Annotated in this window: 50 protein-coding genes, 2 tRNA genes and 1 riboswitch (2 of these 53 cut by a window edge); of the genes, 27 read left to right on the forward strand and 25 right to left on the reverse strand. The window is 61.8% G+C overall.

The features are described from left to right. Positions 1–601, forward strand: the 3' end of a protein-coding gene (locus tag ACSSVQ_RS04975) for a serine hydrolase domain-containing protein (protein ID WP_454181144.1). Its footprint begins 644 nt before the window's first position; only the last 601 of its 1245 coding nucleotides appear in the window; its start codon lies beyond the left edge, outside the window; its stop codon occupies positions 599–601. A 49-nt stretch (positions 602–650) separates the two neighbouring features. Next, positions 651–1556 (forward strand): EamA family transporter, encoded by a 906-nt coding sequence (locus ACSSVQ_RS04980; protein ID WP_454181146.1) that lies wholly within the window; start codon positions 651–653, stop codon positions 1554–1556. A 13-nt stretch (positions 1557–1569) separates the two neighbouring features. Here ACSSVQ_RS04980 and ACSSVQ_RS04985 read toward each other — a convergent pair whose 3' ends face one another. After that, positions 1570–2439: a TauD/TfdA dioxygenase family protein gene (locus ACSSVQ_RS04985; RefSeq protein ID WP_454181147.1), complete on the reverse strand. Its 870-nt coding sequence runs from the start codon at positions 2437–2439 to the stop codon at positions 1570–1572. Between the two features lie 76 nt (positions 2440–2515). Beyond that, positions 2516–3358 carry a TauD/TfdA dioxygenase family protein gene (locus ACSSVQ_RS04990; RefSeq protein WP_339613839.1) on the reverse strand — a complete coding sequence of 281 codons (843 nt, stop codon included), beginning with the start codon at positions 3356–3358 and terminating at the stop codon, positions 2516–2518. A 121-nt stretch (positions 3359–3479) separates the two neighbouring features. Between ACSSVQ_RS04990 and ACSSVQ_RS04995 the strand changes: the two genes are divergently transcribed. Further along, a complete protein-coding gene (locus ACSSVQ_RS04995) occupies positions 3480–4172 on the forward strand; it encodes a Crp/Fnr family transcriptional regulator (RefSeq protein ID WP_293326359.1) in 693 nt (230 codons plus the stop codon). A 56-nt stretch (positions 4173–4228) separates the two neighbouring features. On the opposite strand, the gene ACSSVQ_RS05000 is transcribed toward ACSSVQ_RS04995, so the two are convergent. After that, a complete protein-coding gene (locus tag ACSSVQ_RS05000) occupies positions 4229–5227 on the reverse strand; it encodes an NAD(P)H-dependent flavin oxidoreductase (RefSeq protein ID WP_454181150.1) in 999 nt (332 codons plus the stop codon). A 205-nt stretch (positions 5228–5432) separates the two neighbouring features. Here ACSSVQ_RS05000 and ACSSVQ_RS05005 point away from each other — a divergent pair, with 205 nt between their 5' ends. The 3 genes from ACSSVQ_RS05005 to ACSSVQ_RS05015 all read left to right on the forward strand — a co-directional run bounded on the left by ACSSVQ_RS05005 (position 5433) and on the right by ACSSVQ_RS05015 (position 8184). Then, positions 5433–6338 (forward strand): LysR family transcriptional regulator, encoded by a 906-nt coding sequence (locus ACSSVQ_RS05005; RefSeq protein ID WP_293326354.1) that lies wholly within the window; start codon positions 5433–5435, stop codon positions 6336–6338. 115 nt (positions 6339–6453) lie between these two features. Then, positions 6454–7461 carry an NAD(P)H-dependent flavin oxidoreductase gene (locus tag ACSSVQ_RS05010; protein WP_454181152.1) on the forward strand — a complete coding sequence of 336 codons (1008 nt, stop codon included), beginning with the start codon at positions 6454–6456 and terminating at the stop codon, positions 7459–7461. Between the two features lie 111 nt (positions 7462–7572). After that, complete coding sequence (locus tag ACSSVQ_RS05015) at positions 7573–8184, forward strand: glutathione S-transferase family protein (RefSeq protein WP_454181154.1); 612 nt, start codon at positions 7573–7575, stop codon at positions 8182–8184. A 185-nt stretch (positions 8185–8369) separates the two neighbouring features. Here the strand turns inward: ACSSVQ_RS05015 and ACSSVQ_RS05020 are convergent, their stop codons facing one another. Next, positions 8370–9395 carry an SDR family NAD(P)-dependent oxidoreductase gene (locus tag ACSSVQ_RS05020; RefSeq protein ID WP_454181156.1) on the reverse strand — a complete coding sequence of 342 codons (1026 nt, stop codon included), beginning with the start codon at positions 9393–9395 and terminating at the stop codon, positions 8370–8372. Between the two features lie 92 nt (positions 9396–9487). Here ACSSVQ_RS05020 and ACSSVQ_RS05025 point away from each other — a divergent pair, with 92 nt between their 5' ends. Further along, positions 9488–10399, forward strand: coding sequence for a LysR family transcriptional regulator (locus ACSSVQ_RS05025; RefSeq protein WP_454181158.1), 912 nt, complete (start codon positions 9488–9490; stop codon positions 10397–10399). Between the two features lie 92 nt (positions 10400–10491). Next, on the forward strand, positions 10492–11727 hold the full coding sequence (locus ACSSVQ_RS05030) for an acyl-CoA dehydrogenase (protein WP_454181160.1): 1236 nt from the start codon (positions 10492–10494) through the stop codon (positions 11725–11727). Positions 11728–11797: 70 nt separating this feature from the next. Here the strand turns inward: ACSSVQ_RS05030 and ACSSVQ_RS05035 are convergent, their stop codons facing one another. The 5 genes from ACSSVQ_RS05035 to ACSSVQ_RS05055 form a co-directional block, all read right to left on the reverse strand. Continuing rightward, complete coding sequence (locus ACSSVQ_RS05035) at positions 11798–12433, reverse strand: DUF882 domain-containing protein (RefSeq protein WP_454181162.1); 636 nt, start codon at positions 12431–12433, stop codon at positions 11798–11800. Between the two features lie 103 nt (positions 12434–12536). Then, positions 12537–13988, reverse strand: a complete 1452-nt coding sequence (locus ACSSVQ_RS05040; protein WP_454181164.1) for a L,D-transpeptidase family protein — start codon at positions 13986–13988, stop codon at positions 12537–12539. Between the two features lie 185 nt (positions 13989–14173). Continuing rightward, a complete protein-coding gene (locus ACSSVQ_RS05045) occupies positions 14174–14851 on the reverse strand; it encodes a class I SAM-dependent methyltransferase (RefSeq protein ID WP_454181166.1) in 678 nt (225 codons plus the stop codon). Between the two features lie 3 nt (positions 14852–14854). Next, complete coding sequence (locus tag ACSSVQ_RS05050) at positions 14855–16096, reverse strand: DUF3419 family protein (RefSeq protein WP_454181168.1); 1242 nt, start codon at positions 16094–16096, stop codon at positions 14855–14857. A gap of 221 nt (positions 16097–16317) precedes the next feature. Further along, complete coding sequence (locus ACSSVQ_RS05055; RefSeq protein ID WP_454181169.1) at positions 16318–17679, reverse strand: DUF1329 domain-containing protein; 1362 nt, start codon at positions 17677–17679, stop codon at positions 16318–16320. Between the two features lie 755 nt (positions 17680–18434). Here ACSSVQ_RS05055 and ACSSVQ_RS05060 point away from each other — a divergent pair. Further along, positions 18435–20156: an ABC transporter ATP-binding protein gene (locus ACSSVQ_RS05060; protein ID WP_454181171.1), complete on the forward strand. Its 1722-nt coding sequence runs from the start codon at positions 18435–18437 to the stop codon at positions 20154–20156. Then, on the forward strand, positions 20153–22048 hold the full coding sequence (locus ACSSVQ_RS05065) for an ABC transporter ATP-binding protein (protein ID WP_454181173.1): 1896 nt from the start codon (positions 20153–20155) through the stop codon (positions 22046–22048). Before ACSSVQ_RS05060 ends, ACSSVQ_RS05065 begins: the two co-directional genes overlap by 4 nt. 9 nt (positions 22049–22057) lie before the next feature. Here ACSSVQ_RS05065 and ACSSVQ_RS05070 read toward each other — a convergent pair whose 3' ends face one another. Next, entirely contained in the window at positions 22058–22873 is an 816-nt protein-coding gene (locus tag ACSSVQ_RS05070; RefSeq protein ID WP_454181175.1) for a hypothetical protein, read from the reverse strand. A gap of 166 nt (positions 22874–23039) precedes the next feature. After that, the gene (locus ACSSVQ_RS05075; protein WP_293326319.1) at positions 23040–23552 is read right to left on the reverse strand and encodes a MarR family winged helix-turn-helix transcriptional regulator; all 513 of its coding nucleotides are present in this window, start codon (positions 23550–23552) and stop codon (positions 23040–23042) included. 224 nt (positions 23553–23776) lie between these two features. On the opposite strand from ACSSVQ_RS05075, the gene ACSSVQ_RS05080 reads away from it, so the two are divergent. The 3 genes from ACSSVQ_RS05080 to ACSSVQ_RS05090 all read left to right on the forward strand — a co-directional run bounded on the left by ACSSVQ_RS05080 (position 23777) and on the right by ACSSVQ_RS05090 (position 28654). Beyond that, on the forward strand, positions 23777–24895 hold the full coding sequence (locus tag ACSSVQ_RS05080) for an efflux RND transporter periplasmic adaptor subunit (protein ID WP_454181177.1): 1119 nt from the start codon (positions 23777–23779) through the stop codon (positions 24893–24895). Continuing rightward, positions 24892–28041, forward strand: coding sequence for an efflux RND transporter permease subunit (locus ACSSVQ_RS05085; protein ID WP_454181179.1), 3150 nt, complete (start codon positions 24892–24894; stop codon positions 28039–28041). Before ACSSVQ_RS05080 ends, ACSSVQ_RS05085 begins: the two co-directional genes overlap by 4 nt. A gap of 154 nt (positions 28042–28195) precedes the next feature. Next, positions 28196–28654: a hypothetical protein gene (locus tag ACSSVQ_RS05090; protein ID WP_454181181.1), complete on the forward strand. Its 459-nt coding sequence runs from the start codon at positions 28196–28198 to the stop codon at positions 28652–28654. 4 nt (positions 28655–28658) lie between these two features. Here the strand turns inward: ACSSVQ_RS05090 and ACSSVQ_RS05095 are convergent, their stop codons facing one another. The 7 genes from ACSSVQ_RS05095 to ACSSVQ_RS05125 all read right to left on the reverse strand — a co-directional run bounded on the left by ACSSVQ_RS05095 (position 28659) and on the right by ACSSVQ_RS05125 (position 35343). Further along, the gene (locus ACSSVQ_RS05095; protein ID WP_454181183.1) at positions 28659–29441 is read right to left on the reverse strand and encodes a heme ABC transporter ATP-binding protein; all 783 of its coding nucleotides are present in this window, start codon (positions 29439–29441) and stop codon (positions 28659–28661) included. After that, entirely contained in the window at positions 29441–30532 is a 1092-nt protein-coding gene (locus tag ACSSVQ_RS05100; protein ID WP_454181185.1) for a FecCD family ABC transporter permease, read from the reverse strand. The genes ACSSVQ_RS05095 and ACSSVQ_RS05100 overlap by 1 nt, the downstream gene beginning before the upstream one ends. 3 nt (positions 30533–30535) lie before the next feature. Beyond that, the gene (locus ACSSVQ_RS05105) at positions 30536–31459 is read right to left on the reverse strand and encodes a heme/hemin ABC transporter substrate-binding protein (RefSeq protein ID WP_454181187.1); all 924 of its coding nucleotides are present in this window, start codon (positions 31457–31459) and stop codon (positions 30536–30538) included. Next, positions 31456–32532, reverse strand: coding sequence for a hemin-degrading factor (locus ACSSVQ_RS05110; RefSeq protein WP_454181189.1), 1077 nt, complete (start codon positions 32530–32532; stop codon positions 31456–31458). The genes ACSSVQ_RS05105 and ACSSVQ_RS05110 overlap by 4 nt, the downstream gene beginning before the upstream one ends. A 17-nt stretch (positions 32533–32549) precedes the next feature. Beyond that, positions 32550–34670, reverse strand: a complete 2121-nt coding sequence (locus ACSSVQ_RS05115; protein WP_454181191.1) for a TonB-dependent receptor domain-containing protein — start codon at positions 34668–34670, stop codon at positions 32550–32552. A 139-nt stretch (positions 34671–34809) separates the two neighbouring features. Next, entirely contained in the window at positions 34810–34980 is a 171-nt protein-coding gene (gene hemP / locus ACSSVQ_RS05120) for a hemin uptake protein HemP (protein ID WP_293326300.1), read from the reverse strand. Positions 34981–35268: 288 nt separating this feature from the next. Further along, positions 35269–35343 (reverse strand) — tRNA-Gln (locus ACSSVQ_RS05125). Between the two features lie 134 nt (positions 35344–35477). On the opposite strand from ACSSVQ_RS05125, the gene ACSSVQ_RS05130 reads away from it, so the two are divergent. The 4 genes from ACSSVQ_RS05130 (at position 35478) to ACSSVQ_RS05145 (ending at position 39325) form a co-directional block, all read left to right on the forward strand. Beyond that, positions 35478–35554 (forward strand) — tRNA-Pro (locus tag ACSSVQ_RS05130). Positions 35555–35689: 135 nt separating this feature from the next. Continuing rightward, positions 35690–36325, forward strand: coding sequence for a glutathione S-transferase family protein (locus ACSSVQ_RS05135; RefSeq protein ID WP_454181193.1), 636 nt, complete (start codon positions 35690–35692; stop codon positions 36323–36325). A 29-nt stretch (positions 36326–36354) separates the two neighbouring features. After that, positions 36355–36891: a GNAT family N-acetyltransferase gene (locus tag ACSSVQ_RS05140; protein ID WP_454181195.1), complete on the forward strand. Its 537-nt coding sequence runs from the start codon at positions 36355–36357 to the stop codon at positions 36889–36891. Positions 36892–36904: 13 nt separating this feature from the next. Beyond that, positions 36905–37145: riboswitch (cobalamin riboswitch) on the forward strand. 206 nt (positions 37146–37351) lie between these two features. Then, complete coding sequence (locus ACSSVQ_RS05145) at positions 37352–39325, forward strand: TonB-dependent receptor plug domain-containing protein (protein WP_454181197.1); 1974 nt, start codon at positions 37352–37354, stop codon at positions 39323–39325. 70 nt (positions 39326–39395) lie between these two features. Here the strand turns inward: ACSSVQ_RS05145 and ACSSVQ_RS05150 are convergent, their stop codons facing one another. Beyond that, a complete protein-coding gene (locus ACSSVQ_RS05150) occupies positions 39396–40241 on the reverse strand; it encodes an enoyl-CoA hydratase (protein ID WP_293326289.1) in 846 nt (281 codons plus the stop codon). A gap of 73 nt (positions 40242–40314) precedes the next feature. Then, positions 40315–40611 carry a hypothetical protein gene (locus ACSSVQ_RS05155; protein WP_293326287.1) on the reverse strand — a complete coding sequence of 99 codons (297 nt, stop codon included), beginning with the start codon at positions 40609–40611 and terminating at the stop codon, positions 40315–40317. A 265-nt stretch (positions 40612–40876) separates the two neighbouring features. On the opposite strand from ACSSVQ_RS05155, the gene ACSSVQ_RS05160 reads away from it, so the two are divergent. The 7 genes from ACSSVQ_RS05160 to ACSSVQ_RS05190 all read left to right on the forward strand — a co-directional run bounded on the left by ACSSVQ_RS05160 (position 40877) and on the right by ACSSVQ_RS05190 (position 48396). Continuing rightward, positions 40877–42103 (forward strand): pyridoxal phosphate-dependent decarboxylase family protein, encoded by a 1227-nt coding sequence (locus tag ACSSVQ_RS05160; protein WP_454181200.1) that lies wholly within the window; start codon positions 40877–40879, stop codon positions 42101–42103. Positions 42104–42185: 82 nt separating this feature from the next. Then, on the forward strand, positions 42186–43733 hold the full coding sequence (locus tag ACSSVQ_RS05165; protein WP_454181202.1) for an acyl-CoA synthetase: 1548 nt from the start codon (positions 42186–42188) through the stop codon (positions 43731–43733). A gap of 183 nt (positions 43734–43916) precedes the next feature. Next, complete coding sequence (locus ACSSVQ_RS05170) at positions 43917–44135, forward strand: hypothetical protein (protein WP_454181204.1); 219 nt, start codon at positions 43917–43919, stop codon at positions 44133–44135. A 135-nt stretch (positions 44136–44270) separates the two neighbouring features. Beyond that, entirely contained in the window at positions 44271–44774 is a 504-nt protein-coding gene (locus ACSSVQ_RS05175) for a MarR family winged helix-turn-helix transcriptional regulator (RefSeq protein WP_454181206.1), read from the forward strand. A 19-nt stretch (positions 44775–44793) separates the two neighbouring features. Then, positions 44794–45870 (forward strand): HlyD family secretion protein, encoded by a 1077-nt coding sequence (locus tag ACSSVQ_RS05180; protein WP_454181208.1) that lies wholly within the window; start codon positions 44794–44796, stop codon positions 45868–45870. After that, the gene (locus ACSSVQ_RS05185) at positions 45867–47426 is read left to right on the forward strand and encodes a DHA2 family efflux MFS transporter permease subunit (RefSeq protein ID WP_454181210.1); all 1560 of its coding nucleotides are present in this window, start codon (positions 45867–45869) and stop codon (positions 47424–47426) included. Before ACSSVQ_RS05180 ends, ACSSVQ_RS05185 begins: the two co-directional genes overlap by 4 nt. 70 nt (positions 47427–47496) lie before the next feature. Next, positions 47497–48396, forward strand: coding sequence for an MBL fold metallo-hydrolase (locus ACSSVQ_RS05190; protein ID WP_454181212.1), 900 nt, complete (start codon positions 47497–47499; stop codon positions 48394–48396). 17 nt (positions 48397–48413) lie between these two features. Here the strand turns inward: ACSSVQ_RS05190 and ACSSVQ_RS05195 are convergent, their stop codons facing one another. Beyond that, on the reverse strand, positions 48414–49163 hold the full coding sequence (locus tag ACSSVQ_RS05195; RefSeq protein ID WP_454181214.1) for a DUF1499 domain-containing protein: 750 nt from the start codon (positions 49161–49163) through the stop codon (positions 48414–48416). 93 nt (positions 49164–49256) lie between these two features. Further along, entirely contained in the window at positions 49257–50897 is a 1641-nt protein-coding gene (locus tag ACSSVQ_RS05200; protein WP_454181216.1) for a 3-(methylthio)propionyl-CoA ligase, read from the reverse strand. A 259-nt stretch (positions 50898–51156) separates the two neighbouring features. On the opposite strand from ACSSVQ_RS05200, the gene ACSSVQ_RS05205 reads away from it, so the two are divergent. From ACSSVQ_RS05205 to ACSSVQ_RS05215, 3 genes are all read left to right on the forward strand, one after another. Further along, a complete protein-coding gene (locus ACSSVQ_RS05205; protein ID WP_454181218.1) occupies positions 51157–52614 on the forward strand; it encodes an amidase in 1458 nt (485 codons plus the stop codon). Between the two features lie 178 nt (positions 52615–52792). Beyond that, positions 52793–54178, forward strand: coding sequence for an aspartate aminotransferase family protein (locus ACSSVQ_RS05210; RefSeq protein ID WP_454181220.1), 1386 nt, complete (start codon positions 52793–52795; stop codon positions 54176–54178). A gap of 13 nt (positions 54179–54191) precedes the next feature. Beyond that, the gene (locus ACSSVQ_RS05215; protein WP_454181222.1) at positions 54192–54611 is read left to right on the forward strand and encodes a hypothetical protein; all 420 of its coding nucleotides are present in this window, start codon (positions 54192–54194) and stop codon (positions 54609–54611) included. Positions 54612–54679: 68 nt separating this feature from the next. On the opposite strand, the gene ACSSVQ_RS05220 is transcribed toward ACSSVQ_RS05215, so the two are convergent. The 3 genes from ACSSVQ_RS05220 to ACSSVQ_RS05230 all read right to left on the reverse strand — a co-directional run. Next, positions 54680–55435 carry an SDR family NAD(P)-dependent oxidoreductase gene (locus ACSSVQ_RS05220; protein ID WP_293328658.1) on the reverse strand — a complete coding sequence of 252 codons (756 nt, stop codon included), beginning with the start codon at positions 55433–55435 and terminating at the stop codon, positions 54680–54682. Between the two features lie 61 nt (positions 55436–55496). Continuing rightward, complete coding sequence (locus tag ACSSVQ_RS05225; protein WP_454181224.1) at positions 55497–57080, reverse strand: bifunctional aminoglycoside phosphotransferase/ATP-binding protein; 1584 nt, start codon at positions 57078–57080, stop codon at positions 55497–55499. Between the two features lie 13 nt (positions 57081–57093). Beyond that, on the reverse strand, positions 57094–57502 hold the 3' end of the coding sequence (locus tag ACSSVQ_RS05230) for a cation diffusion facilitator family transporter (protein ID WP_454181226.1). The gene runs 509 nt beyond the window's last position; the window shows 409 of its 918 coding nt (coding positions 510–918); its start codon lies off the right edge, out of view; its stop codon occupies positions 57094–57096.

Genomic DNA, 57502 nt, shown 5'->3' on the forward strand with positions numbered 1-57502 from the left:
CCAGTTTCTCGCCTCGCGCATTTTCGTGCCGCTCGGCATGGACGATACCGGCTTCAGCGTACCGGCAGATAAGGCGCATCGCCTTGCCACCAATTACGAGAAGGATCCGAAAACGCGGGAGGTCCGCGTCTGCGACATGGGGGACGAGACGAGTTCCTATGTGCAGCCCAATTCCTTCCTGTCTGGCGGCGGCGGGCTCGTCTCCACGCAGATGGACTATTTCCGCTTCTGCCAGATGGTGCTTAATGGCGGCGAGCTCGACGGCACGCGGCTTGTCAGCCGCAAGACGCTCGACCTCATGACGATAAACAACCTGCCCGACGGCAAGACGATGAAGGACATGGACAATTCCGCCTTCTCCGAAACGGGTGTGGACGGACAGGGGTTCGGTCTCGGCTTTTCGGTGCTGCTGGATCAGGCCGCCGCGCAGACGACCGGATCGCCCGGCATCTATAGCTGGGGCGGCGCGGCTTCGACCTATTTCTGGATCGACCCTGCGGAAAACCTGATCGCCATTCTGATGACGCAGCTCATGCCGAGCCGCGCCTATCCGCTCCGGCCGCAATTCCAGCAGCTCGTCTATGGCGCGATTTCGGATTGAGCGGCCGAGCCGGGACAAAAGCCCAACACTGATGTAAGAGATCGGGATCATGCCGCTCTGGATCCCGATCACCATCGCCGCCGCCTTTCTGCAGAACATGCGCTCGACGCTGCAAAAGCAGTTGTCCGGCGCCATGTCCGCCTATGGCGCGACCTATGTGCGTTTTTCTTTCGGGTTGCCGGTGGCCGCGCTCTATCTGGCGGGCATTCTGTGGTTCACAGGCGCATCCCTGCCCATGCCCAATATGGCAACGATGGCCTATGCGGCTGTCGGCGGCCTCGCGCAAATCGTGGCGACCGTGCTGCTGGTGGCGCTTTTCGCCTATCGCAATTTCGCCGTCGGCACAGCCTATTCCAAAACCGAGACCGTGCAGACGGCGATTTTCGGCATCGTGGTACTGGGCGATCACCTGACGGTCGGTGCCTCGCTTGCCATTCTGGTGAGCCTGTTTGGCGTGCTGATGATCTCCATGGCCAAAAGCGATCTTCCGCTCGTGCGTTTCTGGCGTTCGCTGGGGGAGAAACCTGCACTGATGGGGATCGCCTCAGGCGCGCTATACGGTATATCGGCGGTTTCCTATCGCGCGGGTGCGCTGTCGCTCGGGCTTGAGGGCTTCGTCCTGCCGGCGGCCTTCATGCTTTTAGTGGTTCTGGCCATTCAAACGGCCACGATGACGGTCTGGCTCTGGATCTACCGAAGAAACGATCTCAAGGCCGCTTTCCGCCTCTGGCCGCAAAGCGCCGCCGTCGGCCTTGTCGGTGCGCTCGGCTCCATCGGCTGGTTCAGCGCCATGACGCTGCAAAACGCGGCTTATGTCCGCGCGCTCGGCCAGATCGAGCTGGTCTTCACCTTCATCACCTCGCACATCGTCTTTCGCGAGAAGACGTCGCGGCTCGAATTCCTCGGCATCGTGCTGGTGGTCGGCGGACTGCTTCTGCTCGTGCTGGGACGCTAGACGCCCACCGCACCTAAACCGGGCGGTCGCCTGCGAAGGTCGTGCGATACATCAGGCGCCGATAGCCATCATAGCCGCCTTCGGCGAAATGCTGGACGCAGCGATTGTCCCACATGAGCACCATGTCGGTTTCCCAGTCGTGACGATACAGGAACTCTTCCTGAATGCAGCGCGCGCATAGCGTTCCCAGGAGCTTCTTTCCCTCTTCCTCCGGCAGCGCGTCGATGCCGACCGTGTAGACCGGATTGACGAAGAGCGATTTGCGGCCCGTTTCGGGATGCGTGCGTACGACGGGATGGAGCTGGCGTTCCATCGCTTCGTCGGAGGGAACGATCTTCAGGCTGCGCTTTTCTTTCTCATTGGCATAGAAGCCATGCTTGGAGTAAGGCAGCTCCGCGCTGTGTATACCCATCAGTCCGGCGATACGCTCTTTCATATCCTCGTCGAGGCTGTCATAGGCGCGGCGGCAATCGGCGAAGAAGGTTCGTCCTCCCTTGGGTGGCACTTCGCGCGACAGGAGAACGGTGCCCGCCGGCGGTGCGACCTGAAACGAATAGTCGGAATGCCAGCCCGCGCCGAAATTGGACGATGTCTCATCCGCCTCGCGCAGCAATTCCAGAATATTGGGATGCCCCTTTACCGGCTCGATGAAGTCGGTCTTGCCCCAGTCGCCCATGTAGAGCGTGAAGCGCTCCAGCTCTTCGAGGCTCAGCGGCTGGCCGGGAAACCAGACCACGGCATGTTGCAGCCAGGCTTCGCGGATATCGTGGATGGTCTCGGCGTCGAGCGGCTGACGCAGATCGACGCCGGTGATCTCGGCCCCAAATCCGTCCGTGTTCGGATGAACAACGACTTTGCCGGTCAGCTCCACCTGTTGCGACATGGCTTCCTCCCTGTCCCAATGCGCATATTCGCGCTTTGGACGGAGTGTGCCATGCCGCAGGCAGGGGCGAAAGAAATCAGTTAAGTGCGCAGCCGCCGATCGTGATGCGGTGCATCAAACGCTTTTCGCCGTGATAATCGTTGACCGCATAATGCCAGGTGCAGCGATTGTCCCAGAAAGCGATGGAACCGGGTTCCCATTCGAAACGGCAGGTATATTCGGGCCGCGCCGCATGGCGGTAGAGGTAAGCCAGCAGCCCTTCACTCTCCTCGCGCGTCCAGCCCTCGAAATGCATGGTGAAGGCCGGATTGACGTAAAGCGCCTTGCGGCCGGTTTCGGGATGCGCCAGCACGACCGGGTGTACGGCGCTGCCGACGAGGCTCTCTCCCTTGAAGCCGCCCGCCTGGTCGGAGTTCTTGTAGAACCCCGCCGCGCCGAACGCCATTTCATTGGAATGGACCGCGCGAAGCCCCTCCAGCGTCTTCTTCATACCGTCGGACAACCCGTCATAGGCGGCATACATATTGGCAAAAAGCGTATCGCCGCCTTCCTCGGGCAGTTCGCGCGCAACGAGGATGGAGCCCATCGCAGGCGCCTGATCGTAGGAATGGTCGGTGTGCCAGCCACCGCCGATATTGGTCTTCTGCTCCTTCTCCTTCCGAACTTCGGCGATCTCCGGATATTTGCCGTTGGCGGGGAAGAATTTGTTGATGTCGATTTCGCCCCAGCGCTGCGCGAAGGCGATGTGCTCCTCCGGCGTGATGTTCTGGTCGCGGAAAAAGATCACGCCATGCTCGAAATAGAGCCGTCGGATGTCTTCCATCTCGCTATTGGAGAGGCGGGCGAGGTCCACGCCATGGATTTCCAGCCCGCAGCCTGCCGAAACCTTCTTCATTTGAAGGGTTGCGCTCGTCGTCATGTATTCCTCCCGCGACTTCTGTGCCGCTCCTCCCGGATTCCCGGCTTTTCCCATTGCCATGATGATAGACGCCCGCAAGAATGGTATTGTTACAAAGGTAACAATATGACATTCCTCAGGCATGCCCCTTTCCAAGGCCGATATCTCGAAAATTCTGGCGCCCGATCCCTGGTTCTCGCGCCAGCCTGAGAACCTGCGCGCCGCGCTGGTTGCCGAGGCGCAGGAGGTTCGTGCCGGTGCGGGCCACTGGATTTACGACGCGGGCGAAAGCGCGAGCGGGCTCTACGGCACGCTTTCAGGGTCCATTGCCATGCATATCGGGCTCGAGAACGAAGAACCCGCGCTGGTCAGTATTATCGGACCCGGCCATATCTTCGGCTATACGGGCCGCTTTCTTGGCGGGCGGCGGATTGCGACCGCCGTGGCGCGCGAGCCCACCACCCTGCTCTATCTGCCCGAACGCGGGCTTGAGGCCATTGCGCAAAAAATGCCGGACCTCTGGGTCAGGCTTGCGGAGCTTTCCAGTTTTCATGTGGTTGCGGGCTTCCGACTTGCGGTCGCGAATACGCGCCCGGCGACACAACGCCTCGCCATCCATTTGCGATTGCTTGCCACGCAGTTCAGCCCCTCGCCCCATCTGCCGGTCACACAGGACGAACTGTCGGAAATGACGGGCCTGTCCCGCAAAACGGTGAACCGTGCGCTGGCGGGTTTCGAGAAGGACGGTCTTCTGGCTACCGGCTACAAGAGCCTGGAGATACTCGACCCGGCCCGGCTGGCAGCAACGGGACGGCGCAAGGGCGATCGCGACTGAGACGAAAAAAGGCGCGTTCGGAGAACGCGCCTTCATCTTGCTCGATTGTCCGCGTCTTACTCGGCGGCCTGCGCGCCCGAAAGACCCGCCATGCGGTTGAGGCGGGTACGAATGATGTCTTCGGCTTCCGAAACCATCCGCGATACCAGCTCCTGACAGGACGGAATGTCGTGGATAAGGCCCTGCACCATGCCAGCCGACCAGATGCCGTAGTCCGGATCACCCTCTTCATAGACCTTACGGCCACGAGCACCGGCGACGAGATGGGCAATGTCCTCGATCTTGGCGCCGCCCTTCTTCTCAATGCCGACCACTTCCTGGCTCACAGCATTCTTGGCCACGCGGGCGGTGTTGTGGAGCGTGCGGAAGATGAGATCGGTCTGGCGCTCGTCATTGGCGACGATCTGTTCCTTCACCTTCTGGTGGATGGCGCTTTCCTTGGTGCACATGAAGCGCGTGCCCATGTTGACGCCTTCCGCGCCCAGCGCAAGCGCGGCCACGAGGCCGCGCGCATCGCCGAAGCCGCCCGAGGCGATCATCGGGATCTTCACCTTGTCGGCGGCCGCCGGAATGAGGATCAGGCCCGGAATATCGTCTTCACCCGGATGGCCGGCGCATTCGAATCCATCGATCGAGATCGCGTCGACTCCCATGCGTTCAGCCGACAGCGCATGACGGACGGCGGTACATTTATGGATGACCTTAATGCCGTGTTCCTTGAAATGGTCCACATGCTCCTGCGGCTTGTAGCCCGCGGTCTCCACGATCTGCACGCCGGAGTCGATGATCGCCTGTCGGTATTCCGCATAAGGAGGCGGTGTCAGCGCCGGCAGGATGGTGAGGTTTACGCCGAAGGGCTTGTCGGTGAGCGACTTGCACTTCTCGATCTCCTTGCGCAGATCGTCGGGCGTGGGCTGCGTCAGCGCGGTGATGAAGCCCAGCGCGCCGGCATTGGCGACGGCTGCCACCAGTTCCGCCCGACCGACCCATTGCATACCGCCCTGCACGATCGGCGCTTCGACGCCGAACGTCTCGGTGAATCTTGTCTTGATCACGTGTCTCTCCCTGAAGGACTGATCGTTTTTTTGAGCCACTCTCCCGGGGCTCGTATTTTCGATCTCTCTTTCTAGCAGAAGACGATCCGGATTTGCAGATGGCAAATCTCAGAAAACCCAATGGGCTCAAGCCTCTAAGGCCTTGAAAACGCGGGGGAAAGGTGTCGGGTTGCCTATTCGGGATTAATCGATGATATGTTCAGGTATGAACAACGATGCCAGCTGGGACGCCTATAGGATCTTTCTCGCCGTGGCGGAGACGCAAAGTCTTTCCGCCGCCGGACGGCGTTTGCGCCTCAGCCACGCCACCGTGGGCCGCCACATCTCGGCGCTCGAAACGCAGCTCGGCACGAAGCTTTTCGTGCGCGAACAGACCGGCTATGCGCTCACCGGCGCGGGCGAACGGCTGCGCGCGGAAGTGGAGCCGATGGCGCTGGCCGCCGAGCGCGCGCTCCATGCCGCCAACAGCGCGGATGGCGAGGCGCAGGGGCTCGTCCGGGTCGCCATGCCGCACAGCCTCGCCTGCTACTGGTTCATGCCCTATCTCGGCGAACTCGCAGAGCGGCATCCCGGTGTCGAAATCGAACTGGTGAACGAAATTGGGCATGTCTCGGTCAAACGGCGCGACGCCGACGTCGTGATCCGTCCCTATGGGCCTGGCCGCGAGAATGTGGTCGGCCGCAAGATCGGCCGGATCGGTGTCGGCTTTTATGCCAGCAAGGCCTATGCGGAAACGCATGGCCTGCCTTCGCGCCGCGAGGAATGGCAGGACCACCGTATCGTTTCCTTCGGCGGCGTTGCGGCAGAAGTGGAGCTTGCCAAATGGCTTGCCCATGTCACCGAGGGCGGGAAGACCGCGCTGCGCTGCGTGGCGGACGCCGATCTCGTGCAGGCGGTTCGCGCCGGTATCGGCATATCGACGCTCGTCTGCATCACCGGCGACCATTATGACGACCTGGTGCGTATCGCGCCGCACAAGCTGGCCAACGGGACGGATATGTGGCTGCTTGCCCATCCCGACCTGCGCGACACTGCGCCCGTGCGCGCCGTCCTCGATTTCATTGCCGAGAAGGCAAAGGTCGACAGAGACCGTCTTTCAGGCAAAAGCTGACGCTGCGGCATTCCCTCTGTTCAAAAACTGACCGCCACCTCTTCATCTAAGAACATGCACGGGAAGAAAATCCGGTCCATAGTCTCCTCCAACAAATTCACATGCGGAGGAAAACATGGCCCTGCCCGATAGTCTCAAAGGCCGGCTGGAACTGCCGGTGATCGGTTCGCCGCTCTTTATCGTTTCCGGTCCCGAACTCGTCATCGCCCAGTGCAAGGCGGGAATCGTGGGCTCATTTCCCGCGCTCAATGCGCGCCCGGCCCATGTGCTGGAAGAATGGCTCATCCGTATCAAGAACGAACTGGCCGAATATCAGGCTGCCAATCCGGACAAGAAGGTCGCGCCTTTCGCGGTGAACCAGATCTGTCATGCCTCGAACGATCGCCTCGAACACGACATGGAAATGTGCGTGAAGCACGAAGTGCCGATCATCATCACGTCGCTCCGCCCGCCGGAAGAAGTGGTAAAGGGCGCGCATTCCTATGGCGGCAAGGTCTTCCACGACGTCATCAACGTAAAACATGCGAAGAAGGCCGCCGAACAGGGCGTCGACGGGCTCATCCTCGTCTGCGCCGGCGCCGGCGGCCATGCGGGCACGCTCTCGCCGTTTGCGCTCGTTCGTGAAGTGAAGCAGTGGTTCGACGGCACGGTGATCCTGTCGGGCGCCATGTCCGACGGCTGGAGCATCGCCGGCGCGCTCGCCATGGGTGCGGACCTTGCCTATCTCGGCACGCGCTTCGTCGCCACGCAGGAAGCGAATGCGGATGCCGCCTACAAACAGAACCTCATCGAGCACAGCGCCGAGGACATCGTTTATTCGAACCTCTTTACCGGCGTGCACGGCAACTATCTTGCGCCCTCCATCGCCGCCGCAGGGCTCGATCCCAACAATCTGCCCGAAGCCGACAAGTCGAAAATGAATTTCGGCTCCGGCGGCAATATGAAGCAGAAGGCCTGGAAGGACATCTGGGGTTCCGGCCAGGGCATCGGCCAGATCAAGGATGCGCCCCCTGTTGGCGAGCTCATCGACCGGTTGAAGAGCGAATATGTGCAGGCCTGCCGCGAATTCGCCGAGCGCATGCCGGCGGAAGCGCTTCAGGGTCTGAAGGCTGCGGCTGAGTAATTGTAACGGCCTGAAGAAATGTGGCCCCGGCCTTACCAGCCGGGGCTTCTTTTTGTGCTGACCGCCTCGAATGTTCCTGATATGTACTCACTCCTGTCAAGGGAGCCATTCATGTCGGAAGAACTGATTTTCTACACAAACCCCATGTCTCGCGGGCGCATCACGCGCTGGATGCTGGAAGAAGTCGGCGCGCCTTATCGCACCGAAATTCTCGACTACGGCACCACGATGAAAGACGCCGACTATCTGGCCATCAACCCGATGGGCAAGGTGCCTGCCATCAAGCATGGCGACAAGGTCGTGACGGAATGCGCGGCGATATGCGCCTATCTCGCCGATGCCTTTCCCGAAGCGGGGCTTGCCCCCGCCCCGCAGGATCGGGCGGACTATTATCGTTGGCTGTTCTTTGCCGCGGGCCCGGTGGAAGCCGTGCTTGCGGATGCCTCCCTCGGCGTCAAGCCCACCGCCGATCAGGAGCGCATGGTCGGCTATGGCAGCCTGGCTGCGGTGAGCGACGCTCTCGAAAGAGCCGTGAAGGGCAAGCGCTACATTGCCGGCGACCGCTTCTCGGCGGCCGATGTCTATGTCGCCTTCCAGATAGACTGGGCAATGCATAGCGGCGTGTTCGAGAAACGGCAGGCCTTTATCGATTATTGCACCCACCTCAATGAAAGGCCCGCCTGCAGGCGAGTGGCGGAAATCGACGGTCCCGTTCCTTCCTGATACGGATGAAAAGGGGCCCGGACCGGTGCCGAGCCCCTTTTCGTCACACCACATAGGGACCGAGGCCGAACACGGCGAGCGTGAAGAGATAGGTCCAGAGGATAGCGACGGCCATCAGATAAACGATCTCTTCGGCTTTTCTGAAGGGGTTCATTTCCTTCTCTCCATTGCCATGGGTTGCGCGGTCACGCGGTGGCCGCGTTTTTTCGCGAGGCAGCGAGCGCCTTGACCTGCGGATGCTTGATGCAACCGAGTTCGGTCAGGCTGTCGCGCAAGGCGGTTTCGACGGGCGTGCGGGGTTCTTCACCGAGAAAGGCGACAAGCTTCGCGTTGTTGAGACGGAGGGGACGCTGCCAGAGGTAGCGCATCTCCAGCATCTCGCGGAACATCTCCACAAAGGGCGAAGCAAGACGGATCGCCCACCAAGGGAGGCCGCGGATGGGGAGCTTTTCATTGCCCGCCGCGCGGCGCGTTGCATGCGCCAGATCGATCCCGCGCTCGAACCAGAAGCCTTCGAAATGGAACCGCTCGAAGGGCGCCAGATCGTCCCTGCGCTCGACGAGCTGCGCAAAGGTCTCGCCAAGGTCGGGCAGATAGGCCCAGTCATGGCCGGCATCGGGCTTTCCGGGATAAACGATGCGGCGAAGCTTCCTGCCCGGCTTCACGACCGCAGCGGCGAACCAGTTGCTTCCGGAGAGTCCGCCGAGAAAATCGCCCGCGCGGATGATCAATACCCGGGTGCCCTCCTGCGCCGCCTCGCGCAGCCGGTTTTCCATCTGCACGCGGATGCGGCCCTTGCGGGTTTTCGGGTTCTGCGGCGCCTCCTCCGCAATGAACGCCCCGGCATCGGGACCGAAATTATAGACAGTGCCCGGAAAAGCGATCATTGCGCCGCTCGCCTTCGCCGCGGCGATGGTGCTTTCGAGCATGGGGAGCGCCAGCCCCTTCCAGTTGCGGTAGCCGGGTGGGTTCGCCCCGTGAAAGATGAGATCGACGCCCTGTGCCGCGGCGATCACATCGGCGGGGTTCATGGCGTCGCCCTTCACCCATTCGACGGGCCCGAGCGCGGCATGGGCCTTGGCTGCGGCTTTCGGCTTGCGGTTGAGAGCGCGGATCGTCCAGCCGCGCGCGGCCAGCGCCCTGGTAACGGCGCCGCCGATACCGCCGGTGGCGCCGATGATGAGGGCTGTCTTCTGAGATTTATCGGTCATGGGGATCACCTCCGTTGTTGATGAGGCGAAGGTGTCCTATTCATGTTTGAATATGAATTGCCTTTATCTCTCTATCTGATATTCATATTCGTATGAATAAACTGGACCCAGGCTGGGAATATTACCGCTCCTTCCTTGCGGTGATGCGCGAGGGAAGCCTATCGGGCGCCGCGCGCCTGCTGGGCCTCACCCAGCCAACGGTCGGACGCCATGTCGACGCGCTGGAGGATGCGCTGGGCGTCAGTCTCTTCATGCGCTCGCAAAACGGGCTGTCCCCGACCGATAGCGCGCTCTCCCTCATGCCCCATGCCGAGGCCATGGCGAGCGCGGCGGAGGCGCTCCAGCGCGCGGCCAGCGGCACGGCAGACGAGGATCGCGGCACGGTCCGCCTCACCGCGAGTGAAATCATCGGCACCGAGGTGCTGCCTCCCATGCTCACCTCGTTCCGGGCAAAGCACCCGCTGATCGAGATCGAAATGATGATCTCCAACCGGAACAGCGATCTTCTCAGGCGTGAGGCCGATATCGCGATCCGCATGGCGCAACCGACGCAAAGCGCGCTGGTGGCAAAGAAAGTCGGCACGGTGCATCTCGGCCTCCATGCCCATCCCGCCTATATCGAAAAATACGGCCTCCCCTCCAGCCTGGAGGAGCTGCGCAAACACCCGGTGATCGGCTACGACCGGAACGCTTCCATCCGGCGGCTCAACCTGTCGGGCATCGAGCTTACGCGGGATTTCTTCTCCTATCGCTGCGACAGCGATGTCGCCCAATACGCCATGCTGAAGGCGGGATATGGCATCGGTGTCTGCCAATATCCCCTCGGGGCACGGGATGGGCTCGTCTCTTTCATGCCCGATGCATTCGACTTCCCGCTCGATATCTGGATCGTCATGCATGAGGATCTTCGCGGAAACCGCCGGATGAGGCTGATATTCGACCATCTGGCCGAGACATTGGCGGCCTACGCCAAGGCCGCCGGACGCCCTGCCCGCAAGGTCTGACGCAGCGTCTTCCGCCCCCCTCTCGCCCTGAGCGCATCCGGCTGCTATATCACTGCCAAATCTCTCGTATCTCAGCTTGAGGACCCATTTTCATGTCGCAAGCCGCCAAGAGCGCATCGGCTACCGCCGGAAACCCCAATCCCCCGCTTGCCCCGTTCAACTGGGAAGACCCGCTGCTGCTGGACGAGCAGCTCACCGAGGAAGAGCGGATGGTGCGCGACAGCGCGCGCGCCTATGCGGACGAAAAGCTGATGACCCGCGTGAAGGAAGCCAATCGCAACGAGATCTTCCATCGCGAGATCATGAACGAGATGGGCGCCCAGGGCATGCTGGGCTGCACCTTGCCGGAAGACTATGGCTGCGCCGGGCTTTCCTATGTCTGCTACGGGCTCGTCGCCCGCGAGGTGGAACGCGTCGACAGCGGCTATCGTTCGGCGATGAGCGTTCAGTCCTCGCTCGTCATGCACCCGATCAACGCCTATGGCACCGAGGAGCAGAAGCAGAAATTCCTGCCGAAGCTCGCGAGCGGCGAGTTCGTCGGCTGTTTCGGCCTCACCGAGCCCGACCATGGCTCGGACCCCGGCTCCATGAAGACGCGGGCAAAAAAGGTGGATGGCGGCTACATCCTCAATGGCGCGAAGATGTGGATCACCAACTCCCCCATCGCCGACATTGCCGTGGTGTGGGCCAAGCTTGAGGAAGACGGCAAGGACAACATCCGCGGCTTCATCGTCGAGCGCGGCATGAAGGGCTTCGAGACGCCGAAGATCGAGGGCAAGTTCTCGCTTCGCGCGTCCATCACCGGCGAGATTTCATTGTCGGATGTGTTCGTCCCCGACGAAAACCTTCTGCCGCATGTGCGCGGGCTTGCCGGCCCCTTCGGTTGTCTCAACCGGGCGCGCTACGGCATTGCCTGGGGCGCGATGGGCGCTGCGGAATTCTGCTGGCATGCGGCGCGGCAGTACACGCTCGACCGGACCCAGTTCGGCCGGCCGCTGGCTGCAAACCAGCTCGTCCAGAAAAAGCTCGCCGACATGCAGACCGAAATCACGCTCGGCCTGCAGGGCTGCCTGCAACTCGGCCGTCTCTTCGACGAGAACAAGGCCGCCCCGGCAGCCATCTCGCTCATGAAGCGGAACAATTGCGGCAAGGCGCTCGACATCGCCCGCGTCGCGCGCGACATGCATGGCGGCAACGGCGTCTCCGACGAGTATCATGTGATCCGTCACGTGATGAATCTCGAAGCGGTGAACACCTATGAGGGTACGCATGACGTCCATGCGCTGATCCTCGGCCGCGAACAGACGGGCATCCAGGCGTTCAGCTGATCCAGCCGCGGTATCCAGTTGGAAAAGGCCGGCATCGCTGCCGGCCTTTTTCGTGCATCGAATGCCGAAATCAGACGTGGCGCGCGGCGCCCCAACGGCGTACCGGGCCGACATCGATATGCACGAAATCGGAGCGCGGGTAATAGCCGACGCCACCGACGCGCAAATCCATCGCCGCATCGTAGACCTTGCCGACATTGCGGTTCGGTACGCGGATATCCACCGCCATGCCTTTCATGTGGTAGGAGCGCTTGGCCACACCCTTGCTCTTGGCGCGCAGTGACGCATTCGTCTGCGGCGAGCGGTACCCCGAGATAATGTTGAGCTCTTCGCTGGTGTCGAGCTTCAACTGCATCGCATACATCAAATCCAGGAGATCCGGCGCCATCCGGTAGGCTTCATCGGCACGATGGTCCCGCAGGATGTGATCGATCTCCGTCATCGCCTCTGGCTCATATTTACCTTCGGCCCAATAGGTGATTTTGGCGTGTTCGCCGGTATGCGTATTGAAGAGACGGAGCGTGCGCGCATCGCCGGCCCCCGCGAGAAGATCGGCTTCGGGTGCGGATTTCGGCGATGAGGTTACCAGACCGGACGGGCGCGCCATCGGCAGGCGCAAGGCAGCGCTTGCCGGCTCCACCGCCGCCATGGTCGATAACGCAGCTAGGCCGCCGATAAGTCCCCGGCGGGAAATCTGTACTGACACTTCTGACCTCTCGACTGATTGCCCCCAGTCGCAATCAATCTAACCTGTCCTGCGGCTTTGCCAATATGATTTGGATCATACCAAAAGACCGGACACGAAAGGCCTACATGCCGCAAGCCTCCACGGGCTGAGCCGGCTTGTCCGACCCGCCGGCGCCCCGAAGCGCGGCTTTCAACCGATCGTCCCGTCCGTAGACGTCATTACGGAAATTCATTGTCCCGTCCTCGCCGACGAAAGCCGTCCAGTAGACGACCGCGACAGGCAGTTGTTCCGCGACAGGCACGCGTACCGTCTCTTCCTCGTCAATCAGCCGGTCAATCTCCTCGCGCGCATCGCCACCCCCAAGAAGTATATTCGCAAGTTCCCGCGGTTTCTGGAGGCGTATGCAGCCATGGCTGAGCCAGCGATAGTCGCGTTCAAAGAGCGAGCGCGCATTGGTATCGTGCATATAGACGGCGTAGGGGCTCGGGAAATCGATCTTCAACCTCCCCAGCGAGTTGTGCTCGCCGGGTGACTGGACAATGCGGCCATCCACCCATTCCATATGCTTGCGGTCCATATAGGTGTCGTCTTTTGCGATCTTCGGCAGAAGCTCGTTCTTCGTGATGGAGGACGGCACATTCCAGGGCGGATTGGCGATGACGGCCTGAGCCCGGCTGACAATGATCGGCGTCTGGGTCTTCTTTGCACCGACGATGGCGCGCATGGAAAGTTCCGTCCGTCCGTCCCGGATCAGCTTCAACCGCGCCGCCGCCGTATTCACTTCGATACGGGTGGGTGGCAATGCATGGGCAAGCACGCGCCAGCGTTCCAGATTGAGGGCAATCTGCTCGACGCGCCGGGCGGGCGGCGTATTGAGCTGCGCCAGCGTGTTGCGTCCCACCACGCCATCGACCTCCAGCCCGTGCCGCGCCTGATAGTGACGCACCGCAGCTTCCATTTCCGGCGTGTAGAGCGTTCCGGCAGGCAACCGGTTTGCGTCTCCGGCCTTGATAAGCCGGGCGGCCAGTTGCGGGACGGCGGGAGATCGGTCGCCCGGATGCAGCGCCCTCGAACCTTCGAGCGACAGGGGGCGAAACGCCTCTTCCATCTTTGTCCGATAGGCTTCATAGGCGAAGCGCAGCCGGTTATAGGCCGGGTCCCGCGGCGGTAATTCTTCGAGCCAGGCCGCAAAATCGCGCGCATGGAGCCCAGCCGCGAGCGCCCCTGCCGCATCCATTTTCAAGGGCGGTACCGACACTTCCTCTGCGAGCGCGCTGGGCGGCACGCGACCCGCCGTCATCACCCGGACATAGCGCAGCGCGGCATCCGTCATGAGCAATTCCGACATGTCGCTGCCGCGCGTGAGCTGTTTCAGGGTTTCCAGATGGAATAATGACGGCGACAGGCCGTGGCTCCACACCCGTCCGAGCATATCGAGTAAGGTATCGCGCCGGTGCGCCGTCCAGACGCAGCCTTTATTTTCCAGCGCATAGAAATCCCGCACCCGCAGGAAATCGATCTCGATCCCTTCCGGCAGGCGGGCGGCAGCTTGCTCGACCCGCTGCGGCGTCATCGCGCAGGGGCTTTCCGCCGCGCGAAGGTCTGCCGCCCCCGCTAGACAAATAACGAAAATTGACGCGAAAATAGCGCTTTGCCGGACCATCAGCCTGCTTCCAAGTTTGCCGTTCACCGACACTTAGCACAGGCGGGCCGGGTTTTACTGACGCAATCCGTCGCGCCACGCATCATGGGGATCGCTCAGTCGCGGGCGAAGTCCAGAACGGCATACCACGCATAGCCACGGTGCAACCGCTCGAAGCGCAGCCTGGCGCCGTGCCATGCGGCGATGTCATTCAGATGCATCTCCAGCTCGGCACGAGGACTCACATGAAAGGCGGCGAGCCAGCGATGCAGCCCCGCCCGGAAGACACGCGGCAGACGCTCCTGCTGGCCGAAATCGACGATGTGAAGCCGGCCGCCCGGTGCCACCAGCGTCGCCGCATGGGCGATTGCGTCTTCCCAGACCGGGATCATGGAGATGGTATAGGACATGAACACGCGGTCGAATTGCGGCACACCGAAAGCGCCGGCGGGATCGAAATCGGCCGCATCGCCCTGCGCAAATGTCAGGTCGCCGCCCAGCCCGGCCCGGCGGGCAGAGAGGCGGGCCTGCTCCAGCATCTCGTTCGAAATATCGAAGCCGTAGTAATCCGCCTGCGGATGCGCTTCGCGAGCCAGAATGAGATTGCGGCCCGTCCCGCACCCTACTTCGAGCACGGAACCGCCCCGGGGCGGCGCGAGGTCCTCGATCAGCCGGTCGCGCCCGAGAAGGTAATAGCGCCGGGTGACGTCGTAGAAATGCCGTTGACGGCGATAGACGCTGTCCATCAAGGCGTCATGCGGCACGCCTCCATCATGAAGCGACAGGCCGGTCATGGTTCAGCTCTCCAGCTCGTAGAGATGGAACCCGCCATAGATCGAAGACCGATCCTGCTTGGTGAAGCGGGCCGACTCCGCCTCGCGGTAGTGCCAGCGAGACAGAATATTGTCGGCGACCCGGCCCGGCAGCAGCGTCGGCTCGGCGGCGGTGCGGAAGATCACCCGTGCGCCGGGCTTGGCGGTGCGCGTAATCTGCTCCCAAAGGTCGTTGAGCTGCTCGTCCGTCATCCAGTCCTGCGCGTCCAGCAGGACATATCGGTCGGCGCTGGCATCGGGTTCGGCACGCAGGAACTCGGTGAAGGATTTGTTCAGAACGTCCACACGTTCGGCCCGCGCCTGCAGGGCGGAGAAATTTTCCCGCTTGAGGTATGGCGGCAGAGAGCCCGCGCTATCGGGGCCATAGTGCCGCGCGAAAGCCTGCCAGGCGAAATAATTGTCCGCGATGGGGAAATCGCAGGTGAGCGTTTCGAGGCGCTCGCGAAGGACCTCGCGCATTTCACGGCCACCCGACAACGCCTCATATTGCGAGGGCGGAATACCGAGACCGTAAAGCGAGGCCGGCTTGGAGGTGATCCAGGCCACGAGCTTGCGATCGAAAAGCGGCGCGAGCTTCTCGTCGAAATAGCGCCGCTGCTCTTCCATGGATTTCAGGTCGAGAATCTCGGCAAGTTTCACGCCGTAGACTTTCGCAGCGAGATGGGCCACGCCGATAAAGGAGCCCAGAAGCCCGTGCCGGTAGAAACCGCGCGCGAAAAGAGAGATGCGACGGCGGCCCGAAATCGAGCGCTTTTCCCAATAGCGCCTTGTCTCGGGGTCGAGATTGTCGCGCAGGAAGGTCTCGTAGAATCCGATATTCTCGCTGCTATCGGCATCGCCGAAGAAACGGCGGAAATGTTCATAGCTCGGCAGACGAAGAGCCGCTTCGCGTTTCAGCTTGTTAAGCGCGATATGGGCCGGATTGAGATCGAGCGCGGTGATGCGTCCGGGGTCTGCCGCGAGATAGGACATCACATTGCAGCCGCCCGATGCGATCGCCACGACATGCTGTCCCGGCTCGATCGCCATCGCCTCCATATCCACTTCCGGGTCTTCCCATATCTGGGGATAGACGAGCCCGGTAAAGAGAAGCGTGAAGAGCCGCTCTGTCAAACCTTCGCGCGACACGGGCTTGTGGCGATGCACGGCATGGCCCAGCCGTTCCTTGGGATTGCGGTATTCGACGACGACAGCAGGATCTGACACGGCAGCCGGTTCCTTTCGGACTGATGGAATCAGGTGAGTGCACCTGTCCTGCTAGTACCGGCAAACGATGAAAGTGATGTGACGCTTCAAAGACGGAGCCTGGACCGCCCCAGAAACAATGAGCCCCGGCACGATCATACATACGTGCCGGGGCCTTTTGTCCGGTGCCGGTGGAGGTCCCGCCGGGGCGGGCGGCCCGGATTGCGATTTTGCGAAACCGCCTAGCGGGAGCCCATCCGACGGATGGAGCTGGGCGTGTAGTCGTTCGCCTTCAGTTCATCGGCGAAGAAATTGACCATCGGCTCCTCATTATTGAGAGCCGAGGCCAGGTAGCGGCTCCCTTTGAGGTCGTAGTCCATCTGGCCGGCATAGCCGCAAAGAGGAACGTTGTAGGCGGTCGTCCCCTGCAGTTCCTCGACACGCCAGAGGTCGCCGCGCCCGTCATACATTTCCGCCGATGCAATCTGCCAGGAATCCTCGTCGATATGGAAGACGCGACGATGATAGACATGGCGCGTGTCGGACTTCAGATCCGCCTCGATCTCCCAGAGACGACGCTTTTCGTAGCGCAGAAGATCCTGATTGAGATGGCGCGCCTTGATGAGGTCCTTATATTTGGCGAGCGCCATATCGTAGTTATTCTCCGCGGCAAAACGCTCGTTCTTGCCGAGAACGGTCCAGGTGTAGCGCTCCAGCGATCCGTTGAACCCGTCGAAACTGTCCGCGGTGGAAAGTCCGTCCGTATTCACGCCCGGATTGTCGAAGGCGATATTGGGCGCGCGGCGTACGCGGCGCGTCCCGGGGCTGTACTGCCATGCCTGGCGCGGCTTCTTGGCGGAGTTGATCGCTTCGTGAACCAGCACGATGTTGCCGGCGGCACGGGCCGGCGCAAGCGTGCGGGCGATGTAGTAGATGGAGGTGTTGTCCAGTTCCTCCGCGTTCCGCTTCGACGGATCGGACCACCAGAGAATGGCCTGGTCCTGAACGATGATCGGCGTATAGCCGCCGCCGCTCGTCACCGGCATGGCTGCGAACTGACGGATCAGCTTGAAAGAACGATAGCGCAGCGTGTGGTTCCAGATGATCTCATATGCATTGTTCGGTATGGGGAACGGGAAGCCCATGATGCCCTTGGCGACGCCGTTTCCGTTACCCACCAGCTGAGCGACCTTGGCGTTGCGCTTTGTCGCGGCATAGACATTGTCCGGCACTGCGCAGGTACGGCGGGTCTTATAGACATTCAGCTTGTAGTCATCGTAAAGCCTCAGCATCTCCGCCTGGCCTGGCGTCAGATACTTCTTGTACTGATCCTTGTTCTGACCGGTGACGGTGTAGAGCACCTTGTCGTCCGGGAACGGGTTCTTCAGATGCTCGCCATCCTTGTAAGCCACATTGGACGGAATGGTCTGAAGACCGCCGGTCCAGGCCGGTATGTCGCCGCCATTACCCGCCTTTTCCGCGCCGACCGGTGTCAGATCATTGCCAAGCCGATCAACCTGCGCTTGCGGAACATCGGCATGAGCCACGGCAACGCCCAGCGACAACGCGATAACCGACGCAACTGCGCCGTTGAGATACTTCATTCCGGGACCTCCCCATACTGTTATCGACCCTTCGCCCGCCACGCGCAGGCGCCAACCGGCATGCGTCATGTCATGTGGCCGCCTCCTGCAGCCGCATCCCCCATCGCCATAACGCGTTCCAGTTCAGGATCCCTGCACGGGACCTTAGGCAGTGAGGCCAAGAGGTGAAGATGAAATGCCCGTTCGATTACAAAGCTCTTTCACGTCAACTCAACCTCATCGCAATTTTCATGTATTCGGATTACATAGCTCGACATTCGATAACTCAGAATGCCTACTCCGTAGTCGGGCTACGCAATAACTGCGCTCGATCGCACGCGACGAACCTCATTTGGTTCCCCTACTGAATATTTTCCACAGCGCGACGACCGCGGGCCGCGCATTCCCCTCTCGCCCCCTCCCCGGCCCGGGATCGCTCGTTTTTCGACGGCCCCGGCCGAATCTCACCTCTATCTTCCGAATCACACAAAGCCCCCCTAGAGTGAGCCCGACGCTGCGGGAAGGGAGGAGGAGGCATCTTCCGGCAGGCGGACCGTTTCCTGTCTTCCGGGCTTGTGCCGGGGGCGGGGTTTCCGTGCCTTCCCAGCCGAACCCGGTCCGTATTCATGGCCTTATCCGCGACATCCAGCCCCGATCCAGAGACCGAGCCGACCCCGGCTGCGGCCCCGGCATCATCCGATGACACGCAAGGAGCTCATCCGCTCCGGCGGCTCATCCCCTTCGTGCAGCGCCACAAATGGCGCTTCTGGGGGGGCATGTCGCTCATCAATCTGGGACGGCTTCTGGAAGCCTTCATGCCGCTCTTCCTGAAAGAGGGCATCGACCGGATCGCGGCAGGCAGCTACGCCCTCGCCCTGCCCGCGCTCGCCATATTGGGACTGATGGTGCTTCGCTATATCGCGTTCAGCTTCGGGCGGCGTTTCGTCCGGGAGGTTGGGGTCGAAGTCGCCTATGAGCTGCGCCAGCGCCTTTACTGGCATCTTGAGCTTCAGGGGCCGCGTTTCTTCTCGCGTTTCACCACGGGCGATCTGATGGCGCGGGCGATCAACGACATCACCCTCATTCGGCAGATGGTGGGGCTCGGCACCCGGCTTCTTTTCGTCCTGGGGTTCTCCGGAATCATCGCCTTTGCCTTCATGTTCCATCAATCGGCCATGCTGACGCTGCTGATGGTGCCGGCGCTTCCCGTCTTCGGCGTGGCGGGCTGGCTCATTGCAAAGCGCATCTTCGGCCAGTCCATGCTGGTTCAACAGGGCTTTTCCATCCTGTCGGCTCAAGTGCAGGAAAACCTGAACGGCATCCGCACCATCCAGACCCACGCCCAGGAAGACCGCGAGATCGACCGCTTCGAGAAGACGTCGGATACCTATGCACGGGACTATTACCGGCTGATGTTCCTGAATTCGGCGCTCACCTCGACCATGCTGGTCGCCACCGGCTTCACCACGCTCGCGGTGGTCGGCTATGGCGGCCATCTGGTCATGTCGGGCGGTATCAGTATCGGTACCTTCACTGCCTTCATCTTCTATCTCGCCATGATGCTGGCGCCGATCAAGGAAGGCGGCATCATGGTCACGCTGTTTCAGCGTGGCGGGTCGGCCGCAGCGCGCATTTTCGAGATTCTCGACCATCGCCCGGAGATCCGCGACGAACCCGATGCCGCGCCGCTCGACCGGATCGGTGGAACGCTCACTGTCAACGGGCTTTCCTACCGGCATCCATCGTCCACGGGCGACGCGCCGGATGGCTGGCCGGCGCTCAACGATGTTTCCCTCAATATCGAAGCGGGCGAGATGATCGCGATACTGGGCCGCGTGGGCTCGGGCAAATCCACCCTGCTGCGCTGTCTCGTCCGCCTGCTCGACCCGCCACCGGGCACGGTCTATCTCGACGGGCGCGACATCCGCATGCTGCCGCTGACGCAACTACGCAGCCAGATCGCGCTGGTGCCGCAGGATCCGTTCCTCTTCGCCGCGCATCTGCAGCAGAATATTTCCTACGACAATCCCTCGCGAGAAGCCGAGGCGGTATGGGGCGCGGCGGAAGCGGCCGATCTCGAAACCACGATCAAGCGCTTTCCCGAGCGACTCGAAACCATGGTCGGCGAGCGCGGCGTCACCTTGTCGGGCGGACAGAAGCAGCGCGCAAGCCTGGCCCGCGGCCTGATCCGAGAAACGCCGGTGCTGCTGCTCGACGATTGCTTCTCGTCGGTAGATACCGAGACGGAAGAGTTCATCCTCTCCCGCCTTAAGACACTCAGAAAAGGCCGCACCACGATGATGGTATCGCACCGCGTTTCCACCGCGCGCCATGCGGACCGCATCGTTGTGCTGGAGGATGGCCGCGTCGCGGAGACCGGCACGCATAGCGAGCTTCTTGCCCGCAACGGTCTATATGCCGCGCTCGAACGTGCGCAAGGACAGCGCGCCTCGCTTGAAGACGACCTTGGCCGGCAGGAAGGGGAGGAACCGTCATGAGTACGGTCGACCGGATGACGCCGGAACAGGAAAAGCCCAAGCGCGACTATTCCGTCTTCGAAGACGATATCGAAACGACCGGCGTCGACTTTGCCTTGCTGAAACGGCTTTTCAGCTGGATGAAGCCCTATCGGACGCAAGGCTTCATTGCCATCGGTCTGGTGCTGCTGTCTGCCAGCGCCGCGGTCCTGGCCCCCGTCGTCATCAGCCGCGTTGTGGTGGACGGCATCCTGCTGCCCGAATCCGGCACGACCGCCCCCGATTTCGGCCAGAAGGCGCTGAACGGTTTCCTCGCGTCGTCGCTCTCGCTTCATCCGCTCATTACCGCCTGCATGCTCTTTGCCGTGTGGACAGTCTTGTGGGCCGTGTTCAGCCATGGCTTCCGCATCATGCTGGCGCGCACCGTGCTCCATGCGCTGCGCGATCTCCGGCGCGATCTCTTCGCACATCTGGAGCGACTGCCCTCGAGCTTCTATGACCGTGTCGCCGTGGGCCGGGTGATGACCCGACTGACCAACGACATCGAAACGCTTTTCGAATTGCTGGCAGGCTTCGGCGTGCTCCTGGGCGAATTCGTGCCCTTCTTCGTCGCCGTCTCGGTCATGCTTGCGCTCGATCCGGTACTGACCGGCGAATTGATGGTGCTGCTGCCGATTGCCGCCGTCGCCACCTATGTCTTCCGGGTCGCGTCACGGCGTGTCTATCGGGCGATCCGGTCCTCGCTTTCGCGCCTTAACGAGAACATGCAGGAAAACCTTTCCGGCATCGAAGTCGTAAAGCTCTATGGACGCGAGCGGCTCAACTACGATCACTACACCTCCATCAATCGCGACAATCGGGGACAGGAAAACCGGGCAATCCTGATCGAGAGCTTTTACGGCCCGACCATGGACAGCATGGCCTTTCTCGCCATGTCGATGATCATCTGGTTCGGAGGCCATCATGTGCTGGGCGGAACGGCCACGCTGGGCAGCGTCGTCCTCTTTGCGCAATTTGCCGACATGATGTTTCGGCCCATCGTCGCCATGGGTGAACAATGGAACGTACTTTTCCGGGCGATGGCGAGTTCGGAGCGCATCTTCCAGGCGCTGGACTGGGACGAGGCGCTGGCTGAACCGTCGAAGCCCCGGCATCTTCCCGAAAAGCTCGAGGGCCGCGTCACCTTCGATCATCTCACTTTCGGCTACTCGCCCGACAACACGATCCTCAAGGATGTCAGCTTCGCCATCGAGCCGGGCGAGAAGGTTGCGATCGTCGGCCCCACGGGCTCGGGCAAGACGAGCCTTATCCGGCTGCTCTGCCGCTTCTACGATGTGACGCCAGGATCGATCCTGATCGACGGGGTCGACATCATGCAGGTCCTGCCTGCCGAGATCCGAACGCGGATCGGCGTCGTTTTGCAGGACTTCCATATCTTTTCGGGCAGCGTTTACGAGAATATCGCACTCGGACATCCAGCCATCACGCGCGAAGCGGCGGAACGCGCCGCCCGGATGGTGCACGCCGATCCCTTCATCCGCGCCCTGCCGCAGGGATACGACACAGTGCTGACGGAGCGCGGGCGCAATCTCAGCCATGGCCAGCGCCAGCTTCTGGCGTTCGCGCGCGTGCTGGCGATGAACCCGGAAATCCTGATCCTCGACGAGGCGACGGCGAGCATCGACACGGAAACGGAGATCGTCATTCAGGATGCGTTGCGCGAACTGACGCGCGGGCGCACCTCCATCATCATCGCGCATCGCCTGCAGACGATCCGGGAGGCCGACAAGATCGTGGTGCTCACCCATGGCGAAGTGCGCGAGATCGGCAGCCATGAGGAACTCATGGCGCTGGGCGGTCTCTACAAGACGCTTTACGAACTTCAGGTGCAGGATGTCAGCGGCGAGGCCTAGGACCGGCGCTCAGAAGGCACCCTTTTCGATGCGCATGACATCCGGGCGCTGCGGATCGAGTACGTAGGACAGCCTCAGAATATAGGCTTTCTTCATCCCGCCCTTGCCGTCGCCGATCGTTGCCGGTTCGTCGGTTTCATCTTCCGCGGCCTTCGCCGCCGAAACGGGATCGCCCTGCTTCGCATCGCTTGCAGCCGCGCGGTCCTTGGTATCAACCTCGCGATAGACGATCTGCACCAGACGGTTCTTCGTGTCGGTTGCACGGAAGACGAGGATGCCGCCATTGCGCAAGCGGCGGTCAGCCACTTGTCGTTTCGGGTCGAAGCCGAGTTTCGAGAAATAGGATTTCAGCATCACTGCCGTTTTGGCGACCTGCATGCCTTTCGCCTGGGCTGAAACCGGCGTTCCCCAGATGATATTCACCTGGGTCAGACCCTTGGACTTGTAGCCGATGATGTAACCGATCCGGGCGGCGCCGGTGTCCGGCAAGAGGTCTTCGGTACGGATCACGAGCGCGCGCGTGCCGGTGGCAAGATTGTCCCGTACAAGGATTTTGTCCTTGCCGATCCCGAAATCCTTCTTGATCGCCGCACGGATCGCCTTCTCGTCGTCGCCGAATTCGGCGGAACGGAACCCATAGACGCTTGCTGTTGTCGCGGGCTGCGCCTGCTGCCCTGCCCCGCTCGCTGCCGTCATCGCGAGGGCACTGCTGCGGTCGGAAACTTTCTGTGCGTCGGCGGAGTTGTATCCGACGAATGCGGCGGCGCCGATCACCATGACCGCCATCAGCCCGGCGAGACCGATGAACTGCGGCTTTACGCGCATCGCCTTTTTCCGTGGCCGGGCCGTTCTGGATTCCGTGTCTTGCACCATTCAGGCCGCTCCCGTCGCCGTGTTTCTCATCGCGACAGGTCTATCACGCAGGCGCAGGCCCGCTCATGCCGAATGTGCCGTTGTGGGGCGGGAGAATGATCCGGAACCGATGGATTTTTCACCCATCCGAAGCTTCAATGTTGGAGAGCATGGACTTCAATGCGTCGTCGAGCTTCCTGATCTGCTTTTCATTCGCACCGGATTGCTTCCACAGCTTGCCCTGACTTTCCAGAATCGCGTGGATCACATCTTCGCTTAGCGCCTTGCCCTTTTCAGTGAGGCGGATGTTCTTGCCTCGCTTGTCCTCCGCATCCGGCATAAGCTCGATCAGTCCCTTCTCCGAAAGGGATTTCAGGGCCCGCGTCATACCGCCCGAGGTGATCAGAAGATGACGGGACAGGACAGAAGGCCGAACCGGCTCGTCCGTGGACATCTTGCGCAATGTGGCCAGCGCATCGACCTCGACGCCGGAAAGGCCGAATTTACGGATCTGGACATTGGCAACCTGCCGCATAAGGCCCTGCAGCCTCAAAAGCCGGATCACCAGCCTGTGCGCGGGCGTGTCGACCTCCGGCCAATTCGACGCCTGCTCGCTCAGCAGCGTTTCCGTATCTTCCCTATTTTCCTTCACGCCCCTCTTGCACTCCCTCTAATTTCAACTAAATTTCACTTGCAAGAAAGCTTTCTTGCAAGCATTTTAAAGTTGAATTGGCGGCTGGCAATAGCTCCTTTTGCCGGCCCTTCGCCGCCCCCCAAAGTTCTGCGGCCTTCCTGCCTGCCCGGCGCGCCTGTCTGCCGCCCTGCATAAAGGCATATCTCGGCCCCCAAAAGGCACCCTGGACCAAGGAAAACTATATGCGTCACCTCCCCATCGCTGCACTTATTCTCTGCGCCGCTGGGCTTTCCGTAGCGTCACCGGCGTCTGCCCAGCAGATGCCGGGCGGTGGTGCTCCGGCAGTCGAGGTTGTCTCGGTCCAGCAGCACGCCGTGCGGAACCGACAGGAATTCAACGGCCGAATCGAAGCGACCGAGAAAGTCGAAATCCGCGCCCGCGTCGAGGGGTATCTCGGCCCGCTTCAATATGAAGAAGGCAGCCGGGTCAAGCAGGGCGATCTGCTTTTCGTGATCGAGAAGGATCGCTACCAGGCCGACCTGAAGGAAGCCGAAGCCAATCTGGCCAGCGCGAAGGCGGAAGCACGGCTTGCAACGACGAGCTATGAGCGTGCGCGGAAGCTCGTCGCCCGCAAGGCGGTGGCTCAATCGCAGCTCGACGATGCGACGGCAAATCTGCAAAAGGCGAAAGCCGCCGTGCAGGCGCAGGAGGCCTCCGTCTCGCTGGCCCAGCTCAATCTCGACTATACGGACATCAAGGCCCCGATAGACGGCCGCATCGGCAAGGCCTCCTTTTCCAAGGGCGCATATGTAAGCCCCTCTTCCGGATCGCTTGCGCTTCTCGTCGCGCAGGATCCCATCGACGTCACCTGGCCCGTGCCGTCGCGCCAATATACGGAGCTGGTGAAAGGCGGCGCGAAGAAAGAGAGCGTCAGGGTGAAGCTCCTTCTGCCGGATGGAACGGAATACGGGCCCGATGGCACCATTCTCTATGCCGAACCCAGCGCAAATGAATCCACCAATACCATCACGGTGCGCGCTTCCTTCCCCAATCCCGACCTGCTCCTCGTCGACCAGCAGCTCGTGACGGTCATCATCGAGAACCGCAAGGGCGAACCGCGTATCACCGTGCCTCAGGCGTCGCTCCAGATCGATCAGCAGGGCGCCTATGTGATGGTAGTCGACAAGGACAGCAAGGCGGAGATCCGCCGGATCGAGACAGGCGAACAAATCGGCAAGGACATCGTCGTCACCAAGGGCCTTGCGGAGGGCGACCGCGTCATCACGGTCGGCCAGCAAAATGTGCAGCCCGGCATGACCGTTTCCGCCCATGAATCCAAAGGGGCGGAGGGACAGCAGTGATCTACGACCTCTTCATCAAGCGTCCCCGGCTTGCCATGGTGATTTCCATCGTGGTGACGCTGGCAGGCATCCTGTCGCTGCAGGTATTGCCGGTTTCGCAATATCCCGACATCGCCCCGCCCACCGTCTCGGTCAGCGCGAGCTACCCCGGCGCCGATGCGCAGGTAGTGGAAGAAAGCATCGCCCAGCCGGTGGAAGATGCGATCAACGGCGTCGACAACATGATCTACATGAAGTCGGCATCCAACGCGGACGGTTCCTACTCGCTTACCGTCTCCTTCGCCGTCGGGACAGACCCCGATCTGGCGACGATGAACACGCAGACACGGGCGGCGCAGGCGGAAGCAAATCTTCCCGAAGATGTGAAGCGGACGGGCGTGACGGTCAGAAAGCAGTCCGGCGACATTCTGCAGCTCTACGGTTTCTATACGACCGGCGACAAGTTCGACCGATTGTTCCTGTCCAACTATCTGACGCTGAACGTGCTGAACGAATTGAAGCGCGTCGATGGTGTGGGTAATGCGCAGATATTCGGCGCCGCCGATTATTCGATGCGCATATGGATCGACAATCCGCAATTGCTCGCCAATCTGGGGCTCACCAATCAGGACCTCATCCGGGCGATCCGGAACCAGAATGTGCAGGCGCCTGCGGGTACGCTGGGCGCCGCGCCGCTTTCCGACGATCAGTCGCTTCAGTTGACGGTTCGCACCAAGGGGCGCCTCAAGACAGCTGAGGAATTCGGCAATATCGTCGTCCGGGCCGAGCCCGACGGCTCGTTCGTCCGGCTCAAGGATGTGGCGCGCGTCGAGCTCAGTTCCAAATCCTTCGGCGAAAACGCGACGCTTGACGGCAGGCCGTCGGCGGCGTTGGCCATCAATCTGGCGTCCGGCGCCAATGCGGTGACGACGGCCGAAGCCGTGCAGGCACGAGTTGAGGAACTTGCGAAGCGTTTCCCCAAGGGCCTCCACTACACGAAGATGATCGACGGCGCCGACTTCGTGAACGAGATGATCGCCAAGGTTGCCGATACGCTTCTGGAAGCCTTCGCGCTTGTCGCCATTGTCGTCTTCGTATTTCTGGGCCGGTTCCGCCCGACCATCATCCCGCTGCTCGCGGTGCCGGTCGCGATTATCGGCGCCTTTACGGTTCTTCTCGCTTTCGGCTATTCGGCCAATACGATCTCGCTGCTCGCCCTGGTGCTCGCCATCGGTATCGTTGTCGACGATGCCATCATCGTGGTGGAGAATGTCGAGCGCGTGATGGAGGAAGAGCCGGACCTCACGCCCGCGCAGGCCGCGCATAAGGCGATGAGCGAAATCGCCGGCTCCATCATCGCCATCACGCTCGTGCTGCTGGCGGTGTTCATCCCCGTGGCCGTCCTCCCCGGCTCGTCTGGCGTGCTCTTCCGACAGTTCGCCGTGGCAATTTCCGCCGCCATGGTGATCTCGGGCATCAACGCGCTAACGCTCACCCCCGCGCTCTGCGCCATGTTCCTGCGGCCCGGCGAACCGGCGAGCTTCATGCGTCCAGTCTCTGCCTTCATTCACAAGGCCGCCGGGAAATATGCCGCTTTCATCGGCCGTTTCGTGCATGTGGCAACCGTCTCTCTCGGCGCCGTGGTGGTGATCGCGATCCTCGCCTTCCTGGCCATTCGCTATACGCCGGCCGGTTTCGTACCCGATGAGGACAAGGGCTACGTCGTTGCCATTTATCAGCTTCCGGCAGGCGCATCGCTCAACCGCACCATTGCCATCGGCGACAAGGCCGTGGACATCATCCGCAAGGACCCGGCAGTCGACAATGTAGTCCGCGTAGCGGGGATCGACATTCTGGGCGGCGGCTCCGCTCCCAATGCCGGCGTGATGTTCGTCAAGCTGAAGGACTATGCGCAACGCCGCTCGCCCGACCTGTATGCGCCGGCGGTTCTTGGTCGCCTGACGCCTCAGCTCATGGCCATTCCCGGCGCGAACTTCATTCCGCTGAACCCGCCCGCGATCAACGGCATGGGCCGGGCCGGCGGCTTCGAATACATTCTGGAAGCGCTGCAAGGCCAGTCGCCGACGGACATGGCTGCCGTCACGCGCGCCCTCATGGTCGCAGGAAATCAGCAGCCCAAAATCGGCTCGCTCTTTTCTACATTCGATGCGTCGACGCCGCAGGTGCGTCTGGACATCGATCGAGACAAGGCGCAAACGCTCGGCATCACCATCAGCGATGTCTTTACCGAATTGCAATCGCAGCTGGGCGGCTACTACGTCAACGACTTCAACCTGTTCGGCCGCACCTGGACGGTCTATCTGCAGGCGGCGAAGGAATATCGATCGCGTATCGACGACATCAACGCCATTCAGGTACGTAACGACAAAGGCAAGATGGTGCCGATCTCGAGCTTCGCCACGACGCATCTCGATATCGGCCCGCGCCAGATCACGCGATACAATAACTATCGCGCCGTCTCCCTGAACGGCACAGCAGCGCCGGGATACGGTCTCGGCGAGGCCATGAATGCGATGGAGAAGATCAGCCCCGAGACGCTGCCTTCCGGCTATGCCTATGAGTGGACGGGCCTTGCCAAACAGCAGCAGGAAGCGGCCGGCCAGACGGGCCTGGTGCTCGGCCTTGCCTTCGTCTTTGCCTATCTCTTCCTCGTCGCTCTCTATGAAAGCTGGGTGATCCCCGCCGCTGTGCTGTCGTCGGTGGTCGTCGCGGTGCTCGGCGCCCTATTCGGCATCTGGATCGCAGGGCTCAGTTTCGACCTCTATGCCCAGATCGGCATCGTGGTGCTGGTGGCGCTGGCGGCAAAGAACGCCATCCTCGTCAACACCTTCGCGCTGGAGCAACGCTCGTCCGGCGCCGATCTCGACCATGCGGCGACGCATGGCGCAGAGATGCGGTTCCGCCCGGTGATGATGACGAGCTTTGCCTTCATCATGGGACTTGTGCCGCTCGCTACGGCGTCCGGCCCCGGCGCGGGCGCCATGGTCGCGGTCGGTGTGCCGGTTCTCTTCGGCATGCTGTTCGCGTCGAGCTTCGGGATGCTTCTTATCCCGCTTCTCTTCCACACCTTCCAGCAATGGCGCGAGAAATTCGGCGGCTGGAAGCCGGGCATGGAAACGGTTCCGGGTGCCGAACCCGACGTCTGAATTGCTCCGCTCCCTCGCGGAGCATGAGCGGGCGGATCCCCCCTCTCCCCCTTTTGCGGGATCCGCCCGTTCTACCCCCTCCACGCCCCTTCCCTTTGCATTCCTTCCGACGCGCCATGCTGCTAACCTCGATGACAAGAGGAAGGATCGGCGCATGAAAAGAATGACAGGCTATGCCGCGGCGCTACTGATCGCAGGACTTGCGATACTCGCCTCTGTCGCGGACGCGGAAACGCCCGGCGTTCCCGTCACGTTGAACGGCTACAGCGCCATTGACGGCGACGACCTCACCATTACCGGCGAGACATCGGCCCCGGACGGGGCATGGCTGATCTTCGCGACCTATTCGGTCGAGAAACCGCGTATCCGCAAGAGAAGCTATATGCTCGTGAAGAACGGCCGGTTTTCCGCGCAGGTGAACATCCATGGCTGGCCGACCGGTGAGATCGAAACCGACATCCATTTTCAGACCATGCTGCCCGAACGCGAGCAACCGGCCATCGTGTTCCAAAAATATGGCGCCAAAGGAGAACGGATGACGGGCAAGACCGTGGTGCAGGAAGGCGAGGCCTATCGCGCCGCCGTCATCGAATTACGCGCCTACAATCCCTGACCGCTCAGGCCACGAAGATTTGCGGGCAGCCCCGCGCGGGATGCTCGAGCACGCGCAGATCGATTCCGTAAAGTGCGCTGAGCCGTTCTTCGGTCAGCACCTCGCGCGGCGTTCCCTCCGCAACGATACGCCCCCTGTCGAGAATGGCGACGCGATCGGCATGGAAGGCGGCGAGATTCGGCTCGTGCAGAATGGCAAAGACCGACGCGCCGTCCCCGTTCAACGCTCTGGCGCGGGCAAGGATATGGTATTGATGGGTGAGGTCGAGATTGTTTGTCGGCTCATCGAGCAGCAGGTAGCGGGTCCGCTCGTTGGCGCGTGAGGGCCATATCTGTGCCAGCACGCGCGCCAGTTGTACGCGCTGGCGTTCGCCGCCCGACAGTGTCGTATATTGCCGTTCGCACAGATGTGCGACGCCTGCCGCATCGAGCGCGGCCTGCGCGATACGGACATCTTCCTCTTCTTCGGTTCTGCCGATATGGGGGCTTCGTCCCATCAGCACGACATCCATGACATCGAACCCGAAGCTCAGCTCCGATTGCTGCGGCAGCACGGCACGGCGGCGGGCCAGCGCAGCCGCGTCATGCGCGGCAAGCGGCACATTGTCGAGATAAACCTCCCCCGCGTCGGGCGACAGCGTACCTGCAAGCGCCGAAATCAGCGTCGTCTTGCCTGCGCCATTCGGCCCGATCACGGCCAGAAATTCGCCCGGGCGCATTTCGAGCGACACATCGTCCAGAATGGTCTTGCCGCCCCGTATCACCGTCAGGTCGCGCGCTTCCAGCATTACAAACCTCCCCGGCCCTGCTGACGCACAAGGAGCCAGATGAAGAAAGGTCCGCCGACGGCGCTGGTGATGACACCGATAGGCAGCTCCGCCGGCAGCACGATGAGCCGCGCGGCCAGATCGGCGACAAGCAGAAGCGATGCGCCGCCCATGGCCGCCAGCGGCAAAAGCTGACGATGGTCGGGGCCCAGAGCGAGCCGGATCATATGCGGCACCACCAGCCCCACAAACGCGATGATACCGGTAAACGCAACCGTGCCGCCCGTGGCAAGCGCGGCGCAGACCAGGACCAGCCGTTTGGCGCGCTCCACATCGAAGCCCAGGTGTCTTGCCTCCGCTTCGCCCAGCAGCAAGGCATTGAGCCCCCTTGCAAGCGCGATGAAAGCAAACGCCGGCAGGAGGACACATGGCGCGGCGAACAAAACCGCTTCCCATGTCGCGGAGGCAAGACTTCCCAGCATCCAGAAATTGAGGTCGCGCAGCTGCTCGTCGCTGGCGACAAAGACGGAAAGCCCGATGGCCGCACCCGCCATCGCATTGATGGCGATGCCTGCGAGCAACATCGTCACCACGTTGATCCGTCCACCGATGGCCCCGATCCGGTAAACGAGCAGGACCGTTACCGCCGCGCCTGAGAAGGCGGCCAGCGGCACGAGCCAGGCCATAAGAAAATGCGGCAATACCGCGCCCAGCGCCGACGCGAACAGGATGACGCCGATCACGCCGATCGCCGCCCCGCTGGAAACGCCGATGAGACCGGGATCGGCCAGCGGATTGCGGAAGAGCCCCTGAAGCGCGGCCCCCGACACCGCCAATGCAGACCCGCTCAATACGGCAAGGCAGGCGCGCGGCAGGCGGATGGAGAGGAACACATTGGCCTCTACAGGCGTTACATCGACAATCCCCGGCAGCCCCACGGCATGCAGCAGGATCGAGACGATCTTGAGCGGCCCGAGTGCCATGGCGCCCTGTCCCGCAGCGGCGAGAAAAGCCACAACCAGCAACAAGGCGCTGACGACGAGCGCGAGGCGCTGACGACGCCTGCGTCCTTCCAGCCAGTCACCGATATGCGCGGTCGCGGCGAGGGCCATGGCTCAGTGCTCCATCGAAGATGCCGGTTGCGGAATGTCCCGGTCCGGGTGAAGCAGCGCGGCAAGCATTGCCGCCGCTTCGGGCGTACGCGGGCCGAACCCCAGCAGCAAAAGGGAATCCATCGTCAGCACATGCCCGTTCCGCACGGCCGGCGTATCGGCAAAGCCCGTCAGTTTGGCCAGTGCCTTCGCACCGCCCATTGCCTCCGCCACATGGCTCGGCAGGACGATGAAATCGGGCGCGGCGCCGACTATGGCTTCCGGCGACACAGGCTTGTATCCGCCATACTGCGTCATAACATTCTCGCCGCCCGCCATCTTCACGATGGCGTCGCCCGCCGTATCACGCCCGGCCGCCAAGGGAGCGCCCCGGCCTGCGGAAAGCAGAAGCATCACGCGCGGGCGCTCGATGCCAGCCAGCGCAGCATCGAGTTCGTCGAAGCCCGCCTGAATTTTCGCGATCAGTTCCGCACCCTGTTCCTTGCGGCCCAGCGCCTCCGAAATCACGCGCACTTTTTCGACCACGCCCGCGGCCGAATGCGATTCAGGCACATGCACCACCCTCACGCCGGTCGCGCTGATCTGTTCAAGCGCCGTGTCGGGCCCCGCGCCTTCCGCCGCCAGGATGAGATCCGGCCCGAGCGCGATCACCGGCTCGGCGGAAAGCTGCCTGTAGTAGCCGACGCTGGGCAGATCCGCACCCGCGGGCAGCGGTTTGCTTGTCAGGTCCACGGCAATCAGCCGGTCCGCCGCGCCCAGCGCCGCGACGGTCTCAGTCACCGCACCGCCGAGCGATACGATCCGTTGAGGCTCTTCTCCCCGGGCCGATTGCGCAGCCCAGAGACTTGCCAGCATCGCGAGAAGAAGCGCCGGGACGAACCGCTTCATTTCAAAGCGCAGTTCGCCCCGATTGCCCACCGCCCTCATGAGACCCTCGCAGCATTGCCGCAGAGCGAAAGGGCGAGTTTGCGCCACTCTTCGAGTTCCGGCTGGCCGGGTTTGCGTTCGCCGAACATCCAGGCGATCTGACTGCCGTCGGCATCGAAGATTTCGAGCGCCGTTACGGGGCCATCCTCGGTGGGCTTGGTTACGACCCAGCTTTCCGCAATCGCATCCATCCTCAGATGCAGGTTGAAACGCGGGTCGAGGACGTTGAACCAGGGACCCATCTCCTTCAGGCTTTCCACCGGGCCGGTATGGATCTGGATCACGCCGGGATTGGGCACGAAGACCATGATCGGCAGCTTCGCCGCCGCGGCCTTTTCCAGTCCCGTCTTGAAGGCATCGAGCGAGGTGCGTTCTGTCCATGTGCCTTCCGCCAGCCTCAGCGCCTGAAGTCGACCGCTCTTCACCGCCTTCAGCATGGGGAAGAAGTCATGCGTGTCCTTCAGCGCGCCCCAGCGTTCCAGCAATCCGTCACGGTCGATTTCCTCATCGGGAAGATCCGCCGCTTTCGGTTCGGCCGGACGCAACGCCAGATCGGGCGACTGCTCTTCCGCGCTGTATTTCTCGATCAGCCCGTTGAAGGCGTCCATATCGGTTGCCTCCACCGCATAGACCTTGTGCGTGGCGGTTCCATCCGTGTCGAAAATCTGGATCGAGTGACGGAGCCCCGAGCGGACCTCTTCGCTCACGGCAAAAGCGACATGCCAATGCGCGAAGAATATCCGCAGGTCGATATCGGGGCCGAGCACCACGCCTCCCTTCTCCGACAGGTGAATGCCTTCAAAGGTGCCCTTGCGCTCATGCACGCAATGTTCGTTGCGGGTGAGGCACATCACATCGCCGACGCCAGCAAGATCTTCCACCAGCTGTTTCGGACGAAGGTCGAGGCGGGTCACGCCATCTCCCAGTCGGGCGGCCAAAAGCTCCGCCTCCGACACACCCAGTTCCCGGGCCGCATCGCGCGCCCGCATGTTCGGCGATGTGTCCTTCAGCGCCGCGAGCCGCCGGGCAATCTCCGCCGGGCTCGTCGCGCCTTCTTCACCTGCAACGCTCATAGACATCGCTTTTCTCCTTACCAGTTCACGGTGTATCGGATACCGCCCTTGAAATTGCGGCCCGTTTCGTATGAGGACGCGTAAGCACGCGCATATGCCTTGTCGAAAATATTGTCGATGCCAAGGTCGAGCCGAAGGCCGCTCAGGGGGCCTTCGCTGGCCGTCCAGGCGAAATAAACGCCGTGCACGACATATCCGTCCCGTTCGTCCGCGACGCTGTTGACCTTGTCGAATTCATCGGCCGCGATCACGCGCCACCCGATGATCGAATGGGTTTCGGGCAGCTTGATCGCCGCGTCGAGCGTGCCCATGGCGGGGGTCAGCACACCCAGCTTTTCACCCGTCGCCTTGTTCTTGCCATCGACGTTGGAGAAGCCGACTTTCACCCGAATACGATCATTCTCGTAGTGTGCCTCGGCTTCGACGCCATCAAGCTCGGCATCGGCAATATTGACGCTGGTCGTGGTGCCGTCGCACGCACCCGGTACGAAGGGGCTGCAAGCCGCGTAAGGTGCCGGCTGGTTCACCTGCAGATCGATGAAGTTTTCGCCGTCCGTGTAGTAGCGAGACGCCTTGATCTCCAATCGATCATTTTCCTCCAACAAATCGTCGAAGGTCACACCTGCGCCGAATTCAAACGTATCGGTCTTCTGGGCTTTCAGATTGGGGTTCGGCGTAAAGCGGTTGGTATGACCGGCCGTTCCCGGCCCGAGGTCGCCCGGTGCAAACGTGAAGTGCACGCCGGTGCTGTAGAGTTCATCCATCGTCGGCGCCCGGAAAGCTTCCGAATAGCTGCCGAACAGGTTCAGCCATTCGACTGGCATATAGCTCCCGCCGATGCGTGGCGACCAGGCGCTGTCCTGATTGTCTACACCGGCCTGAGAGGATTCACTTTCGAACCTGTCGTAGCGGAGACCCGGAACGACATAGAGGTCACCCGGCAGGAAGCCGAAAGGCCTGGTCCAGTTGATTTCCGCCTGTGCGAAACCGCCGATGAAGCTGTCTTCCGCATCGGGCACGCCGCCGCGTACGCCGCCTCCCGCAGCTCCTTCCTGCTCGTCGTGGTATCCCTCGGCACCGATTGTCAGTGTCGTGAAGATATCCTCGGTGAGAGAAAAGCGGCTGCGGTTGTCGACTCGGAAACCATAGGTATCCACGTCACGCTTCAGCAGCTCGCCCGCGGGCCCCACGCCATTATTGTCGAGGCGCAGTTCGTCGGCCTTGAAGCTCTGATAGTAGGCAATCGATTTCAGGTCCACCCAGGCACTGGCCGGATTGAAGTCGTACCCCAGGCGGTAGGTTTCCGAGACAAGGTTTTTGTCGGCATAATCGTTGCCGTTGGCCTGCCCGTTATTCGGCTCGATGGCATCATTGTCGAAGCGCAGGAAGCTTGCTGTGAACTTGTGTCCGCCGCCGGCGTCGTAGGAGCCCTTGAGGAAGCCGGACAGGATATCGTCATCCGATTCGAGTTCCGAGCCGCTGCCGAGTTCGATCGAACCGGATTCACGCTTCGTCAGGCTGCCCACGATGCCCAGACCGTCCAGGGGACGCGACATGGCGGTTGCCGTGGCGTGATATTCCCGGTTGGCCGTCTGGCCGCCCAGACCGAACGAGGTCTGCGTTTCGCCCGCGGCGAGCGCCTTGAGCGGGTCGATGGTACGGAATTCGATCACGCCGCCCATGCCGCCGCTGCCATAGAGCGACGACGACGGACCGCGCAGCACTTCGGCGCTGTTCACCACGGAGGGGTCGATGAAGAAGCGGCCATCATGACCGGAACTGAAGTTCTGGCGCACGCCGTCGATCAGGATCACCACATCGGGGCCCGAAAAACCGCGAATGGACGGCACTTCGCCGGTGCGGCGCGGGCCGCCGGTGAACATCACGCCCGGCACGTCGCGCAGAATATCGTCCGGTGTGGAGGCCTGTTTGAGGTCGATCTCGTCCTTGTCGATGACCGTCACCATGCCCGGATATTCATAGGCGGTGATGCCGCTGCCCGTCGCCGTCACGGTGATCGGCGCGGTGATGGCGTCTTCCGCCATCGCCGGCGCGGCGAGCCCCATCGCCGCGACGCTGCAAAGCGCGGTACTTGTTGCAAGCTTCTTCAAAAATTCTGCCGGACTGCTGCCAGACATGGATGCCCCCTTCACTGGTGGAAAGGTCCTGGCTGGCTGAGCACATCTGTCGCGGCAGGCGCGACCGGCAGTGGCTGGCTCGGACGAGATACTGTCGATTGATGAAGCGCCGTCCGGAGTACAGGCGGCGCCCGGTCTTCTACTTGGTCAGGATCAATTTGCCCTTCGAGGTTTCACGCAAGAGGTAGTGCTCGCCACGATGCTCGATCACAGCTTCCTTGCGCGTCGAAAGCAGGGTTTCCGAACGGATGACGGGCGTTGCCGTCCGCTCTTGCCGATCCACCGGCCCTGCTCCTTCTGTCTTACTCATCCGCCCCTGCACAATCCGCCTGGATCCCGGGATCCAGAAAACGGGCTAAAGCCCCGACTTCGTAACTGCGGACCTTGTATCGTTACTGCGAGTCATTTGCAATAGCATCTTGAGCGGATGAACTCACTTAGCTGCAACGCAGAAACAGGCAGCTCTCAAAGCATTGCGTCATATACAGAAAACCGCGGCCGAGGGAGCCCGGCGACGGCTGATTTTCATGACGGATTGGGATGATTTAGCCGGAGCGGCCCGATGCGGATCCGGAACTGACCCGGCACGGAACCGGATTGGCTGGGGCGGCAGGATTCGAACCTGCGCATGACGGGATCAAAACCCGTTGCCTTACCGCTTGGCTACGCCCCAAAAAGAGGGCCGGAACATAGCCCCATGGCTTTGCTCGCGCAAGCGGCGGCGCTTGCGACGAGCCCCGGAAAAGCACGGAATCCGGCCTTGCGGCGTACGCGTACAGGCGATATAAACCCGCCTCCAGAGAACGTCGGAGTGTAGCGCAGCCTGGTAGCGCACCTCGTTCGGGACGAGGGGGTCGGAGGTTCGAATCCTCTCACTCCGACCATTCTCTGTTTTCCCCTTCCCTTGCCCGCAAATTGCCTGCTCCCTCGCGCAGATGTGTCTTTGCATCGCCAGCCGGGATGTGGATCATGTCGCCCATGGCAATCCGCGCAGACAAGCGGCCTTCAGGGAGAAAAGCATGAAACCCGTCCTTTACGACTTCACAGCCGCGCCGAGCCCGCGCCGCGCGCGTATCCTGCTCGCCGAAAAGGGCATCGAGCATGAAAACGTGCAGGTGGACCTTGCCAAGGGCGAGCAGCTTTCCGACGCGTACAAGAAGATCAATCCCGCCTGCACCGTCCCGGCGCTGAAGCTCGAAAGCGGTACCATCCTCACGGAAAATCTCGGTATCGCGGCCTGGGCGGAAGCGGTGAAGCCGGAGCCGGCGCTTCTGGGCACCACCCCGGAGGAAAAAGGTCTGGTGATGGGCTGGAATGCGCGGATCGAATTCGAAGGCTTGATGCCCATCGCCGAGGTTCTGCGCAACACCTCCAAGGGCATGGCGGACCGCGCCCTGCCCGGCCCCGTCAATCTTGCACAGATTCCCGAACTCGCAGAGCGCGGGTCTGTACGCCTCACCCGTTTCTTCAACGTCCTGAACGAGCGCCTGAAAGGCCGGGATTATATCGCCGTCGACAATTTCTCCCTCGCCGACATCACAGCGCTCGTCTGCGTCGATTTCGCGAAATGGGTGAAGCATGAGCCGAAGCCCGAGCATGAAGACCTCAAGCGCTGGCACGCAGCGGTTTCGGCCCGGCCCAGCGCCAAGGCGTAGCCGTCGGCCCAAAATGAGCGTGTACCGTCATGCTGATCGAGACAGCCCGGACGAGACTTCGGCAGTGGCGCGAACCGGATCGGGACGCGTTCGCCGCCCTTAACGCTCATCCAGAGGTCATGCATGATCTTGGCGGCCCTATCGACAGGCGTTCGAGCGATGAAAAGTTCGATCGCTATGTCATGGCCTACGAGACACATGGCTTCACCCGCTGGGCGATTGAAACCTTTGCGGGCAATTTTCTCGGTTATGCGGGCATCATGCCCTCGCGCCCGGGACATCCTCTCGGTCCGCACACCGAGATCGGCTGGCGCTTGCAACGCGAAGCATGGGGGCACGGATATGCAACGGAAGCCGCGTCGGCCGCGCTTGCGGACGGCTTTGCGCGTTGCGGCCTGACAAAGGTATTGGCCTATACCGCGCCCGACAATCTCCGGTCGCAGGCGGTGATGGAACGGCTCGGCCTCATCCGCGTCCCCTCACTCGATTATGAGGAAGCCCATAATGGCGGCATGTGGCGGGGGCTTGTGTGGATCGCCACGGCCTCTCCCTCATTTGACACCTAAAACCACGCCCCTATAGTGCCGCTCGCTTTCATGGTTCTTCACGCAAGCCGAAAGGCGGAAGGAAGAGGCAAGAGGGAACAGGGTGCGGCGTGCCGATGCACGTCAATTCCCAGGCTGCCCCCGCAACTGTGATCGGTGAGGCTGCGTTTCATGACATGCCACTGGCCATTGGTCCTTTTTCAGGATCGGCCGGGAAGGCGAAACGCCGCCGACGACCCGTAAGCCAGGAGACCTGCCAGAAAGCGCGTCATCTGCCGGTGGCCGGGGTGTGCCAACGGGGCGGTGATTTCCGCTTATGGTGACGCGTCAGGTCGATGCGCGTCGCCGGGCCCCTTTCCCGACAGCCTGCCGCCTGCCGCGTTTTCCGACAAGCGGCTCTCTCTCGCTTCCCGTAAATACGCGCTCTCCACCGGTTCCTGCGGCCGGGGTCTGCCGCGATCATGTTACGGGGGGTCCACCCATGTTGAAATTCGACCGGCGATCTATCGCCTTTCTTGCCGTCGCCGCCAGTGCCACGACTGCCTTTGCCGCCAGCGCTCATGCCGAAACGGACAGGATTTCCGACGGCATCCTGATTACCGGCAATCTCGAACCGCTTCCCACCAAGGAAGTCACCTCGAGCTACACGATCATCACCGCGAAAGACATCGAGGAGCATCAATATCTCCGCCTCACCGATGCGCTGAAAACCGTGCCGGGCCTCAATGTGGTGCAGAGCGGTCCGCATGGCGCCCAGACGTCCATTTTCATGCGGGGATCAAATTCCAACCAAACGCTTGTGATGATGAACGGGCTACCGCTAGAAGATCCGTCTTCTCCCAGCGGCGCGGCTTCGATCTCCAATATCTCGCTTGGCGATGTGGAGCGCATCGAAGTGGTGCGCGGTCCGCAAAGCGGCGTCTATGGCAGCCAGGCAATCGGCGGCGTCATTAACATCATCACCAAATCCGGCACAGGCGCATTGTCCACACACGCCAGCATCGAAGGCGGCACGCTGGGCACACTGAATGCAAATGGCTCGGTGAGCGGCGGTTTCGGCTCGACCAACTACTATTTTGCCGCCTCGCATGAACGGACCGACGGCTCCGACATCACGCCTGCCCGCATACGCGGCACACAGCCTGAGGAGAAGGACGGCAACGAGACCACCTCCATCTCAGGCAATATCGGCCAGCGTTTCGGCGAAAATGTGAAAGGCTCCATCTTCGCGCAGTTCGTCGACAGCTCGGTCGATACGGATGAAGACGGATCGAACGCCTCCTTCACACCCTTCTACGACAACCCGAACAGCACATATGACCAGCAAAAACTGCTCATATCGGGCAAGCTCTCGGGAAAATTCTTCGGCGGCAAATGGCGTCCGACGCTGACCGGCGGTTATCTACATCAGCAGGGCCAGAACAAGGATCAGCCCGATGCAGGCGGCTCCATCTATTCCAACGACGTGACCTTTACGTCGGAAACGCTCAACGCCGCATTCGACAACAGCTATGATCTGCTTGACTGGAACACGCTTTCCTTTGGCACCACCTACCGGCACGAAAAGTACGAAGCCCATGGTTTCCGCGATTTCGGTCCCACCTACCGGATCAATGAACAAAGCAAAGCGGACAGAGATCAGTTTGCGGTCTATGCGGGCGAGCATCTGAACTTTGCCGATCAGCTCTTCCTGAACCTCAATCTGCGCTACGACATGCCGGTGGACTACGACAACCATTTCTCCTTCACTATCGCGCCTGCCTACTATCTGCCCGATAGCGATACACGCTTCACGGCGAGCTATGGCACAGGCTTCAAAACGCCATCGCTCTATCAGCTCCATGGTTTCTCAACGAACAGCTTCGGCGTATTCCGGGGCAACCCCAATCTGAAGCCCGAGAAGAGCCGCGGCTGGGAAACGGGCATCGAGCAAGGCTTCTTCGATCATGCCCTTGTGACCGGCGTCACATGGTTCCAGACCCAGATCGACGATCCGATCGTGACTAATTCGGCAGGCACCACGACGCAAAACGATCCCGGCTTTACCGCCAAGGGGATCGAGGCATTCGTCAGTTTCGACGTGATGCAAAACGTGTCGGCCCGGATCGACTACACCTACACGCTTTTGAAGACGGATAGCTTTCAGGCGGCGTTCTCGCGTCGCCCGCGTCACCAGATCGGCCTCACGGCGGATTGGCAGCCGATGGAAGGCACATCGCTTGCGACGGATATTCAGTGGATCGATCCCTATCGCGACATTCCGCGCGACGGCTTCGGCTACTACCTAAACCCGACGCCCTACACCATCGTCAACATCTCCGGGTCGCAGAAGCTCACAGACAATGTGACGCTGACGGCGCGGGTCAACAATCTGCTCGATCAGAAATACGAGCCTGCCAATGGCTTCCAGGCCCCGGGCATCGAAGCACTGGCAGGTGTGACCGTTTCCTTCTGACGGCACGTCGTCCTAAACGCGACTATGCCCGCCCCTTGTTGGGGCGGGCATTTTTCTTTCTGGCCGGGGTTCAGCGGCCGGTGAAATTCGCCGCGCGCTTTTCCACGAAATGCGCAACGCCTTCCTTGAAGTCCTCGCTGGCGAAGCTCTTTTGCATTTCATCGTCGCCGATGGCGAGCGCGGTATTGAAATCCTGGAACATCGCTTTCCAGACCTGCCGCTTCATCACCGTCATGGACCGCGGCGACACGCTCGTCGCGAGTGTGCGGGCATAGTCCATCACATTGTCCATGAAATGCTGGGCGTCGAAGCTGCGATTGACGAGACCGATGCGTTCGGCCTCGCGCCCGTCGAATTTGCGCGCCGACATCAGAAGGTCCATCGCATGCGCAGGCCCCACCAGATGCGGCAACAGCCATGAAACGCCATGTTCGGCGACGAGCCCACGGCTCGCAAAGGCTGTGGTGAATTTCGCATCCGCCGCGGCAAAGCGCATATCGGCATAGAGCGCCACCACGAGACCGAGCCCGGCGGCAGGCCCGTTGATCGCGGCGATAACGGGCTTGGGCACCTCCATCAGAAAGCCGAAGCGTCCGCCATAGGCGCCCTCGAGATCGGGGCCCACGGCGGCCTTGAACGCGGCCTCTGCGTCTTTACCGTCGGATTGCTCGCGCTTTTCGCCGCCCGCCGCTTCGATCTTCTGGAGAAGATCCATATCGGCACCGGCGCAAAAACCGCGCCCGGCCCCGGTCAGCACGATCACGCGGACTTTCTTATCCGCGCTGGCTTCGGCCATGGCAGCCTTCACGCTCTTCTCCATGGCGCCGGTCCAGGCATTCAGCTTGTCCGGCCGGTTGAGCGTGACCACCGCCACACCGTCCCTAACCTCATAGAGGACGTCCTCATAGGTAGCCATCGTCGTTCCTCCCTCATGTCATTCTTGTGAGGGGAACTATAGCGCGCGAGATATGAAGCCGCGATGGGGCGGATTACTCGGCATCCTGCGCCGTGTCCCTTGCCTGTTGTGCGGCACGCGCCGACCAGGCGGCCCGCAGCGCATCGCGGCAAGGCCGGGAGAAACGCGGAGCATTTTCGCGAATGCAGCTGCGCATCTTCTCTTTCCCGCCGCCGATGGCGGACCGGCAATATTGCTCGATATCCGCCCGGCAGGTCTGGCGGATCTGTGCATGCGTATCGGCCTTTGCGGCACTTGCGGCGGCCAACAACAGAAACAGACCGGCCATGATGGAAATGGTGGACTTGCCGAGCAGCGCTTTCATCGCCATACCCCGAAGCTTTTCGATCGACCGTTTCCGATACGGCCTGAAATGTGATTTCCGTCGCGCATACCCATTCTGCGGCGCGGATACCGCCCTTGATGACCGCCAATCGGGGCGAAAGGCAGGCGGACAAGTGGCCTTTCGGAGAAAAAGCCGCCCCATGGCCATGCAGGAATGTGAATCCTATTCACGCTTTTCTTGCCGCACCTTCAGGCACCCCTCATAATCGGCGGCAACAAGAGCCAAGACAGAGGGGAACTGGGACATGGGAATGCCCGAACATGGAACCGCCTGGGACGTGCTGAGCCAGGAAATGCTGGAACGCGGCAAAAACGACGTGAAATGGCGCGAGGGCAAGACCGCAGTCTATGTGTTCAACGCCGGTGAAGACGTGTCGCAGGTCCAGAAAGAGGCCTACACCATGTACATGTCCGAGAACGGCCTCGGCCCCCTCGCCTTTCCCAGCCTGAAGCAGATGGAGGACGAGGTCATCTCCATGGGCCTCGGCCTGCTGCACGGCCCAGAGGGCGCTGCCGGCAACATCACGTCGGGCGGCACCGACAGCATCAACATGGCGGTCAAGGCCGCGCGGGATTTCGGACGGCAGGTCAAGGGCATCAAGGGCACCTGCAATATCGTTGCGCCATGGTCGGCGCATCCCGCCTTCGACAAGGCGGCCAAGATGATGGAACTGGAAATCCGCCGTGTGCCCGTTGGCGACGACCTCAAGGCCGATGTGGCGGCGATGGCCGAGGCCATCGACGGCAACACGATCATGCTGGTCGGGTCGGCCCCCTGTTTTCCCTACGGCCTCATCGATCCGATCGAGGCGCTCGGCAAGCTTGCCGAGGAGAAGGATGTCTGGCTGCATGTCGATGCCTGTGTCGGTGGCTATATCGCGCCTTTCGTGCGGATGAATGGCGGCGACATTCCTCCGTTCGACTTTGAAGTGCCGGGCGTCAAATCCATGTCCGCCGATCTGCACAAATACGGCTATTGCGCCAAGGGCGCCTCGACCGTGCTTTTCCGCTCCGACGAGCTGCGGTCCTACATGATCTTCGATTGCGACAACTGGCCGGGCGGCCGCATGGTTACGCCCACCCTTGCCGGCACCCGGCCCGGCGGCGCCATCTCGGCGGCCTGGGCGGTGATGAATTTCCTCGGCGTCGAGGGCTATCGCGCCAAGCACAAGCTCGTCACCGATGCGCGCGAGAAAATCGAGGCGGGCGTCAAAAAGCTCGGCTTTCATATCCTCGGCGCGCCGCAACTCGGCATCGTCGCCTTCGGCCATGACGAGGTCGATCCCATGGCCGTCTGGGGCAAGATGTTCGAGCGCGGCTGGTTCACCTCCGTGTCGACGGAGCCGAAAGGCCTTCACCTGATGCTCTCGCCTTTCCATGCGCAGGTGGCCGACACCTATCTTGCGGACATCGAATGGGCGCTGGGCGAGGTGAAATCCGGCAATAAGGGAGAAAAGCGCGAAGCCCGCTACAGCTGACCCTGCGGCACCCCCTTTTCGGCATTCTTCCGCCTGCTACACTCCTCCCAAAGACATAACCGTCGAACTTTGGGAGGAGACGATGGGCACGAAGTTAAGATCCGGCTCACGGGCCGTGGAGGTGGCGTCCGTTCAGGAACGGGCCGCGCGCGCAGCAAGCGGTTTCAAAAGCCTCGGCATCGGCAAGGGCGATGTCGTCGCCGTCTATCTCAGAAACGACTTTCCCTTCTTCGAAGCCTCCGTCGCGGCAGGGCTTTGCGGCGCGTACAACACGCCGGTGAACTGGCATTACACGCCGGAGGAAGCGCGCTACATCTTTTCCAACTCCGGCGCCAAGGCGATCGTGATCCATGCCGATCTCTATCGCGGTATCGAAAGCGCACTGCCGGCGGACGTGCCGGTCTTCGTCGTCGAGACCCCGCCTGAAATCTGCGCCGCCTACGGTCTCGATCCGGCGCAAGGTTCGCTTCCCGAGGGGACGACCGAATGGGGCGCCTGGCTTGAAGGCTTCGATCCCGTCGCCGCGCCGCCGGACGAGCCGCCCGGCTCGATGATCTACACATCGGGCACGACCGGCCATCCCAAGGGCGTTCGGCGCAATCCGCCCACCGCCGAGGAGGCTGTCGTCTGGCAGGAAATCGTCGGCAAGGTGATGGGGTTCAATGCCAATGTCGCCTCGCCCGAAGCGTCGGTGACCGTGGTGACCGGGCCGATGTATCACTCCGCGCCCAACGCCTATGGGCTTTTCGCGCTGCGCTATGGCGCCAACATCATCCTTCAACCGCGCTTCGACCCGGAAGAGCTTTTGCAGATGATCGAGCGCGAGCGCGTCACCCATCTCCACATGGTGCCGACCATGTTCGTCCGCCTGCTGAAACTGCCCGACGAGGTGAAAGCGAAATACGACCTTTCCTCGCTGCGTTTCGTGGTGCATGCGGCCGCCCCCTGCCCCGTCCATGTCAAACAGGCCATGATCGAATGGTGGGGGCCGGTGATCTACGAATATTACGGCGGGACGGAAACGGGCGCCGTCGTCTTTTGCGACTCCGAAGAATGGCTCGCGCATCCCGGTACGGTCGGCAAGGCATTCAATGGCGCCGACATTCGTGTGCTGGACGATGACGGCAAGGAGCTATCGCAGGGCGCGACCGGCGAAATCGTCTGCCGCATGCACACCATTCCCGATTTCACCTATCACGGCGACGATGAGAAGCGGCGCCGCTCGGAGAAGAGCGGCCTGATCGCGCTGGGCGATATCGGCTATCTGGACGATGACGGCTTTCTCTATCTCTGCGACCGCGCCAAGGACATGGTGATTTCGGGTGGCGTGAACATCTATCCCGCGGAGATCGAGGCCGAGCTTCACAAAATGCCGGGGGTGGAGGACTGCGCCGTCTTCGGCATTCCCAACGAGGAATTCGGCGAAGCGCTTTGCGCCGTCGTTCAGCGCCGGACGGGCGCCGACATCGGCGAGGATGATGTGCGGGCCTTCCTGCGTGAGCGCGTGGCGGGCTTCAAGGTGCCGCGCACCGTGGAGTTCAAAACCGAGCTCCCGCGCGAGGATTCCGGAAAAATATTCAAGCGCAAGCTGCGCGAACCTTATTGGGAGGCCGCCGGGCGGCAGATCTAGCGCCGATTTCTGCGACATTCAGCCTCATGTTGCATTGCAAAAATATTTGCGCTGACATCTTGTCAGTTTGTGCGTTGCAACATATCTTTGGATCGAACAAGGCCAATGGCGAATCGCCCTGAGGCCACCCGACGGAAACCTGCAGGACAGGCTACGCCAACCGTTCGATCCAAGAGGTTCAGAATGTCTACCGCTCAAGAAATCGCCAACCAGGCCGCTTCCCGGATGGGCTCTGTGGGCCATGACATCGCCGTCAAGGCTCAGCAGGCGCTCGATTCCGGCAAGCGGATCGCCCGCGATAAGGCCGGCATCAAAGTCGATCAGGCCGTGATCGCCGCGGGCTATGCCATCCTGTCGCTTTATGCGATTGCCATTGTCGTTCAGGTACTTAGCAACTTCTGAGCAGCCTGAACGCAGCTCGTCCACAGATCATGTCGCGAGGCCCTTCAAACCGGCCTCGCGATTTTTTTACTGCCAATAATAAGCTACATATATTATATCTCCTGCACTCGATAACAGAGATAGCAAAGTTCACCTATGGACAGCCCCAATCCGCATCGCAGCCTTGGTTTTCTGCTCAGTGAATGCACCAGCCTGATCCGGCGCATTTTCACTGACCGGCATAATCCGGGCTCCATGACGCAGGCCCAGTGGCGCGCGCTTGCCTATATCTCCCGGCATCAGGGGATCAACCAGGTCGGTCTTTCGCAACTTCTGGAAGTGCAGCCGATCACGGTGGCACGGCTCGTGGACAAGCTCGCGGAGCTGGAGCTGGTCGAGCGCCGCCAGGATCCCACCGACCGCCGCGCCCAAAAGCTCTATCTCACCGAAAAGGCGATGCCGAGCATCGACCAGATGTGGGAAACCTCCGAAGAGGTCTATCAGATCGCCTTCCGGGGCTTTACCGACGAGGAAGCCGCTCAACTGATGAGCGCCCTTGTCCGTATCCGCGCCAATCTCGCCCAGGAAACGCCGCGCCATCCGAGTACCCAGGCCCCGGATGAAGACGCGCTGACCCTTGGACAGCGTCACGAATCCTGAACCACCAAAGGCAAAAACAATGTCGGATAGTACAAGTGGCGCGGGCGAGACCCGGCCAGGCTGGTTGCGTTCCATTGCCCCCCGCCGCATGCGCATGGCCCTCTTCCTCGGACTGCCCGCCCTCGTCCTCATTGTCGGCGCGGCGATCTATTTTCTGTCGGGCCGCTATGTGAGCACGGACAATGCCTATGTGAAGGCGGACATGGTGGCGGTCAGCCCGGAAGTTTCGGGCAAGATCACGCAGGTCTATGTGCATGAGAACCAGCAGGTCGAAAAGGACGACCCGCTTTTCCAGATCGATCCGAAAGACTACCGCATCGCGCTTCAGGAGGCGGATTCGCAGCTCAAACAGGCCGCCGCAACGGTGAAAGGCCAGCAGGCGCGCTATCGCATGACGCTGGAGCAGATGGACCTCGCCAAGAGCAGCGCGGAATACTACCAGCGCGAGTTCGACCGCCAGCTCAAACTGGCGCGGCATGATTATGCCAGCCAGCAGAAGCTCGACGAGGCCAGGCACAATCTCGACACGGCGCGCCATCTGGCCAAGGTGCTTGCCGCCAGCATGGGCGAGATCGTCGCGAGCCTCGACGGTGCGCCCGATGCGCCGGTCGAAGAACATTCCGCCTATCAGTCGGCCAAAGCCGCGCGCGACAATGCGGCCCTCAATCTGGAACGCACCACGGTGCACGCGCCTTTTGCCGGCATTCTCGGCAAGAAGCCGCAGGTCGGCGACGCCGTTGCGCAAGGCGCGCCGGTCGTCTCGCTGATTTCCACGTCCGATGTCTGGGTCGAAGCGAATTTCAAGGAAACGCAGCTCACCGGCGTCCGTCCCGGACAGGATGCCACCGTAACCATCGACACCTATCCCAACCGCGAATGGCACGGCCATGTCGCATCCATCGCACAGGGCACCGGATCGGAGTTTTCGGTCCTGCCCGCGCAGAATGCGACCGGCAACTGGGTGAAAGTCGTGCAGCGCATCCCGGTACGCATCGAAATCGAGCATGAGAAGAACGACCCGCCGATCCGTGCGGGCATGAGCTGCGAGGTCGAGATCGACACCGCCTCCGGCAAAGCGAACGGACAGCATCTATGAGCGAGCAGGACGCCCCTCTCGCATTGGACGGGATGCAGCGCAAGGTCGTGACGGGCTCGATCATGGTCGCCACGATCATGCAGACGCTCGACTCCACGATTGCCAATGTGGCGCTGCCCCATATGCAGGGCTCCTTTTCTTCCACCCAGGAACAGACGGCCTGGGTGCTGACCTCCTATATCGTGGCGGCCGCCATCGCCACGCCCGCGACCGGCTGGCTTGCCGGGCGCTTCGGCCGCAAGAACCTGCTGGCAGGCGCGGTGATCGGCTTCACCCTATCCTCCATGCTGTGCGGCGCCGCCACGTCGCTCGAGGAAATGGTGCTGTTTCGCGTCCTGCAGGGGCTTTCGGGAGCCGCCTTCGTCCCGCTTGCCCAGTCGATCCTGCTCGACATCTATCCTTTCGAACAGCGCGCCTCCGCCATGGCGATGTGGGGCGTGGGCGTCATGGTCGGCCCCATTGTCGGCCCCGCTCTGGGGGGCTACCTGACCGACGTCTATAACTGGCGCTGGGTCTTCTACATCAATGTCCCCTTCGGCATTGCCGCGCTGATCGGCATTCTGGCAAGCGTTCCCACCACCAATCTCGACCGTACACGACGCTTCGACTGGTTCGGATTCGCCTTTCTCAGTCTCGGCATCGGCGCGATGCAGATCATGCTCGACCGCGGCAATCATCAGGACTGGTTTTCCTCCACGGAAATCGTTCTGGAGGCGACCTTTGCCGTGGTGGGGTTCTATCTCTTCATCTACCACGCGGCGACCGTCAAAAACCCGTTCGTGGAGTTGCGCATCTTCAAGGACCGGAACCTTGCCATCGGTCTCGTCATCATTTTCATCGTCGGCATGATCCTCTATGCGACGATGGCGCTGCTGCCGCCCTTCCTCGAAACGCTGATGGGATACCCGGTGACGCTGGCCGGTCTCGTGCTCGCCCCGCGCGGCGCTGGCACCATGCTCGCCATGCTTATTGCCGGGCGTATCGCCAGCAAGGTCGATATGCGGCTGATGATCGCCTTCGGGCTTTCCCTGGCAAGCCTCTCGCTGTGGGAAATGGCTCAGTTCAATCTCGAGGTCAATCAGTGGACGATCATCGAAACGGGTATCGTTCAGGGCTTCGGCCTCGGCTTCATCTTCGCACCGTTGACGACGATCACCTTTGCCACCCTGGCCCCGGACCTGCGAACGGAAGGCACGAGTTTCTTCAGCCTTTTGCGGAATGTCGGGTCCAGTGTCGGCATCTCGATTTCCGAAACCTTCATCGCCTATATGACGCAATACAACCATGCGGAACTCGCAGCCCATGTGTCGCCGCTCAATCCGGCGATACGGGATACGACGAACCCGCTCTGGAGCCTCACCACGCCGGAATCCCTCGCCATGGTCAATGGGGAGGTGACGCGGCAGGCGGCGACGATCGCCTATCTGAACGACTTCCGGATGATGATGTATATGACGCTGCTTGCCCTCCCCTTGCTCGTTTTCCTGCGCACCAAGCCGCATGATGGCGACGAGGTGGCCGAACAGGAAAGCGAAATGGCGGAGGTCATGCACTGACATCCGGCAGGCAGATGCATCTTGCGCCGGGGCCGCGCTCGCGCCATGTTCGGTGAAAAGGGAGGACATCTTGGCCGTTCAGATACCATTCGTGCGCGACATCACCTTCGACTATGGCGAATGCGACGAGCTATCGCCGCTGATCCGTCGCGTCGTCGCGCGCAACCCCTCCGCCTTCACCTTTCTGGGGACAGGCTCCTATATCATCGGCCGGGGCAATGTCGCGGTGGTCGATCCCGGGCCACTGGTTGAAGAGCATATCGATGCGCTGATGAAGGCGCTCGAAGGCGAGACCGTCACCCATATCCTCATCACCCATACGCATACGGATCATTCGCCCGCTGCGGCGCCGCTGAAAAAGCTCACCGGGGCCGAAACCTATGCGTTCGGACCGCACGGATCCGGCGGCGGCGCGGAAGTGAAGGTGGAAGAAGACGGCGATATGGATTTCGTGCCCGACGTGACCGTCTCGCATGGCGACATCATCGAGGGCGACGGCTGGACCGTCGAATGCGTGCATACGCCCGGCCATACCTCCAACCATATGTGCTTCGCCCTGCAGGAGGAAAAGGTTCTCTTCTCAGGAGATCACGTCATGGGCTGGTCCACCAGCGTCGTCAGCCCGCCCGACGGTAACATGAAGCAGTATATGGACTCATTGAAGCTGCTGCTGGAGCGCGACGACGAGGTCTACTGGCCGACGCATGGTCCCGCCATTACCGACCCCAAACCCTTCGTGCGTGCCTTCATCGCCCATCGCGAGGATCGCGAGAAGCAGATCGTCGAGCAGCTTGAAGCAGGACGCCACACCATCGCAGAGATGGTGCCGGTCATGTATGCGGCGGTGGACAAGCGCCTTCACCCGGCCGCCGCGCGCTCGGTCTTTGCGCATGTGGAACATCTGGTGGAAACCGGCCGCGTCACCTGCGAAGGCGAGCCGAAGCTGTCGAGCAGCTATTCGCTCGCCTGACGACGGCCGGCATTCGCTTATTCCTGGAAGCCGAGCTTCTGCTTCAGCGCCACCATGAAGGTGCGAATGCGGTTGGCATTGGCACCAAGATCGCTCTCGCCCACACGTGAGACGGAGCGCATATCGACCGCGCTGCCGCCCCCCGGCGTCGGGGTAATGCGGATCGACACATCGTCGCGGAACTGCATGACAAGCGTCGTCGCCGTTGCCTCGATGCGCCCGGCTTCGGGATCGGTCTCCACGATCTCCCAGTCCATATCGCGGGCGGTGGCCAGTGCGGCCTCGAACACTCGGGCCGGGGCCAGGTTGATCGCTACCGTCTGGATGTCGGGATAGGCTTTTTCCTGCAACGCCCCGAGATCGGCAGGCGATGTCCGGTCGAGTGGGTTGGCATAATCGCCGCGATTGCCTGCCAGCGCCACGAATTGCGGCGGGTTGGCAAGGTCGGTCGTGATGTCGTGAATGCGCGGCACCTGGGACCCCACGATCACGGCTTGCGCAACGGGTGCGGCAAGGCCGAGCCCGAGCACGAGGCCTATAATCGCCTTGCGCGCGCCCTTGCGTCCGGAGACGAGAGCCACCAGCAGGCCGGCAGCCGAAACCAGTATCGCCAGAACGCCCACCAGCGCACCGAGTGCGACGGCGCCCAGCGCAATCTGGAATGAAGCCGGGGCCAGGCGGCTTACCGCCACGCCCGCTGCCAGAAGAACGAGCCCGAGAACGCCTAACCGAAGTCCCCAGGCCGCCGTTGCCGAACGCGCCGCCATACCCGATGCCTTTCCGTCTGATGGAGACGCGGCGGATCCGTCCGCCGCGCTATCCTGCGATGTGACCGGCGTTGCCCTGCCCGGCGCGCCTTTCTATTCGGCGGCCTGCGCGGTGGGCAGCGTATAATCCTTGAACATCTTGCGAAGTTCGAGCTTCTGGATCTTGCCGGTTGCCGTATGCGGAATTTCATCGACGAAGGCCACATCGTCCGGCATCCACCATTTGGCGATCTTGCCTTCCATGTAGTCGAGGATGTCTTCCTTGCTGACGTCCTCGCCTTCGTTTTTCACGATGATAAGCAGCGGGCGCTCATCCCATTTGGGATGTGCGATCCCGATGACTGCGGCTTCGGCAACCTTGGGATGGCCGACGGCAAGGTTTTCAAGTTCGATCGACGAAATCCATTCGCCGCCCGACTTGATCACGTCCTTGGCCCGGTCGGTGATCTGCATGTAACCGGACTCGTCGATGGTGGCGACGTCGCCGGTATCGAACCAGCCACCCTCATCCAGAATGTTGCCGCCCTCGCCCTTCAGATAGGCGCCGGCAATGGCCGGTCCGCGCACCATCAGATGGCCGAACGCTTCGCCGTCGCAGGGCAGTTCATTGCCGTCATCATCGGTGATTTTCATTTCCACCGTGTAGATGGCGCGGCCCTGCTTGACCTTCACATCGATCTGCTTGTCGAGCGGCCAGTCTTCCATGCCCGCCTTCAGGCTGCCCAGCGTGCCCATGGGCGACATTTCCGTCATGCCCCAGGCGTGGAACACCTGTACGTCGTAATCCTTCTCGAACACCTCGATCATCGACCGCGGCGCGGCGGAACCGCCGATCACCACGCGTTCGAGATGCGGCAGTTCGAGCTTGTTCTTCTGCAGGTGCTGGAGAAGCATCAGCCAGACTGTCGGCACCGCCGCCGTCGCCGTCACATTTTCGGTGCTCAGCAGTTCATAGATGCTTTCGCCGTCCATGTTGGCGCCGGGCATGACCAGCTTTGCGCCCACCGCCGGCGCGGCGAAGGAGATGCCCCAGGCATTGGCGTGGAACATCGGCACCACCGGCAGCATCGCATCCGTCGACTTCATGCCGAGCGCATCGCCCATATTCACGGCCAGCGCATGCAGCACGTTGGAGCGGTGCGAATAGAGAACGCCCTTCGGGTTGCCCGTCGTACCGGAGGTGTAGCAGAGGCCGCAGGCATCGTTTTCGTCGCCTTCGGCCCATTTGAACTCGCCGTTCTCCGCCTCGACAATCTCCTCGTAGCAAAGCGCATTGGGCAGGCTCGTCTCGGGCATATGCTCCCGGTCCGTCATCACCACATAGGCCTTCACCTTGGGCAGCTCGTCCTTGATGCCTTCCAGGATCGGCACGAAGGTGAGGTCGAGGAAGATGACCTTATCCTCGGCGTGATTGATGATGTAGATGAGCTGTTCGGCAAAAAGGCGCGGGTTCAGCGTATGGCAGACGGCGCCGAGGCCCATGATGCCGTACCAGGCTTCCAGATGGCGGGCAGTGTTCCAGGCCATGGTCGCCACCACGTCGCCCTTTTCGACGCCGAGCTTTTGCAGCGCCTGTGCGACCTTGCGCGCGCGCAGGTGAATTTCGGAATAGGTGGTCCGTGCGATCGGCCCCTCGATGGTGCGCGTCACGACTTCCCGGTCGCCATGGAACCGCGCAGCATGATCGATAATGGTCGTCACGCGCAGCGGCCAGTCCTGCATCAAGCCCTTCATGGATGTTCCTCTCTCAATCCCCGTGAACCGGCCCTCGAGCCGGCTTGCTCCGCCGATCTTTTCCCCAGGGAATGACCGGATTTTTCATTTGGGCGAAGTCTAGTGGGAAAGGCGCCATGTCACAATAATTTCCCCTTCGCCACCGCTCTAAAAACCCCGGCCGACGCTGGGGTTTTCTCCTGCCCCGCTTTCACTTGCCTTGGCGGTGCCCGACACCGTCTAATGCGGTCAAAGCAATCAATACTAAAAGGGGAATTCCATGGAGGAGCTTCATTTCCGCTCCGCATCCGAGCTTGGCCGGATGCTGCGCGCTCGCGAGATCAGCTCGGCGGAACTGACCGATCACTACATTTCACGCATCGAAGAGTACAATCCAAAGATCAACGCGGTGGTGGCGAGCGACTTCGACGGCGCCCGCACAGCGGCAAAGGACGCGGATGAGGCTTTGGCGAAGGGCGAGGACAAGGGCCCGCTTCACGGCCTCCCCTTCACCATCAAGGATGCCTATGAGGTAAAGGGCATGGTCTCCACCGGCGGCGTGCCGGACTGGAAAGACAATGTCCCCGCGACGAGCGCCGACCCGATCCAGCGGCTTCAGGATGCGGGCGCCATCGTGATGGGCAAGACCAATGTGCCTTTCATGTCGGCGGACCTGCAGAGCTATAACGACATTTACGGCACGACGAACAATCCGTGGAACCTGGAATGCGGCCCCGGCGGCTCGTCCGGCGGGTCGGCGGCTTCGCTCGCTGCGGGCTTCACCGCGGCCGAGTTCGGCTCCGATATTGGCGGCTCCATCCGCACGCCCGCGCATCTCTGCGGCGTTTTTGGTCACAAGCCGACTTACGGCATCGTGCCCAAGCGCGGCCATCTCGGCCCGCCGCCCGGCTGGCTTTCGGAGGGCGATCTTTCCGTCGCCGGGCCACTTGCCCGCAGCGCGGAAGATCTGCAGATGCTGCTCGATATCGCGGCGGGGCCGAACTGGACCAACACACCAGGCTGGAAGCTCGACCTGCCGCCCGCCCGCGCCAAGAGCCCGAAAGATCTCCGCGTCGCCGTCTGGATCGACGAGCCCTTCTGCGACATCGACCGGGAAATGGCCGCCCTTCTGAAGCAGGCGGCCCATGCGCTGGCGGATGCGGGCGCGAAGGTGGACTGGGAAGCCCGGCCTGCCTTCTCCTTTGCCGAGAGCACCGAAATCTATCTCATGCTTCTCCACTCCCAGACGGGCGCCGGCATGCCGGACAAGGTGAAGGAGCGCTGGCGGCAGATGAAGGAGACCGCATCGCCCGACGACAAGTCCCACGCCATTCTCCAGGCGCGCGGCGGCACGATGACCGTTGCCGAACGCATGCAGTGGAAGGAGCGGCAGGCGCAGCTCCGGCACAAATGGGCCGACTTCTTCAAGGATTACGACGTGGTGCTGTCGCCCGTGCTGATGCGCACCGCTTTCAAGCACGACCAGCAGTCCGACTGGTCGAAACGCAAGCTGACGGTGAACGGCATCGAGCGGGAATATATCGACGTGCTGCTCTGGGCGGGCCCGGCGGTGGTGTCCTATCTCCCCGCCAGCGTCGCCCCTGTGGGCATTACGTCGGAAGGTCTTCCGGCAGGCATCCAGATCATCGGCCCGCACCTCGAAGACAAGACGCCCATCGCGGTGGCGGCCATGCTGGAGGAAATCCTCGGCGGGTTCCGGGCGCCGCCGGGGTGGTAAGCACTCTGTCGTCGTGGCCCGGCTTGTCCGGGCCATCCACGTCTTTCACAGACGCCAAGGCGTGGATACCCCGCATAAAGCGGGGCATGACTCAGAAGACATAGCCCTTTGACTTCCCCTCGGGCGACGCCGCATTATGCGGCATCCGCCCACACCTGCTCATTCGAGGAGCGCTCCCATGTCGAGCCTTAGCAACGCCGCCGTTCGCGATATCGAAACGGTCATCCATCCCTATACCAATCTCGAAACCTTCCGCGAGACGGGGCCGATGATCCTCGAGCGCGGCGAGGGCATCTATGTCTATGACAGTCATGGCAAGAAATATATCGAGGGTATGGCCGGGCTCTGGTGCACCTCGCTCGGCTATAACGAGAAGGAACTGATCGACGCGGCGACCGAGCAGCTCGAGCGCCTTCCCTTCACCCATGTCTTCGGCGGCAAGAGCCATGAGCGCGCGGCGGAGCTGGCCGAGAAGCTGAAAGCCATCGCGCCGCATCCCGCCTCCAAGGTGCTGTTCTGCGGTTCGGGCTCGGAAGCGAACGACCAGCAGGTGAAGCTTGTCTGGTACTACAACAATGCCCGCGGCAAGCCGGAGAAGAAGAAATTCATCTCTCGCATCCGCGCCTATCACGGCGTGACGGTCGCCTCCGCCTCGCTGACGGGCCTGCCCGCGAACCATCGCGATTTCGACCTGCCCATCGAGGGCGTCCTCCACACCGACTGCCCGCATTACTACCGCTACGCGGAACCGGGCGAGACGGAGGACGAGTTCACCACGCGTCTGGCGAAGAACCTCGAAGACCTCATCATCAAGGAAGGCCCGGACACGGTCGCCGCCTTCATCGCCGAACCCATCATGGGCGCAGGCGGCGTCATCATGCCGCCGGACGGCTATTTCGAGAAAATCCAGGCCGTGCTGCAGAAATACGATGTCTATTTCATTGCCGACGAGGTGATCTGCGGCTTCGGGCGCACGGGCAACATGTTCGGCTCGGAAACCTTCAACATGAAGCCGGACAGCATTTCCGTCGCCAAGGCGCTCTCTTCCGCTTACGTGCCCATCGGCGCCGTCACGGTCGGCGAAGACATGTATCAGGCGATGCTGGACGAAAGCCGCAAGATCGGCACGTTCGGCCACGGCTTCACCTATACCGCGCATCCGCTGGCCGCCGCCGTCGCTTCCAAGACGCTCGACATCTATCAGGAGCGCAACATTGTCGGCCATGTGCGTTCGCTGCAACCGACCTTCGAAGGCCATGTGCATCGCCTCGCCGAACATCCGCTGGTCGGCCATGTCCGCGCCAAGGGTCTTATCGGCGCGCTGGAACTCGTCGCCCACAAGGACTCGAAAGAGAGCTTCGAGCCGGGCGCGGGTATCGGTGCGAAGGTCGTGGCGGCCTGCGAGAAACGCGGCCTCATCCTGCGTCCGCTGGCAGGCGACATCATCGCCATCTGCCCGCCCCTCATCATCACCGAGAGCCAGGTCGACGACATCTTCAAGACGCTTGAGGAAGCGCTGGACGAGGTGACGGCCCATGCCCGCAAGGAAGGGCTGATGAAGTGATCGGGGCGCAGGGATGACACGCGAAATCCGCTTTCAGATCGAACTTGCCGGCAAGACCTCGCCCGAAGACGCGATGGGCGAGCGCATGAATATCGAGACCTCCGCCGTGCTACCGCCGGACTTCGATCCGGCGCTGGCCGGCAGCGGCCTGCATGTGACCTGCGAGGCGGCGGTCGATAATGACGAATATGGCGGCTTCAGCGAAACCGGCACGCTCAGCTTCGGCGGCGGCACATTGAGCTATGAAAGCGTGCGCGAAGGCTATCTTGGCGAGACGCCCGACCCGAAAACGCAGCTCGGTCATGTCGTGTTTCAGGTGACGGGCGGCACGGGCGGCTTTGCCGGCGCCAGCGGCTTCATCGTCTCCGCCTTCACCGTGAACGAGGATGCGCAGGTACGCGAGAGCCAGAGCGCGGTGCTGTTCCTGCCCTGACATTTACCTGTCATTGCCGGGCATGACAGCTATCGGGAGCGACACTTGCCCGAGAGGAAGATGACGCCTCAGACGTGCTGGCCGCCATTGATCTGGATTTCGGTGCCGTTGATATAGCTCGACTGATCCGTACACAGAAAATATATCACCCGCGCCACCTCTTCCGGCGTGCCGAGGCGATGCATGGGGATTTCTTCCACGATCTTTTCGGTGCCCGGCGAGAGGATTGCCGTGTCGATTTCGCCCGGCGCGATGGCGTTCACCCGCACGTTCAACGGCCCGAATTCCGAGGCCATTTCCCGCGTCAGCGATTTCAGCGCCGCCTTCGAGGTCGCGTAGGCGCTGCCCGCGAAGGGGTGCACACGCTCACCCGCGATGGACGAGACATTGACGACCGACCCGCTCGCCGCTTTCAGCTCCTGAACCAGTCCGCGCGCCAGAATGACGGGGGCGAAGAAGTTCACCTGAAAGACCTTGTACCAGAGCTCCTGGCTGGTATCGAACACACCGAGCCGCGAGCCCCCCTCGCCCTTGGGCGAAATGGCGGCATTGTTGACGAGCGCATTGAGACGCCCGCCCTGATCCTTCAGCCGTTCATGGATTTCGTTGATCGCCTCCGCGGTGTTTTCCGGATCGGCGAGATCGACCTGAATATGATCCTCAGGTCCGGCCTCCCATGGGCAATCTTCCGGGAAAGCATGGCGCGAGCAGGTAATCACGCGCCAGCCCGCGCTCGAGAAGCGCTTCACCGTCGCATGTCCGATGCCCCGGCTTGCACCGGTCAGCAGCAATGTCTTTCGTTCCGCATTGGGGATCTGTGCCATGAGCGCAATCTACTGAAATGCAGAGCCAAGAGCCAGCACACATTAACCGGGGTTAAGGTCATTATTTCGTGAGCGTGTCCAGGCCCCGGGCCGCGATCTCCTCCGGCCTTCCGGCCGCGTCAAGCCGGTGCCAGTCCAGCGTGCCGATATCATAGGCAAGCTGGCGGCGCAGCACGGCCACATCGGCGTCGGAAGCGTCGTTGGCCTTCTCGGAGCGCGCGCGCACCCGCGCCTCCAGCACCGCCGGATCGGCCTCGAGCCAGAGCCCAGAAAACGGCACGCCCATTCGGCCTGCCAGTTCAGCGGCCCGGTCGCGCTCTTCCTGTTGCGCGAAAACGGCGTCCATCACCACGCTGACGCCCGCCTCCAGTGCATGGCCCGCAAGCCGGAACATCTCGGCATAGACGCGCGCGCCCACTTCGGGCGCATAGGCCTCCTCCGGCAGCCGCTCCAGCGGACCGACATTGAAAAGGCGCTTGCGAATGATGTCGGTTCTGAGATGCAGCGCGCCGGCAGGCCGCCCAAGACGGGGCGCCAGCACCTTCGCCACGGTTGATTTGCCGGTGCCGGACAGACCGCCAATGGCGACCAGGCCCGGCTTACCCGTTTCAAAGGACGTCATGGCGAAATCGAAAAAGGCGCGGGCTCTCTCCCTGAGCTTAGCGTCGCCGCCCTGCTCCACCTGCATGGCGGTGACCTTGGCGCGCACCACGGCGCGTACCGCCACGAAGAGCGGCACCAGCGGCAAGCCGCCGATCATGTCGTCGATATCCGCCTCGGAGATGTGGTCGAAATAGGCGTTCAGGGCGCGGTTGGCGAGCAGGGCCGTCTCTCCCTCCCGGAAAGAGAGATCCATCAGCAGGAAGGCGAGATCGTAAAGCACATCGATGCAGGCGATGTTTTCGTTGAACTCGATACAGTCGAAGATGACCGGCGCGCCGTCGATCTCCACCACATTGCCCAGATGCAGGTCGCCATGGCAGCGCCGCACCCAGCCTGCATCGCGGCGATTGTCCATGAGCCTGCGATGCCGCTCGATCAACTGATCGCACTGCGCTTTCGTGCGCTCGGCTTCGTCTCGCGAAAAGGTGCTGCCCGCCTTTTCAAGCATGTCATGGGCATTGTCGGCGACGATGCTGGCGAAGGCCGTCGCGCCGCCGAAATCCCGCGTCACTTCCGCCCCGGCATGGAAGCTTGCGACACGGGCGGCGAGGTCCTCCACAAGCGAGGTTTTCAGGCGGCCTTCGTCTTCCTGCCGCGCCAGAAGCCCGTCATTGTTGAAGCGCTTCATCTTGACGAGCCAGTCCGCCGCGCCATGCGGGGCATCCGCTCCCGGTTCCACCGGCACAAGCCCGAAACCGCTCTCGCCCCTGGTGACGGCGGTGAGCCCCAGATAGAGCTCCGGCGCCGTGCGGCGGTTGAGCGCCAGTTCGGATTCACAGGCCTCGCGGCGCTTTTGCGATGTCGAGAAATCGAGAAAGCTGAAGCGGATCGGCTTTTTCATCTTCCAGGCAAAATCGCCGGCCAGAAAGATGTGGTTCGCGTGGGTTTCGATGTGCTCGACAGTCTCCCCCGCATCGAGCCCATAGGCTTCGGGCCGCGAGAGAAAGCCGATCGTTTCCTGCGTGTCGGTTTCGGAGGTCAAAACGTCCTTATACTCATACGCGTTCGAGACGGCTCAGCGGTTCCAGCCCGGCCGGATCCTGATGGATCAGCACTTCGGAACCGGGGAACTCTTTCATGATCTCGTCTTCCACCTCATCGGAAATCCGGTGCGCCTTGGTCAGGGTGATTTCGGGATCGAGTTCGAGATGGAACTGGATGAAGCTCAGCACGCCGGAGGTCCGCGTGCGAAGATCGTGGATGTTGATGACATCCGGATGAGAGAGCGCGACCGTCTTGATCCGCTCGCGCTCGTCTTCGGACAATTCGCGGTCCATCAGCTGATCGAAAGCATTGGAGGCGATCTGCGCCGCCGCCCAGGCGATAAGCCCGGCAATGAGAATGCCGAAGACCGGGTCCGTCCATTCCCAGCCGAGAAACCCCGAGAGAACCAGCGCCGCTACA

It is taken from the genome of Parvibaculum sp. MBR-TMA-1.3b-4.2, assembly GCF_053628815.1.

Coding starts and splice junctions, on each gene's coding strand:
- ACSSVQ_RS05010 (WP_454181152.1), top strand. CDS start 6,454: ATGGCCCTGCCCGATAGTCTCAAAGGCCGGCTGGAACTGCCGGTGATC.
- ACSSVQ_RS05180 (WP_454181208.1), top strand. CDS start 44,794: ATGTCGGATAGTACAAGTGGCGCGGGCGAGACCCGGCCAGGCTGGTTG.
- ACSSVQ_RS05145 (WP_454181197.1), top strand. CDS start 37,352: ATGTTGAAATTCGACCGGCGATCTATCGCCTTTCTTGCCGTCGCCGCC.
- ACSSVQ_RS05200 (WP_454181216.1), bottom strand. CDS start 50,897: ATGAAGGGCTTGATGCAGGACTGGCCGCTGCGCGTGACGACCATTATC.
- ACSSVQ_RS05160 (WP_454181200.1), top strand. CDS start 40,877: ATGCCCGAACATGGAACCGCCTGGGACGTGCTGAGCCAGGAAATGCTG.
- ACSSVQ_RS05030 (WP_454181160.1), top strand. CDS start 10,492: ATGTCGCAAGCCGCCAAGAGCGCATCGGCTACCGCCGGAAACCCCAAT.
- ACSSVQ_RS05220 (WP_293328658.1), bottom strand. CDS start 55,435: ATGGCACAGATCCCCAATGCGGAACGAAAGACATTGCTGCTGACCGGT.
- ACSSVQ_RS05065 (WP_454181173.1), top strand. CDS start 20,153: ATGAGTACGGTCGACCGGATGACGCCGGAACAGGAAAAGCCCAAGCGC.
- ACSSVQ_RS05175 (WP_454181206.1), top strand. CDS start 44,271: ATGGACAGCCCCAATCCGCATCGCAGCCTTGGTTTTCTGCTCAGTGAA.
- ACSSVQ_RS05080 (WP_454181177.1), top strand. CDS start 23,777: ATGCGTCACCTCCCCATCGCTGCACTTATTCTCTGCGCCGCTGGGCTT.
- ACSSVQ_RS05205 (WP_454181218.1), top strand. CDS start 51,157: ATGGAGGAGCTTCATTTCCGCTCCGCATCCGAGCTTGGCCGGATGCTG.
- ACSSVQ_RS05055 (WP_454181169.1), bottom strand. CDS start 17,679: ATGAAGTATCTCAACGGCGCAGTTGCGTCGGTTATCGCGTTGTCGCTG.
- ACSSVQ_RS04995 (WP_293326359.1), top strand. CDS start 3,480: ATGCCCCTTTCCAAGGCCGATATCTCGAAAATTCTGGCGCCCGATCCC.
- ACSSVQ_RS05040 (WP_454181164.1), bottom strand. CDS start 13,988: ATGACGCCGCAGCGGGTCGAGCAAGCTGCCGCCCGCCTGCCGGAAGGG.
- ACSSVQ_RS04985 (WP_454181147.1), bottom strand. CDS start 2,439: ATGTCGCAACAGGTGGAGCTGACCGGCAAAGTCGTTGTTCATCCGAAC.
- ACSSVQ_RS05110 (WP_454181189.1), bottom strand. CDS start 32,532: ATGAGCGTTGCAGGTGAAGAAGGCGCGACGAGCCCGGCGGAGATTGCC.
- hemP (WP_293326300.1), bottom strand. CDS start 34,980: ATGAGTAAGACAGAAGGAGCAGGGCCGGTGGATCGGCAAGAGCGGACG.
- ACSSVQ_RS05060 (WP_454181171.1), top strand. CDS start 18,435: ATGTCGCTCATCAATCTGGGACGGCTTCTGGAAGCCTTCATGCCGCTC.
- ACSSVQ_RS05005 (WP_293326354.1), top strand. CDS start 5,433: ATGAACAACGATGCCAGCTGGGACGCCTATAGGATCTTTCTCGCCGTG.
- ACSSVQ_RS05090 (WP_454181181.1), top strand. CDS start 28,196: ATGAAAAGAATGACAGGCTATGCCGCGGCGCTACTGATCGCAGGACTT.
- ACSSVQ_RS05215 (WP_454181222.1), top strand. CDS start 54,192: ATGACACGCGAAATCCGCTTTCAGATCGAACTTGCCGGCAAGACCTCG.
- ACSSVQ_RS05070 (WP_454181175.1), bottom strand. CDS start 22,873: ATGCGCGTAAAGCCGCAGTTCATCGGTCTCGCCGGGCTGATGGCGGTC.
- ACSSVQ_RS05100 (WP_454181185.1), bottom strand. CDS start 30,532: ATGGCCCTCGCCGCGACCGCGCATATCGGTGACTGGCTGGAAGGACGC.
- ACSSVQ_RS05045 (WP_454181166.1), bottom strand. CDS start 14,851: ATGACCGGCCTGTCGCTTCATGATGGAGGCGTGCCGCATGACGCCTTG.
- ACSSVQ_RS05140 (WP_454181195.1), top strand. CDS start 36,355: ATGCTGATCGAGACAGCCCGGACGAGACTTCGGCAGTGGCGCGAACCG.
- ACSSVQ_RS05115 (WP_454181191.1), bottom strand. CDS start 34,670: ATGTCTGGCAGCAGTCCGGCAGAATTTTTGAAGAAGCTTGCAACAAGT.
- ACSSVQ_RS05195 (WP_454181214.1), bottom strand. CDS start 49,163: ATGGCGGCGCGTTCGGCAACGGCGGCCTGGGGACTTCGGTTAGGCGTT.
- ACSSVQ_RS05185 (WP_454181210.1), top strand. CDS start 45,867: ATGAGCGAGCAGGACGCCCCTCTCGCATTGGACGGGATGCAGCGCAAG.
- ACSSVQ_RS05155 (WP_293326287.1), bottom strand. CDS start 40,611: ATGGCGATGAAAGCGCTGCTCGGCAAGTCCACCATTTCCATCATGGCC.
- ACSSVQ_RS05015 (WP_454181154.1), top strand. CDS start 7,573: ATGTCGGAAGAACTGATTTTCTACACAAACCCCATGTCTCGCGGGCGC.
- ACSSVQ_RS05105 (WP_454181187.1), bottom strand. CDS start 31,459: ATGAGGGCGGTGGGCAATCGGGGCGAACTGCGCTTTGAAATGAAGCGG.
- ACSSVQ_RS05135 (WP_454181193.1), top strand. CDS start 35,690: ATGAAACCCGTCCTTTACGACTTCACAGCCGCGCCGAGCCCGCGCCGC.
- ACSSVQ_RS05020 (WP_454181156.1), bottom strand. CDS start 9,395: ATGACCGATAAATCTCAGAAGACAGCCCTCATCATCGGCGCCACCGGC.
- ACSSVQ_RS05210 (WP_454181220.1), top strand. CDS start 52,793: ATGTCGAGCCTTAGCAACGCCGCCGTTCGCGATATCGAAACGGTCATC.
- ACSSVQ_RS05150 (WP_293326289.1), bottom strand. CDS start 40,241: ATGGCTACCTATGAGGACGTCCTCTATGAGGTTAGGGACGGTGTGGCG.
- ACSSVQ_RS04990 (WP_339613839.1), bottom strand. CDS start 3,358: ATGACGACGAGCGCAACCCTTCAAATGAAGAAGGTTTCGGCAGGCTGC.
- ACSSVQ_RS05095 (WP_454181183.1), bottom strand. CDS start 29,441: ATGCTGGAAGCGCGCGACCTGACGGTGATACGGGGCGGCAAGACCATT.
- ACSSVQ_RS05165 (WP_454181202.1), top strand. CDS start 42,186: ATGGGCACGAAGTTAAGATCCGGCTCACGGGCCGTGGAGGTGGCGTCC.
- ACSSVQ_RS05025 (WP_454181158.1), top strand. CDS start 9,488: ATGAATAAACTGGACCCAGGCTGGGAATATTACCGCTCCTTCCTTGCG.
- ACSSVQ_RS05170 (WP_454181204.1), top strand. CDS start 43,917: ATGTCTACCGCTCAAGAAATCGCCAACCAGGCCGCTTCCCGGATGGGC.
- ACSSVQ_RS04980 (WP_454181146.1), top strand. CDS start 651: ATGCCGCTCTGGATCCCGATCACCATCGCCGCCGCCTTTCTGCAGAAC.